This window comes from Halococcus sp. IIIV-5B, assembly GCF_003602035.1.
In the GTDB taxonomy this organism is placed as follows: domain Archaea; phylum Halobacteriota; class Halobacteria; order Halobacteriales; family Halococcaceae; genus Halococcus; species Halococcus salsus.
Map to the genome: position 1 here is coordinate 171,576 of NZ_QZWE01000003.1, position 42,806 is coordinate 214,381.

Consider the following 42,806-nt stretch of genomic DNA (forward strand, 5'->3'; position numbering starts at 1 on the left):
GCGAGTCTTCTGAATACTCCCGTAATTCCCGTTCACTCCGCTGATTCGATAGAAGGGTAATGGCGATCCTTTCGGCTCTCGCCAGTTGCTATCGTACCAGCCTACTTCGTCAGGAAGATCCGCAACTGAAAGGCCGTTGCGCATCGCGTCTGTAACGTAGCCAGCGAGGTAGTCAGCAGCAGCAACCTCGGGGTAGGTCAGGTCGGCTTTCGGCATCCCGGTGATATGAACGCTCCCGAACGATGACTGGAAGCTTCCATCGAAATACTTGGCTGCCTGAGAGCGAAGATGCTCCTGATGGTCACCGTACATGCTGATAGCTCCATCAGCAATGAGAATTGAGCTCCCTCTGTAGTTATTGTCAGCAGTGATGGTACTCTTTGCGAGTGCGCAAACGGCAGCGGCCTTATGGTGGATCGATTCTCCCGAGTAGCCAGCGGCGACTCGCCAAGGGATTTCTCTCGATGCAAGCGATTCTATCAAACCTTCAGTCCGCCGATTACGCTCCTCTCGAGAGGTGTTGGCTGCTACTGTCTTCGACTTGCCTTTCCAGGGCGAGAGGTCGTTCTCGATCAAGCTCTCTGCGAGTTCTTCTCCATTTTCTCGCGGGCATCGAACGACAGCAAGTGCAAATGGGCCATCTGCCCCAATAACATTGCCTGACTCGTCAACCCCAATGACGTGCTGGGCTCTGGTGGTGTTCCCAGAAGACTGTTCGATGAGGCGTATTTTCCGCATAGATATATCGATACTCCGTAGCTATCTGCAACAGTCTGGGAACGTGCTTGAAGCTTCACCTTCTGGTTGGTTCCTCAGAGCCAGCGAGGTAGCGTCCATGAATAGTGCACGACATTCTTTTCGGTCTTAACTGTCCAGCGTCGCTTATATCACGCTTTCATCGTCTATAACCCCAGGTTAGCATTGCTCTCCAGCCCTTAGTTTTATAGGGGTGGCTATCCATTTGATCAACGTTCCCCGATAGAATCAACCAGGGAACAGGAAACCGCAGAATGAGTTCGCTTCCAACCACTCTTGAAGAGTGGATTCACAGAGAGCATAGGCATCAACCAAGCTGTGAGGACCAGATCTTCGCAGGGTACTGGTTTTTCGAACAAGGTGTTACTGATGTCGCCGAGGAGTACGCCAGGACCAGCGCTGTAGAGGATAGTATTGGGCACCAACTAGATCACACGGTTCGCGATGTCCTAGACAACCTGGAAGAGATCGGCGTTCTGAGACAGCGATCACCACCTGGGAACGGAATCTATATCCGAAACCACCGTACGGAGGAAAACTTCTTCGACCCCACGAACCAGGACTTCATTGATCTGTTGACCGAAGAGATATCGCGATTCATCCGGGACATGCAGACTCAAGAGCAAGAAGAGCCATTACCTACGCCAGATGGGGACGAAAGTGATGATGAGGAGTCGTCTGGGACCCTTCGGACTATTGCCGCCGACGCACTTGATATAGAGCCCTCTATAGTCGAAGAGGCACTAACGAACCCAGACGACCCCGTTGATCGGATGAACAGATATGATACTGTGTTAGACGCCGTCAAAAGAAGCGATACCGTTTCTCGGAACGGGGATTACGATGGAATGGGATGGCGGAATATGGCTCTTCGATGGACACTGAGCAAGCGAGGCGTCAGGCTGGAAAAGAACGAATCACTAACCCGACTCTAGTCTCATCAAACGATCGCCGTACCGTTGATTGAAACTTTCCTGGATGTCGCTAACGACGGCGAGGTTCAGCTCTTGCCGCCGAAGAGGCGATGTGACCAATGTGAGCAACCGAAACGACTACGGACGCTACGCTTCTAAATGCATTAACACGGACGTGATCCCTATCATTGGTACGCGCAACTTTTCAGGGATCAACGAACTTACACCGTAAGAAAGCGCAAAAATGTACCCTTCCAGAAAGATCGGCCGTTACAAGTTCCAGTATGTCGATTACGAGATAACTGTCAGCGCAGAATGGCAGGGTCGCGACGAACGATTCAGGAAGAAACCCTGTTACGAGGTGAGTGCTCATGCCACCAGGATCGGTGGCAACGATGGGTACGGAAGGTTCTCTACCAAGGTGACAGCCCCCGTCCATCCGTCGCCATCGCTCACTGACCGTCTCCTCGGTCGACGTCCATCGAAAACGGAACTTGCTGACTTAGTAGCAAAAGCTTGTGAACAAATCAGAACGAAGATAGACGGGATGTACGACGACATCGGCATTCACCGGGATGAGGACGAATTCATCGCACGGGCAGAAGCCGAGGCCGCCATCGAATCGTGGGCCGAGGTCCCCCCGGAAGAAGATGTGGCCGAGGAATCGGCCCCACCCACAGAACTGTCTGATCTCGACTCCGACCGAGCCGAGTAATCGCTAGACAGCAACCTTTGTCCACGGCCACCGTTTTGTAACCCCCTTGTAAGAAAGATGGCTATGCCTATCCCATTCGGCGCGACATGGGAAGGCTTCTTGAGCGGTGCGGAGAAATTCCAAAGGAGGCCACGCTTATTACACCAATCTCGAACGTGCGATTCAGGGTCACCGATGTCCGAACGCAGTGGATCATCCTTGAGGACACCGATACGGGCCAGTCTCCACAACTCTAACGAGGCCAGTTTGAAGCACTCGCCAACACATTACTGACACGGCCGGAGGGTACGAGACCAAGCGACTGCCACCGAAGGCCGAACCATACGCGGCGGTGCTCGTGCTCCACCCGCGCTACGTACTGAATCAAGACGTGGGAACCATCACCGAGCTCGATTAAGCCGACGAGAGCGTTGTCGTGAGCTTTGCGGGGAAGCTTCTCGCCATTTTCAATACCCGACGACTCGCAGCGGCCCTGGTCGATGATAACGTAACGTAGCACACGCCATGGGATGCGGTCGTCATCGGAGAGCATTCCTTCACGCTTGGCGTGTTGCCACACAGCGAAGAGTTCTCGATCAGAGAGTCCATTGGGGGATCGAACGTCATCGTCGCACAGGAAGCACGTGAGGGCGTTGTAAGCGATCTTGTACTTGTGGTCGGACACAACATCGTGCTCGCCGATAACGACGAAAGGGGTCCCGCTCTCGCCGTGGTGAATAGTTACCCCACAAACGCCACAATCAGAAAGCGTGGGGTAACGCAAATGGGTTCGGGTACAGCGGATCGCCGCTGGGATCCCCCATTATGAGCTCTCTTTGAGGATAAGACCCCTTATTCGCTCAGTAGGGAGTAAGATGCACTTCCCGGAAGGGGGCTTACTCGCCGTAAATCCGTCTGGTGACTATTGCTAGTGAGGTCATAGAGTCAGTCAGCGATCTACTTTGGCGACACCGATCGACGTGCATAGGACAATGGTTGCAAAACGATTCAGCCTTCGATCTGTAGCTACACCATCAGTTCAAGTCGACGCCTGATAGTCGTGCAGACCGGCTTTCTATTCAATATACTTATCCGTCCATTTCTCGATCGATCAGATGCTATGATGGACGACCTGATCGCCTTCCAGCGCGACCTCCTGTACGTTATCGCTGGTCTTGAGAACGGAACGCCACCGCATGGCCTCGCGATCAAGGACTTCCTCGAGGAAGATTATTCAGGTGAGATCCATCACGGCCGACTCTATCCCAATCTCGACACGCTCGCCGACATTGGGTTGATCGAAGTTTCAGCGATTGACAAACGCACCAACGCCTACTCAGTCACCCAGCGCGGTCGTCGCGAACTTGAGGCTCGCCGCGAGTGGGAACGCCAGCATGTTGACCTGGGCGGCAAGTAAAAGTCATACCCTCAGTGACTCGCTGTTTTGTGGCTCTTCATCGCAGTTTCTTCTATGAAGGGTGTGCCACACTCAGGGCTTTGAACTAACAAATCGTTGATGTCCTGAGTGGGCTCGGTCTCTACGTCCTTCCCATATGACAATATCTTACACGACGCGGAGTACTAATACTCTTAACTATACTAATTCGCAGGCAGGTTGTTCATGTACAATTTGATCATAGCATTAACTTCGCCCTTTAACAGAGATGCCACATCGCGAGGTTAGGACACAAACGTTTGAGAAAGAACTCCAACAGCCTTTGCTCCTAGACTCAGTCGAGGGCTATCGAGTGGCAGGCCGACCTCTCTTTCTCTTATATCAAAAATCAAGCGCGCGATTCTGAGGGTTCAGATATCATCTGGTTCACCCACGGAGTTTAACCGATAGTGACCCACTGTTGTGTGTATGTCACCAATCGAGCTGACTGAGAGTCAGAAGACGACTCTGCAAGAACTGGTCGATCTCTACCGAGAGAGCGAGAACGCTGTTAAAGGTGAAGCCATCGCCGAGCAGATCGACCGGAATGCAGGCACGATCCGGAATCAGATGCAGAGCCTGAAAGCCCTCCAGCTAGTTGAGGGGGTTCCGGGGCCGAAGGGTGGCTACAAGCCGATGGTGAACGCGTACAACGCGCTTGATATCGAAGAGATGGATGAGCCTGCCTCCATTCCACTGAGCCACAATGGTGACCCTATCGACGAACAAGTTATCCAAGAGATCAACCTGATGAGCGTCCACCATCCCGAGAAGTGCCGCGCCGAACTCCGGATGCAAGGGTCAGTACGGGACTTCCATGAAGACGACTCTATTACGGTCGGTCCCACACCGAAGTCGAGTCTCGCGATCACTGGAACGATTGACGGGGTCGTGAACGCCGACAACAAGCTTATTATCAGAGCTGAAACTATGGAAGCACCCGTCGACAGATAACTACGCCTAAGCCCAAACAATTAAAAAATATTTACGCACTTCTAACAAACTCAATTGCTATTTTTACTTGAATGGCATTTCTTTGGATGCATCCAATCGAGATTCACACTTCAAAAACTTGGCGTGGGGGCAATCGACGAATTTCTCTCCAAAGATGGCACGATTTGGCAGTAATTTGCATAACATCTGGTATCTCAGGATGTTCTGAGTTTAAGCACATCAGTACTTCAAGTAGTGGATGATGCTGTATGTGATATAAAGGATCGGGGATATTCGTATGTTATTTCTTCGTATCCCAATTAGTGAGAAGAGTGTTAGTGGAAGTTCAAACAGACTTTGCGTATCGCACGGCAGATGTCTCTCCGAGTTCAAAATACAATCTATTCTATATTTCATGCAGCTCTCGGAGAAAACGTAATAACTTATCACCGAATCATGGGAAAAGATCCAGTTCACATCTAATTTGTTCCGCAGAAATAGCCGTATGTGTATTTCTGAGTAGCAACTGCTTAGTGATTTGCGATACAATCGGCTGATAGGTGAGAAAAACGCAAATTTTGAAGTGGCCGGTTGATGTCCAAGCAGCCAATATCGGCGGGATAAACGAGACAGAGGTCTCGTTTTCTCCAGGTGTTGCCATTCTCATGGGACGGAACGCAACCAATCGAACGTCTTTTTTGCGGGCGATCATGGCCGCTCTCGGGAGTGAATCAACGTCACTGAAAGGAGACTCGGATGAGGGATACGTCGAACTCGCGGTCGGTGATGATACCTCTCGGCGAGTGCTTGAACTTGAGGGAGGCGCCGTTGTAATGGGTGGGGAACCCTACCTCGGTGACTCCGAAGGTGCCGACCTCTTCGCGTTCCTCCTCAAGAACAACGAAGCATGCTAGGCGGTCGCACGTGGTGACGACCTCCGAGAAGTCATCATGCGACCGGTGGATACCGATACCATTCAGGCTGAAATAACCCAACTTGAGACTCGCAAACGTGTCCTTGACAACCAACTTGACAAGCTCAACTCACCCGACGATCGGCTTCCGGAACTCGAACAACAGCGCACACAAATTAAAGACCAGATCCAAGACAAACGCGCCGAGCTCAAAAACAAAAATACCGAGATGAAGGATGCTGACAGAATCATCGACGATACTCGCGAGCAAAATTTCGACTTTGAGGATGCCCATGACGAACTTCAATCCACCCGGTCGGGATTAGATAACGTCTGATATCGTCTCGATACCCAGCGCGAAAGCATTCAGACGCTTGAGGATGAACGCGAAGACATCGAAAGTACGGTAGCGGATCTTTCGGAGACACCGGCTGGCGATATCTCCGAACTCGATTCTGAGATCGAACGGTTGAGAGACCACAAGCAGTCGCTTGAGTCCACGATCTCCCAGCTTCAACGCGTGCTCCAGCTCAACGAGCAGATGCTTGAGGGGGAGAATCCCGAACTCCAGACTACACTTTAGGGAACCGCTCCACAAGCGACTGCGGAGGAAGGTGGAGATGGAGTCCTTACCGACCAGTTGCTCGGTGATGAGGGCGAGAGAACCGTTTGTTGGACCTGTGGGAGCGAAGTCGAGCGGGAGATCATTGACGAGACGCTTGAGAGTCTTCGCTCGCTTCGTGAGGAGAAAGCCCACGAACGCAACGAAATCGACAGTGAACTCATGGGACTCGTATTCGCACTTGCAGGATATCTAGTTCACGAACTCCACAAGGTACTTCCGTTCATCGTGTTAGAATCACTCGAACCATTCGATTCGGATCGAATCGCCACGTCTGTCGAATATTCCAGTGAGTATGCGGAATACTTATTATTGCGTTTCTCCCAAAGAATGCTGCCGGCCATAATGAAAGTCATCAACGCATTTTGGAGATCTAACCGGGAGAACTCACATGTCGAAGAAAATCCATTCAAAAAACAAACAAGTTCAAAATTAGTGCACCCCACGAAAGGTTGAACACTGTGACTAGGAAGTGAACGCGCTCAGCTGCGCCCTTAATCGTGTCACTGTGAATGAATCAGCTGAAACCATGTTTCTGCTCGATCCATCGGCGATCAGATAAGCCGTTACCGGAACTCGCGTGGGCATCGACCGTCAATGTGCTCACCGCGATGCAGATATGTGAGGCCTGCGGGTGGAAGGTGCTTGTGCCGTGGAACTCGCGGCGGCACGAGGATTTCAAGACGACGAATTAATCGTACGAGACCGACCACGGTGGATTCACATTCGTACCAGGCATCGGTTCGCATGGGGACGTTCACGAATTCGACTTTTCGAGTTTCTCTCCAAATATCATCTGCACGCAGAACGTGAACCCGGAGATGATCCGATGCGAGTGTCATAGCAACTACGTAGAGGTCTCTGAAGAGAATGTGAAGGTTGTATTCACCGAACATTATGATGAGGCAATGATGGTTGAATCGTATTGGATGAGAACGGGACCGCGAACGAACCCGATCTAATTTGGTTATTTGGAACTCAGAAATTGGCTGGAGAGTATCCTTTCTATTTTTCTTGCGCCTCAACGACGGCAACGCTGGCGAGGTTAACGATATCTTCAACATCGTCACCTCGCTGGATAACGTGGACGGGTTTGTTCATGCCGACGAGCACCGGCCCAATGGTGTCGGCACCACCAAGACGCTGGAGGAGTTTGTAGCCAATATTTCCTGCCTCTAGATTGGGGAAGACGAGACAGTTCGCAGGCCCGTCGAGTTCTGAAAATCCGTATGTATTGTTCAGGATTTCATCGACCACGGCCGTATCGGCTTGCATCTCACCATCGACTTGGCAGTCGAATCTCGGGTCGTCGTGAAGCATCGACACCGCCTCACGGGGCTTCGCGGATCCTGGCGTCTGTACACTCCCAAAGTCCGAATAGGACAGGAGGGCCGCTCGAGGTTCGACATCGAAACGCCGGGCAAGCGCCGCGACGTGCCGTGTGATCTCGGCAAGCTCATCGGCGCTCGGATTGAGGTTCACGGTCGCATCCGCACAGAAGACGACACGATTCTGGAACGCAAGCATGTAGACACCAGCGACGTAGTCTGTGTCGGGAGCCGTCCCAATCACTTCGAGCGGCGGGCGGAGCGCATTTGGGTAGTGATGGGTAAGCCCAGTGAGAAAGACATCGGCGTCACCTTCTTCAAGCATGACGCTACCAAAATACTCTGGTTTCCGGACGAGCTCGGCGGCTTCCTGTCGCGTTACTCCGTTGCGTTTTCGGATGTCGTGAAGTTTGTCGGCGTATTCGGTGTGTTCGCTGTCCTCGGGGTTTACGATATTAGGATCAGCATCGAGCGCGAGGTCAGCGATTGTCGCCTCGATCTGGTCTTCGTCGCCGACAAGGACGGGCTCTGCGATACCTTCCTCTTGCATTTGAGCAGCCGCACGGACCATCTTCTCGTCCGCTCCGTCGCCGAGGGCGACGCGCTTGGGCTCGCTCTGTGCTTTGTTTAGGACGATGCGCATCATCTCGCGGCTCTTGCCAAGACGAGCTTCAAGATGTTCTCGATGCTCGACAGGATCGATATCGTGACGGGCAATGCCGGAGTCGATAGCGGCCTGTGCAACGGCTGGTGCGACCTCGAAAAGGACACGGGGGTCGAGCGGCTTTGGAATGATGTACTCCGAACCGAATCGAAGAGGTTGGTCACCGTAGGCATCTCGAACCTGATCGGGGACATCCTGTTTTGCGAGCTCGGCGAGTGCTTCTGCAGCCGCAACCTTCATGTCCTCATTGATCTCGGTTGCTCGTACATCGAGTGCCCCACGAAAGAGGAAAGGAAAGCCGAGAACATTGTTCACCATGTTCGGGTAGTCAGAGCGGCCTGTCGCCATGATAACTGTGTCATCCCGAGCCTCTTTGGCACTCTCATAACTGATCTCGGGGTCGGGATTCGCCATCGCGAACACGATAGGGTCGTCCGCCATTGATTGTATCATCTCCTGATCGACGACTCCACCGACGCTCAGGCCGATGAACACGTCAGTGCCCGACATCGCATCCGCGAGGTCCCCATCTTCGACACCCTCTGCGAACGGCTCAGTGCGGGAGGTTAGATCATCCGCCTGTGCGCGGTTCTTTGAAAGAATGCCATTGATGTCGCTCATTGTGATATTTGTCTCAGGAACGCCAAGGGAGACATAGAATTCTGCACAGGCAACAGCGGCCGCGCCTGCACCAGAGAAGGCGATGGTGAGGTCTTCGAGTGTCTTTCCCGTTAATTCGACGGCATTCAGGAGCGCAGCACCGGAGATGATAGCGGTACCGTGTTGGTCGTCGTGAAAAACCGGGATATCCATCGTCTCAGCGAGGCGACGTTCGATTTCAAAACACTCTGGAGCCGCGATATCCTCTAGATTGATCCCACCGAATGTCGGTTCCATTGCTGCGACATTCTGGACGAACGCGTTGACATCAGATTCGTTGAGTTCTATATCGAAGACATCGATATCTGCAAACCGCTTGAATAGAACGCCTTTTCCCTCCATGACGGGTTTCGAGGCTTGGGCCCCGATGTCACCAAGACCAAGAACCGCGGAGCCGTTGGAGACAACGCCGACGAGATTCTCCTTCGCTGTGTACCGAAAGGCGTCATCCTCGTCATCAGCGATTTTCCGGCAAGGTGCCGCTACACCCGGCGAGTACGCCAGCGAGAGGTCGCGTTGTGTATTCGTTGGCTTCGTTGTCGCTATTTCGATCTTTCCGGACGGCTTCCGCTCGTGGTACGCGAGTGCGTCCTCATCGAGACCCATACACCAGTCTGGACGCCGTCCCCAAAAACATATTCGGTGAGCGTGTCATAGAACGATTAGGATTTAGTGATCCGCCATACGGCGCTATGATGAACAGTGATTGAAATGAATCTCAAGCGAGAAATCATGAGAGCGTGTATTGGAGGTTTCTTGATTACAATTGTGAGGTCACATCAGCTAAAAAACACTGGCGATAATTGAGACGAATCTACCGCTCCTGCTGGAGGCGGTGGATTCCCCGAGTATAGCTTCGTTCCACACCACTGCCTCTAAATTTCACTTTGAGAAGTCCTACCGGGAAGCGCTCGATACCCTGGCTGAAATGTCAAAAATACTGTGGGAAATCGATCTTGAAAGGGTCCCTCTCCTGAATTACTTGACGCTATTCAAAACATTCAGAAAATTTCCCGTAGCAATCTACCGAGTACAGTTGTGCTAGAGAGCACGACTGCATGAGCTGTCGGGCCACGCCATGATTGACTTGACGTTTTCCAGATAACGAGAACGCCGGTCGCTACTAACGCCGTCGCACGGCTTACCGCGTGTAGACGATCAAGGCCATCGCACTCGTTGCCACGGACACTCTGGCGATGCTGGACGTTCGCTGTGCCACGTTGAGGCGACATGACACAAAGACCGGCTTTCGTTAGCCGCCGACAAAGACTACGACTGTATGGCGCTAGGGGAGAAGCTCCGCAACCAAAGTATAAGTCAAACGACTAAAATCTGGATTTTCGACTCATTGACCGTACGAACAACGCGCGGGTCGACATCCTCCGATACTGCCAGCGCTTGATGTCGGAGAACGTGTTCCCGGATCAAGCGCACGCTCTGTGACGTCGTGCGTGCGGAGCCTGGTATGGTCAGTTCGGTAAGATCTTCCGATGTACGCGGTTCACAACACGAAGCGATTGCTACGACTACATATCAATCGCCACGTGGCGATTTTCTAAAGCTAGTCTGGACAAACAACACAGTTATTAAAAACTGCTTACGGCCTAAGTGAGCTATTTGCTGTTCGTTGATATAGAGTTAACGCAACCATCGAAAACAAGAACGTCATGCGCAGGGACAGTACTCTCGCCCACAAATACCTCACTATCATCGGAGATATCCACTTGAATTGGGTCCGAGCCATGGTTGAGGATCCACATGAGATCGCCACGGCGAACAAATCGAACACGGTCAGGAAGAGATGTGTCCAGAAACTCAATATTGGACCGGTTGAGGAAGTCCTCAACGATTTTGCCTGCAAAGTCGTCAGTAGGCCAGACGCCAACGTACATTGTGCTGCCTTCTCCATGACCTTTCCAGATGCACGCCGGTTCACCGGCTCCAGGACCGTTCAAGTGTTCAGCAATGACCTTTCCTCCTTTGGAGGTAAGCCACTCACCCCAAATACGGTAGTCGTTCTGACTTTCATCCTTACCAGCGTGGTAGCTCACTTTAGTTCTCACAGACGGAGCAAGACTCTCATGCTGTTTCACTTGGCCACCAACTAAGTTGGTTAGTGGACCTGGTGCGGGGATATCTCGAAATCTGTTAGAACGATCTTTGTATCCAGAGCGGGTACCGAGAATAAGCTCTCCTCCGTCTTCCACAAAGTTCGATAGATTTTTAGCGAGTTCATTATCAATAATATACAAACTAGGGGCGACAACTCCCTTGTAGCTTGAGAAGTCATCATACGGACTTATTACATCCACATCAATTCCCCGTTGACGAAGAGCGCGGAAATACACTCTTAGGTGTGTCCAGTAATCGAAGTCTGGAGAATGAGGTTGTGCATTGATAGCCCACCAGCTTTCGTAATCTTGAATTATGGCGACTGGTGCGTTTACATTCCCTATTTCTGGAAGTGAAGCTATTTCTTCTGCTGTTTGTGCAGCCTCCGGGAGACCACGATCCGCCGACCCATCGTAATCATTTAGCCCACCCCAGTACTGTTCCTGACCGTACTGACACCGACGCCACCTAAAGTACGACACCGTCCTAGCACCATGCGCAATTGCAGCGTGCGCCCACAGACGCATCATGCCATCAGCAGGTTCTGCCGAGTAGGGGAATGGCATAATGTCACCCGACTGATTTTCCATGATCCAAAACGATTCGTTACTCCCTCCTCGATAGAGCGCATGATTTAATGCGGTAACATCTGGATCACCTGCACGTTGATCTTCCTCACTGCCTATGCCGCCGATTTCTGGATCACTTTCCCCCGCGATTTGTGCATGCAACGTAGGGTATGAATCCACTGAAGGGAAATCGAGATCCGGAGAAACATCTCGGAAATTTAAATCCGGGAAATCAGACATGAAATTGTGCGTGAGGAACCATTCGCTATTTATTTCTCGGAGTAAATCCGTCTGAGCCCGATTAAACTTCGCAACGCTTTCGCTTGAAAATCTAGCATAGTCTACGAGATGGGAGGGATTATGATCTGCCGGCGTAAAGCGAGGCGGATCGACCTCCCCAAACGACTGATAATTTTGACTCCAAAACGTTGTACCCCATTCTTCATTCAACTCGTTTATACTTTCATACCTCTCCTTGAGCCAACCCCTGAATGCGGTGGCGCAGTCACCACAGTAACATCGAGTCGTCCCATGGCAGCCATATTCGTTATCTGTCTGCCAGCCTACAACAGCAGAATGGTCTGCAAAGTGACTCGCGAGCTTCTTAATTATCCGACTGGATTCTTCGCGGTATACTTTGGAGTTAAAGCAGTAATGTCGTCGACCGCCAAAGTTGCGCGTTATTCCCTTAGAGTCTTTCTGTCTAATGTCTGGATGTTCATCAATGAGCCATTTTGGAGGCGTAGCAGTTGGTGTACACAAGACAGCCTTTAGGTCGTGCTTGCCTAAGAGATCAACCGCCTCTTCTAACCAGGCCAAGTTATATTTGCCACGTTTGGGTTCAAGCTGAGACCATGAGAACTCACCCATTCGAACGAATTCGATCCCAACTTCAGCCATCGTGGCGACGTCCTTCTCCCACTGGTCCTGCGGCCAGTGTTCCGGGAAATAGCAGACACTAATTGACATCAATCCATTACTCAGAAGGAGACGTAAATAAATGTTCCTACATTAGAACCCTATTATTGAATACTTGAGACATCACGTGTTCTCAAGCCACTGTTCTCTAGCATAATACGTCCTCAACCGGTTTGACAGTGAACCGAACAGGAATAGAGAACTTCTATGCTTCCTTCTATCTGCCAGATATTTATTAGCGCTATAAGAAACAATATAGGTCAGCTTTTGTGAGGCGTGTCTGCAGGCCAACATCATGTTGACACCATGCCGAAGATAGCACCCGTAGCGGTCGTACTGAGTTCTGCCTTTCAGATGCCCACAAAGCAATCTCGCTGCATCACCTAGAAATCGGTTGAGAGGTTTCCGGTGATGACGGATGATTGGTCGCTACTTGCTTATTTTCTAAGTTGCATGCGATATATATGGCTACAAAATGTTGCTCTTTGAGTATAACACGAATACGGCTGTTACTGATCTATCTTGTGAAAAGAGTAAAGAGCGGAAAACCAACTATACAAACTAAATCTATTTATCGTACAGTATCATTTCTCCGTCTCCGGCCGTTGGAACACGACTTTTATCCGGCTCTGCCGGATGTCTATTGATACTTGTGTAATAATTCAAAGACATTTGCTGCCCGGAGGACAAGAGCGAGAATGTTTAGTTTGAACCTCTCGCTCCGCATCTCACTTTTCGCACCAATAACACTCACTAAATCCAGCTAAATTAGTGTTCCCAAAAGTTATATTGTCATTTTTGTCATCTTCACCAAAGTGCCATTATGATACTATGATTTTATTTTCGAGGTGTGACTATTCCGCCACAGCCGGAAGCTTTGCGAATAATTATGAGAAGCCGTCGCCTTCTTGATTGTTGAAATTCTGTAGCGTTCAGCTAATGTAGGTTAATCTCAGATCCTCGTTTAGCGTACAATCTCGCGACCAAGCGGTTTCACTCATATTCGATAGCAAGACAATCAAACTAGGCACCAGCAGTGAGGGATAGCTGGATCACTGCTCCATCTCGTATTTAGTTACTTATTTACTGGGTGAGTGGTTGAAAGCATTATTTGTTGCGGCTCAATCGTCGTATATCAACCAATCAATCCATCCCAGCTCAAAGCACTGCTCCAGCAGACGGAGGCCACACCTTTTCCAAAATACATCATTTATATATGTATGGCCAATGCTACTGTTGGCTCATTCTTGTATTGATACTCGTCTCGTCGACAGCAAATTGACCTGGCATACCTTGTGGATCCGCCTACTTCGTTTTTGACAATGCGATCTAACCAATGTACTCACCTGCAGGAAAAGACTCATCCATACGCAATCGCCGGTATAGTCTGGCCGAACCCAAACCATAGTTCAATATGAAAAGATTAATTATCATAGAGTGACTCATGTTTATTCCGGAGTCAACAACCCATGAATCGTCGGAACTATCTCAAGTACGCAGGTGGAACAGCAGTCTTACTCGCAGGATGTACGAGCGAGGAACCACAGAACGGACAATCTCAAAACGGATCATCACAGAACGGACAATCTCAAAACGGATCATCACAGAACGGATCCGGGAACCCAGGGCAGTCATCGCAGGGGTCTACATTTGTATCCGATTGGCCAGGGAGTTCGTTCCAAAATATGCAATTTAATCCATATAACCCGAACAACCAATTTGTTGCAGACTTCTACCATCCGTTGGCTGATTTCAACCTCGCAACGCAGCAGTTTGAACCATTGGTCGCCAGCGACTGGACAATCGATGGTGGTAGCATGACACTGAATCTTGCCCCAGATCTCACATGGGACAACGGTGATGAGTTCATCGGGACTGATATGGATATCTGGCTGACTTTCCAACAGTATGTGACGCAAGGCACAGTCATGGATTTCATTGATGATTGGACCATTCAGGATGACAAGACAATACAACTCGCGCTCTCGAATCCAAATATAAATAATTCAATAATCGAATACAACATTCTCGGGGAATTACCAGACACGCCTCGAGCTCTTTGGAGAGATCACGCAAAGCGACTCAAGGACACCGAAGGTGGTGAAGACGTTGTCAGTGAAATTGTCCAGCGTCAGATCACCGACGTCAATAACGCCGTCACAAATTCTGTCTGGTCATTCACAGGGTTTGATGGACTGAATCGAGCTCAATACAATCGCCGTGATGGGGGCAACCCGGACCTTTCGAATGTTGAGATCCCCAGCTTTGGGTACCAAGTAACGACAAGTCGTCAACAGCGACTTCAAGCACTACGCGGGAACGAAATCGATTGGCAGGGGCAGCTTGCCCTCTCCGAGCCGCAGCGGGAATCTCTTCCCGACCATCTCCAATACGTTTACCTTCCCACTGACAATTTCATCCATGGATCGATAGTTTTCAATCAAGAACATGATCTGTGGGGCCAGCGTGCGGTTCGGAAAGCAGCAGCGTTTTACATCAATATTGCTCAAACTGCTGCGAACCAGTCGTGGGCTGCACCAGGCACCCGATTGAATGGAATGGAAGGGAACAAAGTCATCCAAGATGAATGGATAAATGACATTCTTGGCAATTTTACCGATTACGATGCGGATAATAGAGTTGAGCGTGGCGATGCAGTACTTAGAGACGCTGGATTTTCCAAGCAAAACGGTGTCTGGATATCGTCGGATGGCCAGAGCCTCAGCGGCGACATCATCTCGGTCAGCGACTGGAGGGATGCGACTGTTGCTACTCAAAGCGTCGTAGATATGCTCAACTCGCACGGTTTCGACATGCAGCAGACGAATATAAACAGTACTCAATACTTTGACCAAGTTTTTAGCGAACAAGGTGGTGATTTCGAAGCCGCATGGGCAGTCATGGGTGCCGAATGGCCACAGTATCCTCACCCGTTATCAGTGTACTCATGGGTCTTCGGCGATAGTGGTCCATCCCAATGGTTCCTCCGGTCTCAGAACGAGTATGATGTGCCAATGCCGATCGGGAACCCCAATGGAAGCACAGAATCGATCAACGTCCAGCAGTTGGTGTCTGACTTGAGAACGGCTTCAAACGACCAAGCCGCCACGGAGATAGTTGACCGCCTTGCATGGACGTTCAATCAGACGGTACCAGCTGTCATAACAAACCCCGCAGGCTTGAATCGTTGGTTCAACACTACGGACTTCAACATCCCCTCTGTGGACGACCCATTCAATCCGTCTGACAAATATCTAAGTACCATGGGAATAGTCACTCGGATGATTCGTGAGGGATTTATTACGCCAAAATAGGGCAGAATTGCTTGTGTTCTCAATACTTCCGGAAGATTTTGTTCGTTAACCCAGAAACTGAACAACCATCTTTCCATTAACAACCACGCTTAGTAGCCAAACTCATCCAGATTGTATGCGCTCCCCCACGCGCTTAGCCTCACCGACGGAAGTTTGTTCTTGCTTAACATAGTCTGACGTTGACTGAACACGGCAAGCTGCACATTACTAGTTCTTTAGCTACGCTGATGAATCAGTTGGGACCTGGTGACTACCGGCTAGATCGCCGAAAATAAAGAGTACCTTATGCGCGGTGCGATAGCTAGTCTTTGTATTACGAGCTATGTTGTTTCATTATGGTGACTATTGGAGCTAGAATCTATCGTAGCGGTGCCACACCCGCATTGAACCCGGATCCCGATTGTCCCATGCATAGTAAGGCACAAGCCCGAGCTCCTGCTCCTCACCGTTTGTTCCTTCTACTGGCCGATATAGCTCACTTTCCCACTCGCTAAGCGTTGGTACCACCGCATCCACTTCTAGAGTTGTTATACCGTTAAGAAGTTCATCCTTGTGATCGGATCTTCCGGTTATCTTCGACCGAATTGAATACTGATCAAGTGGACGGTCATTATCAGTCGCTTCAGCGCAGTAGACGAGCGGTCCACGCTCAACTACAGCACGTCCTATGTTGCTTTCAACCTCTGGATGAGCCGTCGACAGCTTGACTCGCTGCTCAAGGTTGATCTCAATTTGGTTGCCATCCCAATCGCGATCAATGCGGACAAAGCCTTGGTCATTATGTTCAACTTCTTTGCCGTCAATCAGAATTGTGGCATTCGCACACCAGTTTGGTATCCGGAAATTGATTGGTATGGGTTCATCTGTATTGATATCAATTGTTACTTTTTCATCCCATGGGAGGGAGCTGGATTGTGCGAGTTTGATGGTAGTCCCGTCAATTTCTGTGGCAATCGAGCTTCCAATATATTGGTTAACGTATAGTTCGCTATCGGTCTTTGAGTAGATGTACTGACCGAGCGAGGCAAACAGCCGGGCGGCGTTCGGCGGGCAACATGCACACGTAAACCACCCCTTGCGGTGATGGTCCCCGTCACTCTCCAATGGATTGACGTAGAAAAACCGTTGGCCATCCATTGCAACGCCTGCCAAGAAACCGTTGTACAGCGTCCGTTCGATTAGGTCGGCATACTTTGACTCCTCTGTGAGTTCGAGCATCCGTTGATTCCAGAAGATACTCCCAATGGCGGCGCACGTCTCATTGTAGGCAGTATCGTTAGGAAGGTCATAGTCTTCGGTGAATCCCTCATTGGCGTGTGCCGGCCCAATACCACCAGTGATATACATCCGTTTTGTAGTCATATTTTCCCATAGCCTGTCAAGTGCCTTGCGAAGATCTTTGTTGCCTCTCTCAGCCACGAGATCGGTAACAGCACTGTAGAGGTACATTGCCCGAACCGAATGGCCTTCAATGGCAGTCTGATCGGCAATGGGAGCATGTGCTTGAGCGTAGCTGCCCTCATACTCACCGTCTTCAAGCCAAAGACGGCGTGCCAAATCAATCATTGAATCTTCCCAATGATCGACTTCTATATCGAACTCAGAGCTAGCGATCTCCTCAAGATTATCAAACTCCCACTTTAGTCTGTCGTTGTGACCACGTAACTCAACAAAGTATTCAGCACGGTTGAGATAACGTTCCTCATCGGTAACATGGTAGAGTTTGATGAGGGCAAGTTCAATTTCCTCATGACCTGGAACCGCGTCTACCTCATCGCCGAATACATCATCAGTATGATCTGCGAAAGCAGTGGCTACATTAAGCAGGTCGTTCTCACCAGTTGCTTGGTAGTGAGCAGCTGCTGCCTCAATTAGGTGTCCACCACAGTAGAGCTCATGCATCATATGGAAGTTCGTCCACTTCTGGTCCGGTTCGACCAGCTGGAAGTACGTATTGAGGTAACCGTCTGGTTCCTGCGCAGCCGCAACAAGATCGACTACCTCGTCAACACGTCTCTTCAGGTCCTGGTTTTCGCCCTTGGCAAGCTCAAAGCTAGCCGCTTCGAGCCACTTGTATGCATCACTGTCTTGGAACCACATCCCTCGGAAGCCTCTTTCCTTGCTGGCGGCAGCACGCCGGAAATTCTCTAGCGTCCCAGACTCTTCGAGCTGGTCATATTGGTGTCTGAGAGTTACCTCACGATTCTGGACAATCCACGGTGACCAGAATTCATCATCAACCTCAACGTCCTCTATGTCTACCGAGTACTGCGGGGGCGTCACGTGTACTAAGTTGCTACAGTAAGCTATTGTTTATAGTTAACTATCTGTTGGTGTTTGCTTGGTGCTTGTAGTGGCTTTTATTTTAGTTAGCACATATGTATGATGCCTCAATTCGCCCGACTCAGACTTCGGAAAGCGACGAATCGCTCTATCGGTTGAGAATTGTTGTAATGACGAGGGGCCGCTCTGCGAGAGTACCAAGAACAAATGAGTAGCCAACACGTCAACACCACCTATCGATAGCCTGCCAGCATTATCAGTAGCTAGCTGTCAGCCGGGTTCTCTTCTATCTCAGGGAGAGATTCAGCATCCCAGTAGGGGTGGTCATCTCCGTAGCTCCGGAAGCAGGCGACCTCATGGCTTTCCCCCACCGGTGCTGGATCTTCGTGCTTGCAGGGCTCCCGGGCTTCTGGACAGCGAGTGTGGAATCGACAGCCATCCGGTGGGTTCGTTGCGTCCGGAATGTCGATATTGCGGATCGGGGGCTCCTCAACGTTCATCTCTGTGTTAACGTCTGTAGTTGACCACTTCAGAACTTGTGTATAAGGGTGCTGAGGGTTTTCAATCACCTCTTCGACGGGGCCAATTTCAACTATTCGTCCGAGATACATGACCGCAATCCGACCTCCAGCTTTTCCCGCGAGATACCGAGCGTTGGATAGGTTGTGGGAAACAAATAGGTACGAGGTATCAAAAAGAGCCTGCAACTCGAGCATCAGGTCCATCACTTCAACTCGTAGCGAAACGTCAAGCGCCGAGACAGCTTCGTCTGCAAGGATGAGATCCGGATTCATCAAGAGTGCTCGAACGAGTGCGACCCGTTGTTTTTCCCCACCACTTAATTGATGGGGGTACCTCTGAGAGTAGTCTCCAGGAGGAGCCATTCCAACATGGTTGAGCATCTGATGAATGTACTCCACACGCTCTTCGCGACTGAGGTCAACGTTCTTGTTCTTCAGCGGCTGTAGCAGCGAAGATATGACCTTTTTATTCGGATTCAAAGAGGTGCCTGGATCCTGATGGATGATCTGGAGAGATTGTCTAATTTGCTTGGGCGATATTCTCATATCTCCTCGATACTCAAACGCATCCCACACATTCTGTCCTCGATACTCTACAGTACCTGATGTCGGTTCTTGGAGCGCGATGGCTGTTTTACCCAATGTTGTTTTCCCACACCCGCTCTCACCAACAAGCGCGACAACGTCATTTTCGTGAATTTTGAGATCTACATTGTTGACGGCCTGAACCGTCTCTGATCCGCCGAATAGATCAGCAATTCCACTTTCATTCTCAAAATGAACTGACAGCTCTTCGAGTTCAAGGACTGGCTTCGAGGACTGTTCGCCCTCAATTCGGCTCTCAACCTTGTTTGACTGATCGAATCCGATGTCAATTTCTTCAATCGACTCTTCCCAGTAATAGCAAGCGGTCTCATGCTCAGCAGAAACTACCTGATATGGCGGTTCGTTCTCTTCACACTTTCTATCAGAAAGTGGGCATCGTGGAGAATACGAACAGCCAGAGGGTACGTTGACCGGATCTGGACTTGATCCATCTATCGGTCGCATCTCATCGAACGGGGTATCGAGGCTCGGGGCTGCTTTTAGCAGTGCCCTTGTATATGGATGAGTCGGTTCGTTGATCATCTTGCTGGCCGGTCCGACTTCGATGAAATCGAACGCATACATGACTGCGAGTCGATCCACGAGGCCAGCAACCAATGGAAGATCGTGGGTAATGAATACGATAGCAACACCGTATGTTTCTTGCATTTCCTGTAAGAGATTGAGAATGGACCGCTGCATCAGTAGATCCAGTGCCGCTGTCGGCTCGTCCATCACAAGCAGGTTCGGTTCAAGCACGAGACTAAGCGCGATCAGTGCGCGTTGTGACATCCCTCCACTCAGTTCGTGAGGGTATGACTCCAAGATTCGCTCAGGATCCAAGTGAAGGTCCGAGAGCAATTGAGTCGCCCGCGACATTCCCTCCTCAAGATTAGCGTCGTGGGCGTCTAGAGTTTCCTCGAAATGCGTCCGAATTTTCTGGGTTGGATTGAACGAACTCTGAGCACCTTGGAACACCATTGCGATCTCCTCCCAACGGATCTCGCGCAGTTTGTCATCAGACAGATCAAGAAGACTGACCGGGTCACTGTCCTCTGGGTAATAAACGATCTCGCCCGACAGTTGCCCCGGTGAAACTACTGCATCGAGGAGAGCCGACGCGAACATCGATTTCCCGCTCCCACTCTCGCCAACGACTCCAAGAATCTCTTCACGTTCGATACCGATGCTTACCTGATCAAGAACGCGGGATTCGCCTCGATCCATCTCGAAGCCGACAGTCGCCTCTTTGACCTCGATAATAGGGTCCTCTATCACAGCAGCATGACCGCTAACATCTGCGCTGTTTCTCTCAACTGTCATCTACTCTGAGAATGTTGATGGTAGTATATAATACTAATGCTCTTCAATGGTGACTATCCAACGGCTACGTTCGTTGTACCGAAACGGTGCTATCACGACGAAACCTTATTTATGGCCTCCGATAAGACGGAGTCAATGGCTACCGAGATTATCAAACTGTTGTCTAAGTTCGAGAATGAGCTTCTATTGGTATTTGCACTCAGTCTAAGTTTTGGACTGCTCGCTGCCCTAATTACGCTTGCCGTTCCTTCAGGTACTGGTTCGTACGTCGTTGCAGTGATAACGGTGATAGTCAACGGCGCCATCCTTTCGATGGTATCTCCGATCATGTATCTGTGCCGTCGTCACAACGATGTCCACAATATTGGGGACTAATCGACTACGCTCATCTGTAGGAGATTGTTGATGGAGTTCAGCAATCGCTCTGGAGTCAAAGAGGGCAAGGGCACCGCGCCAGCGGTGCCCGACACAGATGATTCCGCTCGATGTGTTTGATTCGGAATCGCTCGCAGCGGACCTGCTGGAACAGGTTCGCTGGCGTGGTGGTGTCGAGTGCCCTCGCTGCCGTTCTGACCTGACGGTCAAGAACGGCAGCTATGGCCAGTTTCAACGCTGCCTCTGTAAGAATTGCGGCCGCACATTCAATGACAAGACCGGCATGATCTTCGCTCATTCCAAGATCGCCCTCCGAAAATGGCTGTTCTCGATCTACGCGTTTTTGCGGTTCAACACGAGTCTCCAGCAACTTCAGCGGGAGATCGACGTCACCTACAAAACTGTCCACCAGCGCGTCCAGCGCTCGCATGAAGCGCTGGACGCGCCCGTTCTCGATCTCGTTGGACCGATCGAAATCGATGAACTGTACGTCTCTGCTGGACTGAAGGGCCGCGAGCGCGACGGACCGTCGCGCTCCCGAGGCCTCTCCACGCGCGGGCGTGGAACCTACGAGGGTGACAAGCCGCCCGTGTTCACCCTCGTTGATCGAGGCAGCGGGAATCGGTACGCGATCCCGGCGAAATCGGCGGACGAATCGACGGTTCGGCTCCTTCTCGCGGGCCGCGAGAAGGAGCCACTCACGGTCTACACGGACGGATTCCGAGCATATGACCCGTTGGATGACGACGAGCGGTTCCACCGCGAGTCGGTCATCCATGCGGACAACGAGTACGTCGACGATGATGTTCACGTGAACACCTGCGAGAGGCACGGGTCGCTGGTGCGACCGTGGCTCTCGCCTCATCGAGGCGTTTCGAAGGACAAACTCACTCAGTACCTGAGAGCGGTCCAGCTTCGGCGAGAGTTACTCGACGAACCTGGCCGAAAAGCGCTCAAACACGCTGTTCGAGCCGCTCTCTGAAATCAACAATGTGCTACACATGAGCGAATCGACTATTAGCTCTTGGCGAGGGATTGGTCTTAAGATTGATAGATACCTATACTTTGGTTGGTTCAGCTTCTGTATTTTCATCAGTGGTCTTTGCGTGGCGGGCACGGACCTGAGGACTCGTGAGCGCATCAGCTGCCTGCGCGATGAGGGTAAGCGCCATCGACAGAAGCATAATAGTGACCACAGGCACTAGGATCCAGTGGATCGTTGCCAGCGTTAGCAACCCACCTTGAGAATACGCTTGATTGAGGACGACGCCCCAATTGGAGGTGGTTGTGAACGGCAGGACTCCTAGGAAGTACAGCGCTACCGATCCGAAGATGACCGCTCGACTCTGCTCAACGAATTGAATGAGTATATATGGAGCAACATTGGGGACGATATCGCTGCTGATTATCGTCGATGTTGGAGTCGACATAGTTCGGGACGCCTCAACGTAGCTTTCTTCCCGGATCGTTAATACCTGGGAGCGAATCGCGCGTGCGGTCCCGCCCCACGCATTAACAGTAAGAATTATTCCCACAAGAATTGGGTTCTGTGGCTGGAAGATGGCTGCAAGAACAATTATGAGCGGAAGTCCCGGAATCGCGATTGAGATATCCGAAAGTGTCATGAGAACACTGTCAACGAATCCTCCTTTAAACCCGGAAAGCGTCCCTATGAGCATCGCCATTCCGGTCGCGAAGATAGCTCCTGCAAGGATCATTTGGAACATGGTTGGGGTTGCATGTACCATCTGTGCGAAAAGGTCTATACCGGAGTTATCAGTCCCAAATGGGTATCCAGAGTTCTGGAACGGTAGGACATACGCAGGGCCTTCATTCACCGAAGGAGGGGTGACCAGCCAAACACCAACGCTTCCAGCAATAATATAAATGGCGAGAATGAGAATACCGATCTTCCCGCGGATGTCGTCCCACAAGACCATAAACGGGGCGTAGATGTACACGTCAAACATGCGAAATAGCCTCTCCCTGAGAGAAGTGCTAGCATCTTGTTCCCCCTCAAACTGAAAAACGGACTTCTCGAGCGATGTGTCCCCCTCCTGAGACGATTGATCGTTGATAGAGGATGTTCCACCGTCGATGAATTGATCCGACTCTGATGACGATTTCAGCACACGTCGGACTTGGCGACGGACAAGACGCAAGAGGGCCACACTGCTTGAATTATTATTGCCGTTTCCTTCGGACGAGGTTCGGGGATCAATTAGTCCGTAGGTGAGGTCTGCGATGAACATACTAGCCGTGACGCCAACTGAGATGAGCAAGAAACCTCCCATCATTAGTGGGTAATCGCGGCTCCTGATCGCCTCAATCAGGAAGTAGCCGATACCGGGATATCGAAAGACTTGTTCCATGACAACTGACCCGCCCAGCATCAGCGCAAGCGTCAGCAGCAGTCCTGTATACAGCGGGAGAATTGCATTCCGTCCGACATACCGTAGCGATATCAATCGAGGTGAAAGACCGCGAAGTTGCGCTACATGTATATAGTCTTCTCCGAGTACTCGTATGCTGTTCGCACGCATACTCAGGGTGGCTCCCAATCCAGTGAGGACAAACGATAGGATAGGAAGCGCAGCGTGATGGAGGATACTCACTACGAAATCAACGTTAAAACCAGCAGGAATAGAGGCATCAACCCGGCCGGATGTAGGGAATAATTCTAATTGATATCCGAAGAAATAGAGCATGAGGATCCCTGCTATGTAGTATGGTATTGAAGAACTGATTGTTGTATAAGTCGACAGACCAATATCTAGTGCAGTTTTTTCTTTGTAGGCCATGATCGCTCCGAGGCTGATGCTCAGTGTGAAACTGACCAAAACCGAAACTGAAAGCACAAACAGTGTCCACGGAAGGGCTTGAAGCAGAATCGAAACCACAGGTTCCTGAAATGAAATAGACTGACCGAAGTCACCCTGCAACACCGCTGTTACATAGTCTACATACTGGACATAAATCGGCTGATTCGGCGTAATGTTGGTGTATGCTTCGACAAGTTCTCGCACCCGGTTCATATTCACACTACCTCCGGATCGTTGCTGCGAGCGGAGCCGAACGACTATCGATTCTACTGGCCCCCCAGGAAGCAATCGAATAAGCACGAATGAGAGCGTGACTACTGCATAGACTGTTATCATAGCCTGCAGTAGCCGTCTAATCAAATATCCTTGGAAGAACGTGAGCAGAGACTGTAGCCACCGCTGAATTGGGGATTGCTGGTCACGACGTTCGGTCGAATCGGCACCATCAGTCATAAACAACTACTACCATTAGCTATCGATGACGAATTGTGCTGTTAATAAGCTTGGGGTTTGGTCGGTTATATGCAGAATTAGACATCCCAGCCATGTCTACGAATTCATGTTAGAATCCGATAAGCCCGAGATTGTATTAGCACTGGATTTAGCGGCTGAGTTGATGAGGGCTAATCAAACCATCTCTCAACTAAGCTTCTGAAATGAGAGAATTCATTATTATAGTCTAGCAAAGACTTATCTGTCCTGGATTGGGACCTGTTGTACATGACCTCATCAACGATCAGTGACTCTGAATCGTCTCAAATGCTCCAACGAGACAGGCTGTTTGAGATCTTTAGGTCCCATCCCACGCTTTCGTTGCTAGTCATCTTGGAAACGCTGACTGTTGTAGGCGCGTACACCGTTAGTGCATTAGGTTTCTATGCTATTGCAGGCATCCTCGGGGCGTATGCTGCTGTCATACCAGTGTTCCTTCTGCTAGTTCTTCTATATCTCCGGGTTCTCCCGATCATCGCCTCCTGATGGTTGCTTAGCGGTCCGAAGAGCGGCTCAAACGCATGAATTGTTCGTTCGATGGCACTGTATAGTTGAGGATCTCCTCGGTAGGCGTCCGGCCGTCAAACGCCTAGTTCGGTCGACTGTGGTTGCAATAGTGCTTGGACCATCGCAGCCGGTGCCGTGGGCCGGCTGGACTCCACTATCAAAATGTGTGAAATCGGGCGATTTGCATCGCCGTGGTCCGGAACAGCTTCTCGATCGGATTTCGGTCGCTATGGTTGAGTCCAGCTTGATTTTCGTGGTGGACCAACGCCGTAAGATACTCACCTGCGTCGGTCAGAAGCTCGGCGTCTAGGACGTCGTGCTGCTCGGTCAGTCGGTGAAGAAACGCTGCCGCGGGACGGACCCATATGGAGACCGAACATCACAGCCCTCAAGAGCAACTTCGAACTCGTGTCGACCGTGATGTAAAGCCAATTTCTCTTCACTATCGATGGTAACCGGCGACGGCGAAGCTGTTGGTTAGCCTGGCTAAGCCTGCAAAAGTGTGTGCGCCCAATTCGTGACCGGCTTAAGATTCAGTGAAGCCACTTCTTCAACAATGTGCCACACATGATTGAAGATCGAAGGAGTGTTGATGCGTTGGATTGAATGAGCACTTGTGAGCACTACCCGCTACGAGTCGCGAATTAAGGATGGAGTCTTCTACGTTCAGAGCGACAATAGTTGGCTGGAAGTTGGTTCAGTCGACAACATCGTTGAGCTCCTTGGTGGAGAGACTTACACCTTGGAGTATACAAATATGGAGGCTTCAGCGGCGTGGCTGAAAACTACGAAAGACAATACCATTGAGGTTAACATTCGAGATGTTCTCAAGTCAATGTCATACCAAGGCGACTTTGTCACCAATCTCAAGAATTGTCCACTTAATGAGGACAGTACCACTGAACATCCAAAGCGTACAGAACTTTACGCTAGCCTCATGATCGAGATTCTTGACTCCAAAGGCAATCTCGAGAACTGATCGCTGAACGTGTCCCACCTTCTCCTCTGGTCCTATCCTCACCAGTTACGCGTTTACCCAATAATAAATAACACACCTGAATCAAGCACGGGATGTATTCACGGATACTCTGAAAGCGGACTTGCTAAGCGACTCGGCACCATCCTTGTTGGGAGTACTACTTCCTCAGCGAGGTGTGCTGTATCTTCTTTCAACTGGTCCACGAAGGATACATCTACAAACTAATTCGACGAGATGGCGCGACTTGGAAGTTGTCAGCCCTTCAGTGACTCGCTACATTCCAGACTATTGAATTGATACATAGGTTTATCATCTATTCATCCCCATGGCACATTATGCAGCGGATATTGGCCAACGTTGACAGCGAAGAATCCAGCATTGAGCTGCTCTCCGAAGTCAGAAATATCGCAAGTGGGACAGACGTTGGAGTCGTCCTTGTTTCGCTACTGTCTCCGGATAATTACGAAAACGATCAAGAGGTACTTGCCCAGATTGGAGAGATCGAGGGGGCAAGTTACGAGAGTTCGCCAGATGGCTTCGCTAAAGAGTTCGCCAGTCATCTCGCGAACGAATATCTTAGCGCCGTGAACTATGAAATCGTCGGTGAGGTCCTTGACCCTAGCGATCATGCGGACCGTATCATCGAGATCGCAGCGGAGTATAGCTGTGATTACATCTACATAACTGGAAAACGTCGGTCTCCAACCGGCAAAGCGCTATTTGGGGACCGAACACAGCGTGTACTCTTGAACTTCGATGGCTATGTCACCGTACGAATGGAGTAGCCTCAGGATTCGCTCCTCCACATCCTCATCCGATTTGCCAACTACATTTTCGACGTATTCACCGACGAGGACTTCGGCGGCGTCCCCGCTGCAAGGAAGTCGAACTCGCGCTGATCCAACTCCATCACGTGACCGGCGAACAAGGCTATCTCGACAGGACAAAGTATTTCATCGCTCTCCAGGGTGGCAAAAATGGTCGCATGGCTTGGAAGCAGACCCATTCCGATAGAATCGGCGACCACAAATTCGACAGTGGTGCGCTGATTCCCGACGAGCTGGAAGGGTGTTGGAAGACGTCTTTACCGACGTGACGGCGAGTATAACAGGCGGTACGCCCAAGCGAACGGACCCCTGTGCGATCAGGTGACAGTTGAGGTCACTCGGCCCGCGCAGTGTATCTGTCCGCGCTCGTAGTCGACCTCGCGGATGAGACAACAGAAGACACACCCGTCGTCGGGTCGCTCAAGCTCCGACCTGCCTTCCACGGCGGGTGCTGCCCCTGGGATCGCTTGCGACGGCCGCTTGGTCAAGTTCGACCGCGAAGAGTTCGATTACTTCACCGATCGCCTCCTCGCTGACGCCACCATCGAACTCGACTGCTAGCATGGTCTCGTCGACCTCCGGATCGTCGAGATTATTCACGAAGCTGCCGGGACTGTCGACTTCTCGCAGAACACGCGAAGCACTTAGAGCCGAGAAAAACGCTCGCTTCGTATGAGAGTGTGATACCATGGGCGTCGGTAAAGATCTTCGAGCGTCTCGACGCTTCCTGAACGGTCTAACTTGTATCTGGGCAGCGTAAGATCGAGCGCTGCAATATTCCTGCCAAGTTGGCAAATTGCACTATGTCAGGTAACGGAAGTTGTTTGTGGGTCACTGGTCTCCGCGCATACTGTGGCAGCATCGCCCTCAGCTCAGCGATCACTCGATGGTTTCCTCGGCGATGGTTCCGTAAGGTTGTTCGCGCCTTGATCGGCAAGAGCGAGTGTGACCGTCGTCGTTTCTGGGTCCTGCACCGTGACAAGCGCCGTTCGTCCGGAAAGGTCTGTACTCATAACCCACGATTTGGTACCGTGTGTTCGGGGTCGGTGTCACAGTACTTCTCGTGAACGTGGGGGTTTTTGTCTTCGGTGACCGACCGTGTAGTATGCCGAAGATAGCATTTATTGGCGCGGGGAGTTCCACGTTCGCACGGAACCTATTGAGCGACATCCTCTCGTATGACGCACTTGCAGGGAGTGAGATCGCGCTGATGGATATCGACCCGGAACGACTCAACAAGACCCGGAAGCTCGCTGTTGCAATGGTTGACCAGCATGACCTGGCTGCTACGGTCACCACGACCACCGACCGAGAGGCGGCACTCGATAACGCCGACTACGTTCTCAATGCAATCAACGTTGGTGGCCGGAAGCCGTTCGAAAACGAAATTGAGATACCACGCGGGTACGGCGTTAAGCAGGCGGTGGGCGATACGCTGGGACCTGGTGGCGTGTTCCGGGCGATGCGGACGCTCCCAGTATTACTCGACATCGCTCACGATATGGAGGTGTACTGTCCCGATGCGCTCCTGTTGAACTACACGAACCCGATGGCGATACTCTGCTGGGCGGTCGACGAAGCGACCGATGTTGAAGTGGTAGGGCTATGTCATAGTGTCCAGCATACCGCCGACGCGCTCGCTCACTACGCCAATGTTGAGCGCGACGATCTCGAATACTGGGTTGCCGGTATCAATCATATGGCATGGTTTCTTGACGCCACTGCTGACGGCGAAAGCATCTATCCCGCTCTTTCGAGCGCCGCAGAGAGCGACGAAGTCTATGACTCCGACAGCGTTCGATTCGAACTCCTCGATCACTTCGGCTACTTCGTCACAGAATCGAGCCATCACCTCAGCGAATATCTGCCGTACTTCCGAACCGACGAGGAAATCATCGCGGACCTCACCGTTGAGGAAGAGGTTGAACGGGGTGGACACACCGCAGTTTGGATGGAAACCGGGAGCTATCTTGATTTCTGGCTGGATTCCAGCGAAGGATCAACCGATACGGATCTCAAGGACATCGAACTCAAACATTCAAACGAGTACGCCGCGACCATTATCAACGCCATCGAAATGGACACCGCATGTCGGGTGAACGTCAATGTCCGTAATCAGGACCACTCGATATCGAACCTACCGGCCGAAGCTTGTGTCGAAGTCCCCTGTCTCGTTGATGGGCGGGGGATACATCCGTGTTCGGTCGGTGACCTGCCGGAACAACTCGCGGCGCTCATCCGGACGAACATCAGCGTTCAGGAACGTGCCGTTGAGGCGGGTCTCCATTGTAGCGAGAACGCACTACGACAGGCGGTGAAGCTCGATCCACTGACTGGTGCGGCGCTCTCGCTGAACGAAGTGGACACCATGGTCGATGACCTCCTCAACGCCAACGAGACGTATCTTCCCTCTTTCAAGTGAGATACTCAGGGAGAGGACTGGAGTTGCAAGACTGCATGTTGAGCACCGAAATAAAACGATCATCGTGACACATCTCATACGGCTTCGTCAGGCTCAGATGACTGACGTCGTCATTTAGAATGAACGAATCCAATTTTCCGGTGATACCGGATTTCTTTTCAGAATCAGACCGTTTCTAATGTATGAATGGACACCAAGCAGTGCACACTCAAAATCATGTTCTGGCTATATGTAACATAAATACACGTGTTCTAAAAATAGTCATTGTGAAGATGGAAATGCACCAGTCTAAGCTTGCTTGTTCCATACCATCTAATCTCGTTTCGCTTATCACATGGACCACTTCAATACTATCCGCTCCCACCGGACAGCTATCGGTATTCCATATTGACTTCAATGACATTTGCTGTCCGAAGAACAAGGTTTGGGATATCCTCTTTGAACCGATCGCTTCGCATACCACTTTTTGGGCCGGAGATACTTACTGCCCCGATGGCGACGTCTTCTGGGTTGCGGAGTGGGGCTGCGACACATCGGACACCCTGAAGGCGCTCTTCATCATCTGTTGCGAATCCTTGCTCTCGGATCCGCTCTATATCCTCAAATAGTCGCCCACGATCAGTTATCGTTGTAGGAGTAATGGCTGGAAGACCGTGTCGATCGATTATCTCATCAATACGATCATCTGGAAGGCATGACAGAATCGCCTTCCCCGCAGATGTAGTTTGGAGGTTCACTCGTTTGCCAATATAGGTATCGATCTGGAAAGCATCCTCGCCCTTAGCCTTTGCAAGAAACACACCTTGTCCAAACTCTTCGATCATGAGGTTAGCATGTTCACCGGTCTTGTACGCCATCTTCTCTATTTCTGGCCTCGCGACGCGATAGAGCACATCCCTGCTTCGGTGGCGCCCACCGATGCTGAGAAATCGTGTCCCAAGCTGATACTCTCTATTCTCGCGGGTCACAAACTCGTGATATTCTAGAGTCTTGAGATGATCGAAGGCAGTGCTGGTTGGTATACCGACGTGATTGGCTACTGTTGAGACACCCGCTGGCTCAAGTTGAGTCAACGCTTCGATGACTTCTATTGTTGTCTGGGTTGTCTGTACTAAACCAGAGTGTTCATCCATACTTGCAATGTCTGTCTCTAAGACGGATATCTCTTCCGCCATAGCCGGAAACGAAATCCGCTTCTTCTGGAAAACATCCCTTCTTCGCTAGCGGCGTGAGTCAGCCAAATTCTAACTGCTCACTCTCTGCAGAATAGCGCTGTTCAATAGTCTGGCTGGTTAGTACAGGCGACTTCCATCTCTTTGAGTTTTATACAGCTATAACAAAAGCTATTAGCGTTGCTTGCAGATTCCTCATCGATGTCGGATCTAGAAATCACGGGCGTCGAGACGTACCTCGTCGCGAATCCCTGGAAACCCTGGGTGTTCGTCGAAGTCGAGACCAACGAGGGTGTCACCGGGCTGGCCGAGGCGACGACCCACGACAAGCCGCGAACCGTCGCCGCGGCGATCGACGAGATGTCGAACTTCTTCATCGGGCGTGACCCCTTCGACACCGAAGCGCTCTGGCTCGAGATGTACCGCGACGAGTGGTTCTCGAAGGGCGTCATCAATACGACCGTATGCTCGGCCATCGACATGGCCTGCTGGGACATCAAGGGGAAAGTTCTCGACAAGCCCGTCTACGAACTCCTCGGCGGGGCCGTCCACGGAACGGAACTCCGCACCTACGCGAACGGCTGGTACCAAGACACGGGCCACACGCCCGAAGGGTTCGCCAAACAGGCCCAGAAGGTCGTCGACGACGGCTACGATGCCATGAAGTTCGATCCATTTGGTACTGCGTGGCAGTCGATGTCCAGAAAAGAACAGAACAATTCGGTCAACATCGTCGGCGCGATCCGCGAGCAGGTCGGTCCCGACGTCGACCTCATGATCGAGTGCCACGGGCGCTTCTCGGCCGGCCAAGCCGTCGAGATCGCCCGCGAGATGGCCGAGTTCGAGCCGACCTGGTTCGAGGAGCCGTGCCCGCCGGACTCGATCAACAGCCTCGCGGAGGTCGCGCGGAAGTCGCCGATCCCCGTCTCGACCGGCGAGCGCCACATGACCAAACACGACTTCTTCGAGCTGGTCACCCGAACCGACGTCGACCTCTTCCAGCCCGACCTGATGAATACCGGAGGGATCACCGAGGGCAAGAAGATCGCCGGCCTCGCCGAGGCCGACCACGTCGACCTCGCGCCGCACAACCCGCAAGGGCCCGTGGCGGGCGCTATCTACGGCCACTTCTGCACCTCGATCCCGAATTTCAGAATTCAGGAGATGTTCCAGACCTACGACGTCGACTGGGTCGACGACCTCATGAACAAGCCGCTCGTCGTCGAGGACGGCTACATGCAGATCCCGGAGGGGCCGGGCTTCGGCATCGAACTCGACCACGACGTCGTCGAAGAGCACGAGTACACCGAGGACAAGGTCCACACCATCGACCTCTGGGAGTCCGGCTGGGAAGAGCGCGCCGACGAGAAGCGCTGAATCGGAGCCGAACCACTCACCCCGTCTCGTCCGGCGCGTTCGTCCCGGACGATGTCGCGAACCCTTTTTATCGACCCCGGCGGTAGGTGCTGGGTATGTCACTCACAGACTGGCTCGATGGTTACGAGGACCGCGACTGGCAGACGGCGACAGAGGGCACGGTTCGCTACGCCCTGATCGGCCTCGGCTGGTGGGCCACCGACGTCGCGATGCCGGCGATCGCCGACTCCGAACTCGGCGAGACCACGGTGCTCGTGAGCAGTTCGACCGAGAAAGCAACGCGTCTCGCGAACGAACACGACGTTTCCCGAGGGATCACCTACGACGAGCTCAAGGACGGCGAGGCGAGCAAGGCCTACGACGCGGTCTACGTCTGCACGCCGAACGCCTACCACCTGGAGTACGTCGAGGCAGCCGCCGAACTCGGCAAGGGGATCGTCTGTGAGAAGCCCATGGAGGCCAGCGTCGAGCGGGCGGAGGAGATGGTCGAGGTCTGCGAGCGCGAGGACGCCCCGCTGATGATCGCCTACCGAATGCAGACCGAACCCGCCGTCCGGCGCGCGCGCGAACTCATCGAGGCGGGCTTCGTCGGCGAGCCCATGACCGTCTACGGCCACAACTCCCAGCCGCTGCTCGAAATGATCCCCGACCCCGACCAGTGGCGGCTCACCCCCGATCTGACCGGGTACGGGACGAGCGTGATGGATCTGGGGATCTACTCGATCAACACCGCCCGCTACCTCCTCGACCGCGACCCGGTCGCCGTGCAATCGATGATGGCGACCGAACACGAGGCCTTCGAGGGCCTCGAAGACGAGCGCGCCTCGTTCATGCTCGACTTCGACGGCGTCGAGATGGTCTCGACGGCGACCCAGAACGGCCAGGAGGACTCCCAACTCACGATCACCGGGACGGAGGGCCAGGTCGAGATCCGGCCCGCCTTCCCCGGCACCTGTCGGCTCCACGTCAGGCGCGGCGACCAGTCGCTCGACTTCGACCGCGAGGAGTTCGGGGCCGTCGAGGAGATGCGCGAGGAGTTCGATTACTTCGCCGACCGCCTCCTCACCGACGCCCCGATCGAACCCGACGGCGAACACGGTCTCCACGACCTCCGAACCATCGAAGCCATCCACGAGGCCGCCGAGACCGGCGACATCGTCGGAATTCAGTAGTTCAGTAATTCTTGCTCCGTCCGCCGGATTTCGTCTATTCCGTCGAGCGGTTCACTTGCTCGGTGACCGACGCGAGGTGGTTCGTGAACAACCCGACCTCGACGCCGAGGGTGATGTACTGGACGCCCGCCTCGATCCACTCGTTCGCGACTTCCGGGGTGTCGGCGAACGCGCCCACGACGACGTCGGCCTCGGCGGCGCGCTCGCAGACGTGGTTCATGAGTTCGACGACGCGGTCGTCGGTGACCTGACCGGGGATCCCGAGCGACTGTGAGAGGTCGTACGGCCCGAGGAAGACCACGTCGATCCCCTCGACCGCGAGGATCTCGTCGATGTTCTCGACGCCGCGCTCGCCCTCGACCTGCACGACGAGCAGGGTTCGTTCGTTCTGGTCCTCGGTGTAGGTGTCGCTCCCGACGTACTCGCCGGCGCGAACGTACTGGGAGAGCCCGCGGCTCCCGATCGGGTCGAACCGGGCGACCTCGACGGCCGCCTCGGCTTCCGCGCGGGTCTCGACCTGGGGCACTTGGACCCCTGCCGCGCCGAGGTCGAGCGCGCGCTGGATCTCGGCTTCGGTGTTGTCGCGAACCCGGACGAGCGGCGCGACGCCCGCGTTCTGGGCCGCCGCCGAGAGGTCGAGGGTGGTTTCGGCGGTCAGCGGCCCGTGCTCTTGGTCGTAGACAACGAAGTCCATGCCGGCGACGCCCACCATCTCCGAGACCATCGCGGAATCGAGTATCTGAAAGGTTCCGACGGCGACCTCGCCGTCCCGAAGCCGGTCGCGGATCGAGTTCGTCAACATGCGGAGAGTGATTTCACACGTGATACTATGAATCTAATGTTGTGTATGCGTCGCCTTAGACAACCAAATTATTAATACTGTTCATTGTGACGAGTTCGTATGGAGTACAAACGGCTCGGCACCACTGGATTAGACGTCTCACCGATCTGTCTGGGTACTTGGCGCTTCGGCCTCAAGCATGAGGAAAGTGGTGTAATGGAGACCGATCGGGAGGAGGCCCACGAATTGCTCGGCGCGTTCGAAGCACGCGGCGGGAACTTCATGCCGGACGGCTCTCGCGCCGACGTGGACGAGCACTTCGAACACGACTATATGGCCGACACGATATGGGACGTTCTCGATGAGATCCGCACCGTCGGCAACGAGGTTGGTGCCTCGCCTGCGCAGGTTGCACTACGCTGGCTGATGGACCACGATCGGTTCAATTGCGTACCCATCGTTGGCGCACGAACCGTCGACCAACTGAACGGGAACTTCGACTCGATCGATGTCTCAATATCTGACGAGCAGTTCGACCGAATAGACGGCGTAATCGAGAGGTGACAACAATCCAGGCAATTGATAGAAATCGTTCCTCACATCTCTCCGGGCTAAAAATCAGAACAGCAATAATCAAGCAGTAGAATTGCGGCATCCGATACACATTTATTATTTTGGGGATAGTCGTACTTAGGGTGACAAGGAGGTCATTCTGCCATGAGTGAGCAACGTCACCCTGTCCTCGAGAGACTGGTTGATAAGGTTGGATCTGCCAAGTTTGTCATTAGGATTTGCATGTTGGTTGATGAATGACATATCAGTTGTTCTATTTAGTAGAGACAACCCCTAGTCTATCGGTTGTCCGGTGAGTCCTGCTGTGAAATTGATATTTCTTTAAGTAGTTATTACTACTGAGAACAACAAAACAATGAAAAACAAGCACTACTCATCACTCGAGATCCAGAATGTTGCTGTCTCCTCAGCTATAGGTCATGAACTCGATCTTAGCTTGGTTGCTCAGCACCTCACCGATGCCGACTTTAATCCTGAACAGTTCCCCGGGATTGTTTTTCAACCAGAAGAGACTAATGCAACATCCGTTATTTTCCGGTCAGGGAAAATGACGTGCACTGGTGCGTCAAGTGTTGGAGCAGCCTACGAAGCTATCAACGCGACTCTAGATGCACTTGGCGAACTCCAGGTCGATATTGGGGCCCCTGACACAAGGATTCTCAATATTGTTTCGACCGCTGACCTCGGTGAACAACTGAATCTCGAGGCAGTTACGATCGGTATCGGTCTTGGGAATACTGAGTACGACCCAGAGTTGTTTCCCGGACTCATCTATCGTCTCCCAGAGGCTAATCCTGCTATACTGCTGTTCAGCTCTGGTAAGCTCGTGATTACAGGTGCCAAAACCATCGATGGATCTGAGAAGGCACTCAAACAAATTGGCGAACGACTTAGTGAGATTGGAATCTTAGAGTGATCTCTCGTTGAGTAAGTTGAGTTCAAGTCCAAAAGCACTAAGATGTCTCTGGATGGCATTTCGAAACTGGATGAGTAGCACTGACAGATATGAGGGCTCTTTGATAACGATCTCGTAGAACGTATTGATACACTGTGATGAGTACAACCGGCCCTGGATATCCATCCAACAGTTTTGGCGAAAGAAAGCTATAGCCTCAATTTGTGAGCGTCTCGTTTTGCCATTCATCTGATCTTGTGCATCATAGCCTCCGTCCTGACTGTAGTCTCCCTACATCCGCTCAACGGAAGTTGAGACTGGCGCCCTCAATGCATAGAACTAATAATGTTGCTGGAGGGAGATGCAAGATTCGTCAGTCTAAAACCCCTGGTGAATCAGGGCGTGATCGGATTTTATGACTACAACACCACTCATCCATTAGTTGGGGCTGTCCTACTTGGCCTCGAAAGGCCTATTTGAACGTTAAGCAAGCCCAAGACTGCGGAGGAACTGCCAAGCCATGTACAGCGCAACAACCCAAATTACCAATGCCGAGACGTAATTCAAATATTTCATCCACTTATCGACGTTCGAGGTCTCTCGGAGGAGTCGACCCGCACCAGCAAGTCCGGTGAACCAGACCCAAGAAACAAGGATACACGCCCCAGCAAACATCCAACGAGCGGGCCCCGAGTACGTCAACGAATTCGTTCCGATAACTCCGATCGTATCGAGAATAGCGTGTGGATTCAATAAGGAGAGCGAAGCGGTGAAGATAGCTTGTTCGCGCACCCCGAGATGTTCCTCTACATCGAGGTCAATAGCGAGCGCTGGAGAATACAACAGTGCCCACCCGATGTACACTAAAAACAAAAATCCTACACCGAACAGGATCACTCGAATCCACTGAAACCGAAGTACGACAGCTGAAACACCGAGGACGGCGAGGAGAATGAGGATCGTGTCGGTGATCCCCGCAGTAACGATCGTTGGAAAGGCCCGCCGGAATCGGGGATGAACGGCCCCTTGTTGGAAGACGAAGACGTTCTGAGGTCCGAGCGCAGCGATCAATCCGAACCCGAGAACGAGTCCATGGATGAATGGTGCGAATAACACAGAGAATAGTCAGTCGCGAAGCCGACTGAACCCCGTCCCAGACATGTATGGCTGACTCAGAAAACTCACCCGAACGAATCGAACAGACGCGATTCGGCCTTGCGAAGGTGTTCTGTGACCGTCGCTTTCGTGATGTCGAGTTCCTCTGCCAAATCGGTCGCTGAAACGTTCCGTGGCCAATCGTAGTAGTCCCGTCGACAAGCAAGCTCGAAGACCTCACGCTGACGCGGCGAGAGGACATCCAATTGGTGAGCACCGGACGGTCGACGATTCCGTGAGGAGATACGTTGAACCCGAATATCAGCGTCCATCTCAGCCCGTACGTCCGCTAACTCTTCTTGTACCATCTCACGCTCCATCGTTGTGACTACGCTCCACTGTTCGCGCCCGCGGTGCATCCGATACGTCTGATGTGGGACGAATCCGTGGGTGACGAGAGAGCCGACGATGTTCTCGCCGGTCTCAGCTCCCCATTCGGCGAGGAATCCTCGGGTTGCTGTCCCATCGGCTGCTGTTCTTGTGCCCTGCCCTGTTTGGTCCATTTCCAGAATGTCCTCAGTCAACGGAGAGGTTTGAATCTCATTGAGCGCCGCATCAACCTCGTAGAGGGACTCAGCGGATACTGTAAACAGTCCATACACCGATTCCGTAGTCTCGTAAAGACCGTGCCCCAGAAGAGTCGCAGCAGTATCCTCGGTAACATGAAGTGTCCAGCACTCTGGGTGCCAAACATCCAGCGTGAGTTCGGTCCCCGTCTCAGTTCTCGAACCGTTCGCGGCTCCATCTCTCGTCACCATTCTCATCTACTTCTGCTGTTGCTCAGATAAGAACTTCACCACAGCCGACTGTCTGAAACCTCAATGACGTTCTGCGCAGACGCTGCGACAGTTCCCAACGGTATATCCAAATTATAGACCAACCACTATGCTGGTTCCCAGACGATTAAACCGGTACCAGTCTTCGTCCGATTCAATGACGAAGAGGGATCAGGACCGTGAACTACTGCGTCTCTCCGTCGACCTTTGGCATCCTGGGTGCTGGGGGATCGAGTCGACGGACGAAACCGGGGCAGGCATCATTGGTCACGGAGCCGCGATCGATGGGAACTCGGGATTCGAGCGCCACACCATCTACGGCGAATCAACTGAGCATCTCTCGCAGGCTATCGAAGTCGCTCACGAATCGTCGTTCATCGAGACTATCCACACACTCGAAGATGACTCGCGTGTAGTGCAATCCCCAGTAGTGGGGAAATCCACGCAGGATGTCTTCATCGAGTATCACGCCGACGAAGCCATCGGCCCCGCTTTCCTGTCCCATGGATTCCTCTTGGACAGCGAGTATCGAATTGAGGACGGTCTCGAAACGTGGATGTTGCTGGTGTTCGCTACCCGAGAGGAGATACGTAGAACACTTGATTCGATCCGTGAGGGGCGTGACGCGGATATCACGCTTCGGAAGATTCGCCCCCTCTCAGGGGCCACTCCCACACAGCAGATTCGGGCAAACGAACCAGCGCTGACACCACGCCAACGTGAGGTGCTCGAACTTGCTCGTAATCGTGGCTACTACGAGTGGCCGCGACACGTCTCCGCGCGTGAGTTAGCCGGAGAGCTAGGAATCTCAAAAACGACCTTCCTGGAACATCTCCGAATCGCAGAGTCGAAACTCCTCAGTACGGCAGACCACGGGTATTCTCGCCGAGACGAATCTACTTGAGGGATAACAAGCCACCGCCCCTCCCATGGGAGGATAGCGTTCAAGCGTTCATGGGACACTATTATTCCTATGTTCCCGATGAGGTGGCCGTATCGATGTCCGTGCACTACGTCTCAGACCATGCGTGATTTTAGATTGGAGGAGTTTCAGTGAGTCAAAAGTATGAGCCAGTCGAGTCTCCGGATTCATCGACTATTTTCGGATACCACGACTTGACGCCGCCAACACTCTCGAATATCCACGCTGCACGACGAACCCTCAGAGAGTATCTTCCTCGAACTCCGCTGGTTCGGAGCGAAGCACTGTCTGCAGAGTTCGATGCGGATGTCTATCTCAAACGAGAGGATACGCTCCCGACGGGTGCATTCAAAGTTCGTGGTGGACTCACACTCACCGCAGGTCTTGACGAGGAATTCTATGAGCCGGGATTGATAGCTGCGAGCACCGGTAATCACGGTGCGTCAGTAGCATACGCGGGGCGTGAGTTCGATATCCCGGTCACGATCGGTGTCCCGGAGGATGCCAATCCAGACAAAGTGGCTTCGATGGAAGCCCTTGATGCTGAGGTTGCCTTCCATGGGTCGGACTTCGACGAAGCGCGCGAATGGGTCGAACGAGAGGCTGCTGAAGAAGGCTATCGATACGTCCATTCCGCAAACGAGCCCGCGCTCGTCGCAGGTGTTGCAACCGCTGGTCTCGAGATCGTCGAGGACCTCCCTGAGATCGACGTCTTCTTTTCACCAGTCGGTGGTGGAAGCAGTGCATCGGGATATTGCCTCACAGTCGGTGAACTGACCGACGCAACAGTGATCGGCGTGCAATCAGAAGCCGCGGATGGAGTTTACCGCGCGTGGAAGGAAGGCCACCTCGAACCGAGCGAGAAGATGGATACGTTTGCCGAAGGGATCGCAACGCGTGTCCCCTTCGCAGGGACAATGAATATCCTACGTGAGCATCTCGACGACATGGTGTTGGTTTCTGACCATGAACTGCGCAGCGGTATTCATACAATGCTCGCTGAAGAGCACGTTCTCATGGAAGGTGCATGTGCGACGGGGGTTGCCGCGATGAGGGAGCTACGTGAAGAAATCGTTGGGAAGACAGTCGTATTTCCGGTCTCCGGGCGAAATCTCGCTCTCGATCGACTTGAAGAAATTCTCGACGGTTGCAACAGCCACGACTAAGCAAAATCTGAGGGTGCTCTCTCAATATATTGGGTGTTGCGTGCCGAGCGCGATTTTAGTCGCCCATGCTTGGGCTCGCCGAAGCCGATATCGGAGTGTTGTCGTCGCAAGCCCCTGTTTGGTTGCTATCTCTTCCATCGTTGCAGTCCGAGGGTGGTCGAAATAGCCCATCTCCCACGCGATCTCCAAGGCCTCACGTTGTTCGTAGGGAAGCTTAGCGTCACGCTCTGACGCCTGTCTATCGAACCATCGTTTGAGATCCCCCGCTCTGCGCACTGAAAGCGAGATTCCATCTGGAAGTTCCTCATGAAGCGTCTCGTAGAATCCTTCAATATCGCGGTCAGTCGGAATCAGGAGTCGCCACTCGTAGGACGATCCCTGCATCGTCGTACCGAATACGAGGCCCTTCCCGAGATGCTGGAGAGCGAGATATCCGAGGGAACTACAGTAACTCATCTCTGTCACGTGCCGATAGATCGTTCGGGCAGTTGCTTCCTGCTCCAGAACCTGGCATTGGTGTTCTGTATCGCACTTCGGCGTCGGATACGTGCAATCGGTGCACCGCTCGCCGAAGAACACTGTTTGCACTGAATCGAGTGCATCTTCAGGTCCGGATAACCGCTCAATCCGCCACCCGCCTTCATGGGTGATCGAGACGTCCAACCCAGTTACAGTAACATCTGAGTGATCAATAAAAATATCCCGAATTGGGTGTACACCATACTCGTAATTGAGGTCGAAGATGTACTCACGCATATATCCTGGTCTGCTGCCCAACCGATTAGGTTCTTCGTAATAACGCGAACGCACAACTATCTCTTCGCCAGTTCGAGATCTCCTTGTGGAGAAAGTCAACATCGAATCCGGCTTTGATTCCATTGACGAGTTTTGGGATCCTCGGGTCGCAGGGAAGTTGAACGGTCAGACTGTGAAGTTCTCGAAAGGGCGCGGTGAGTTCGTTTGGCACGAACACGACGATGCTGACGAGTTGTTTCTCGTCTCCTCAGGCGTTCTTCGAATCCAATTTCGAGACCAGAAAGACATCGTCTTGAAGGAAGGAGAGTTCCTCGTCGTGCCCGCTGGTACCGAGCACTGTCCAGTGGCGGAGCCAGAGGTAGACATCGTGCTATTTGAACCAGAAAACACCCTGAACACTGGGAACGTAGAGAATGACCGGACCCGATCAGATCTAAGCAAATTAGACTGAGCATCTTTTATTGACGGTATTCTTGTAGAAGATGGGGCAGAATACACTATTATGTCGTCAACGCTTGTCTCACGGCACGAAGTTTTCCGAACGATCGCGGCGAAATCCTACTGCGAGTGGCCGGTCTACGATTCTGCACCGCTGTACGACCGGAGTTCGCTGGATGGGCTCGAAGAAGACATCCGAACCGTCGCAAGAGTTTGGTTCGAGCACGATACCCACGAGTCGGTCGAAGATTTCGTGTGCTGCCTCCCGCTGGCGTACGTCGAGTTCGATGCTCACGACCGCTACACAGGAACGACTCGCTACGGAATGGAACAGTTGGTCCGAGTCTTTCTGCTGAAAGCACTCCACGGCTGGGAGCACGAAAGCAAACTTGCCGAGTATCTCGACCGAAGGTCGTCGGTCCAAAAGCATCTCGGATTCGAGAGCGTCCCTGACCAGTCGACACTCTGGAGAACGTGGCATCGTCGTTTCGCACCCGATCTCAGGGAGGCGATCGAAACAGCAGCAAGATCGATTCTCATTCAGGCAGATAGGGTCGACGCTCCTGTTCCCCGCCAGCCACCGGAGCGCTTGTCTCAACGAGAGGAATTCAATGACGAAGCGCCCACTCAGCAGGAGATTCTCGATCGTGCCGAAGACATTACAGAGCAGGTGAGCGGGATCGTCCACCCAGCGTTCTCGTTGAATCGTGGCGAGGGCTCTGAGATACATCAGAATGCGTTCTGGGAACTCCAGACCTACCTCGGGCTGCATGAGCATCTCGCGGCTAATGAAGGCGCACGCAGTTTTCTCTACGAATCCAATCGAGAGCGAACACCGCTTGGGCACAACCATCGGTCGCATCTACGTGAACTGTCCATCGGTGAGATTCGTGAGATGTACCGGGAGGCAGTAGGGCGAATCATCAACCGACTGAGCAAGACAGATGTATTTCATCGCGCTGGGCTGGTCGCTATCGACATCACTGAGGAAGACCCATTCACTGGCAATCGTGAGGGGTACGAAAACGAGATCATCGGGACGAAGGAGAAGAACACCGAGTACGCCTATCAGTGGGCGACCGTGCAGTTAGTCGGGAACGCGGTTCCATTAGTGCTGGACGCACGGCCGGTGAAGAAGGGCGAGACCCGCCAAGAGATCGTTGAGGACCTACTTGATAGCGCTCAGAGTCTGCTCCACATCGACGGCGTGCTGATGGATGGAGAGTTCGATAGCCAACACCTCTTGGAATCCATCTCCCAGCGGGGATTGACCTACGTGGTTCCCAAGCGAATGTATACCAGCGAGAAGGCACAGGCGAAGCGGCTACTCAGTCGCGGTCAGGACTGCTATACAACTGAGCGAGGTCTCCACCTTGGGAAGAACGAGTGGCACGAGACCACGTTCGTCTATAAGCGCAACCCGAATTCTGAGCGAACGGATTACGGTCAGTACGCGGTGTTCATGACGAACGCCCCGGCCGGGGCGGTTCGCGAGTACTCGTACCGCTGGGAGATCGAGAGCGGCTACAAGAGCATCAAGCGCTTCATGGCCGCAACGACGTCGAAAAACTTCGTGCTGCGGTTTTTCTACTTCGCGTTTGCTTGCCTGTTATATTCGATCTGGCGAGCGGTCGATCTCCTCGTTCAGGTGGCTCTGACCGACGGATATGGACGCTCTCCGATTGTGACAGCGCAGAATACGCTCGCGCTGTTGCAGAAGCGGACAGGCGTCGGATAGACCCCTTAATCGAGCCGGAAGCCACGGCTTGAGCCACAGCTCCCTCCAGCGTACCGCCTAGACACGGTTCCAACCAGACCATCGACACGAATCATCGATAGAGTCTGATTTGGCGGCGGCTGGAATCCACAATTCTGCTAAGATCGCGCATTCTGGACCCTCTATAGCCGCTGTAGTCTCATCTTCCCAGCTGGCAGCTTTTTGTATCTCACTATGTGATTTATAGATTTGATTTCAGACGTTACAGAGCCTCAGAAGACAGAGATCGGCGGAATCAGATTCAGCCTACGTTACTCGTGCTTAATCGAATAAGGACCAGTAAACTTACCCACCACCCCGCCCTCCCCCACAGCTAACGCGATGACAATAGCCAGAACCCCGGTTACGCAGGCTGAGAACTGCATTGGGGCCAGTGAATGGAGGGGTATGTAACGTGGTTCGTATCGATGCGGTCACTGAGGACTTCCTGACTGACAAGGGGAAGGGCCATCGTGGGAAGAGCGGGAACTATCGAAGCGACGCTAATAGGGAACTCAATCGCTTCGTGAAGTTCCTCGCTCAGCACGAAGACGCCGTGACGATGTTCGAGGAGTTGGAGTCAGGCCATCTCCGTGAATACGCCCGGCATCTTACCCGCCAGGGCTGGGCGACTGGCACAGTCCGAACCTATTACGCGTATGTTTCCGCGTTCTGTGGGTGGGCTGTTCGTGAAGGCCATCTCGCCGAGAATGTCGCCCAGCGACGCAACGCTACCGAACCCATCCCCGACGATGGCGGTCACAAGAGCGGTGACCAGCAGGCCTGGTCCGCCGATGACCGCCAACAGCTCACCTCTTACGTCGACGAGCAAGCACACGAAGCTATCGACAACGTCAGTGAGGACCGAGAGGCTGCAATCAAGGCCTGTCGCGACCGCG

Annotated in this window: 36 protein-coding genes and 1 pseudogene (1 of these 37 only partly in view); 24 read left to right on the forward strand and 13 right to left on the reverse strand. The window is 52.5% G+C overall.

Annotation, left to right across the window (positions count from 1 at the left end; genetic code table 11):
• Positions 1–738, reverse strand: partial view of a hypothetical protein gene (locus D3261_RS19660; RefSeq protein WP_147464919.1) — the 5' portion only. It extends 132 nt beyond the left edge of the window; 738 of the gene's 870 nt are visible here — the first part of the coding sequence; it begins with the start codon at positions 736–738; its stop codon lies off the left edge, out of view.
• 272 nt (positions 739–1,010) lie between these two features.
• Here D3261_RS19660 and D3261_RS03935 point away from each other — a divergent pair, with 272 nt between their 5' ends.
• The 6 genes from D3261_RS03935 to D3261_RS20625 all read left to right on the forward strand — a co-directional run bounded on the left by D3261_RS03935 (position 1,011) and on the right by D3261_RS20625 (position 5,982).
• Positions 1,011–1,691: a hypothetical protein gene (locus D3261_RS03935; RefSeq protein ID WP_120069165.1), complete on the forward strand. Its 681-nt coding sequence runs from the start codon at positions 1,011–1,013 to the stop codon at positions 1,689–1,691.
• Positions 1,692–2,217: 526 nt separating this feature from the next.
• Positions 2,218–2,385: a hypothetical protein gene (locus D3261_RS20610; protein ID WP_233553874.1), complete on the forward strand. Its 168-nt coding sequence runs from the start codon at positions 2,218–2,220 to the stop codon at positions 2,383–2,385.
• A 1,102-nt stretch (positions 2,386–3,487) separates the two neighbouring features.
• Positions 3,488–3,781, forward strand: coding sequence for a helix-turn-helix transcriptional regulator (locus D3261_RS03945; protein ID WP_120069275.1), 294 nt, complete (start codon positions 3,488–3,490; stop codon positions 3,779–3,781).
• 447 nt (positions 3,782–4,228) lie between these two features.
• A complete protein-coding gene (locus D3261_RS03950; protein ID WP_120069170.1) occupies positions 4,229–4,753 on the forward strand; it encodes an HTH domain-containing protein in 525 nt (174 codons plus the stop codon).
• Between the two features lie 539 nt (positions 4,754–5,292).
• Positions 5,293–5,646 (forward strand): ATP-binding protein, encoded by a 354-nt coding sequence (locus D3261_RS20620; protein ID WP_233553875.1) that lies wholly within the window; start codon positions 5,293–5,295, stop codon positions 5,644–5,646.
• A gap of 36 nt (positions 5,647–5,682) precedes the next feature.
• Positions 5,683–5,982, forward strand: a complete 300-nt coding sequence (locus tag D3261_RS20625) for a hypothetical protein (protein WP_233553876.1) — start codon at positions 5,683–5,685, stop codon at positions 5,980–5,982.
• Here the strand turns inward: D3261_RS20625 and D3261_RS20630 are convergent.
• Complete coding sequence (locus D3261_RS20630) at positions 5,968–6,402, reverse strand: hypothetical protein (RefSeq protein WP_233553877.1); 435 nt, start codon at positions 6,400–6,402, stop codon at positions 5,968–5,970. The two genes, D3261_RS20625 and D3261_RS20630, sit on opposite strands and share 15 nt — an antisense overlap.
• 416 nt (positions 6,403–6,818) lie before the next feature.
• Here D3261_RS20630 and D3261_RS21025 point away from each other — a divergent pair.
• Positions 6,819–7,127: pseudogene (locus tag D3261_RS21025) on the forward strand (DNA polymerase I); the annotation flags it as partial.
• 145 nt (positions 7,128–7,272) lie between these two features.
• Here the strand turns inward: D3261_RS21025 and D3261_RS03960 are convergent.
• The gene (locus tag D3261_RS03960) at positions 7,273–9,525 is read right to left on the reverse strand and encodes an NADP-dependent malic enzyme (protein ID WP_120069173.1); all 2,253 of its coding nucleotides are present in this window, start codon (positions 9,523–9,525) and stop codon (positions 7,273–7,275) included.
• A gap of 1,007 nt (positions 9,526–10,532) precedes the next feature.
• Positions 10,533–12,569: a beta-galactosidase gene (locus D3261_RS03965; protein ID WP_120069176.1), complete on the reverse strand. Its 2,037-nt coding sequence runs from the start codon at positions 12,567–12,569 to the stop codon at positions 10,533–10,535.
• 1,634 nt (positions 12,570–14,203) lie between these two features.
• Here D3261_RS03965 and D3261_RS03970 point away from each other — a divergent pair.
• A complete protein-coding gene (locus tag D3261_RS03970; RefSeq protein WP_120069179.1) occupies positions 14,204–15,832 on the forward strand; it encodes an ABC transporter substrate-binding protein in 1,629 nt (542 codons plus the stop codon).
• A 351-nt stretch (positions 15,833–16,183) separates the two neighbouring features.
• On the opposite strand, the gene D3261_RS03975 is transcribed toward D3261_RS03970, so the two are convergent.
• Positions 16,184–18,115, reverse strand: a complete 1,932-nt coding sequence (locus D3261_RS03975; RefSeq protein WP_199693908.1) for a glycoside hydrolase family 127 protein — start codon at positions 18,113–18,115, stop codon at positions 16,184–16,186.
• A gap of 263 nt (positions 18,116–18,378) precedes the next feature.
• Positions 18,379–20,544, reverse strand: a complete 2,166-nt coding sequence (locus D3261_RS03980; protein WP_120069182.1) for an ABC transporter ATP-binding protein — start codon at positions 20,542–20,544, stop codon at positions 18,379–18,381.
• Positions 20,545–20,679: 135 nt separating this feature from the next.
• On the opposite strand from D3261_RS03980, the gene D3261_RS03985 reads away from it, so the two are divergent.
• On the forward strand, positions 20,680–20,919 hold the full coding sequence (locus D3261_RS03985; protein ID WP_147464921.1) for a hypothetical protein: 240 nt from the start codon (positions 20,680–20,682) through the stop codon (positions 20,917–20,919).
• A gap of 97 nt (positions 20,920–21,016) precedes the next feature.
• Positions 21,017–21,901: an IS1595 family transposase gene (locus tag D3261_RS03990; RefSeq protein WP_120069187.1), complete on the forward strand. Its 885-nt coding sequence runs from the start codon at positions 21,017–21,019 to the stop codon at positions 21,899–21,901.
• Between the two features lie 76 nt (positions 21,902–21,977).
• On the opposite strand, the gene D3261_RS03995 is transcribed toward D3261_RS03990, so the two are convergent.
• On the reverse strand, positions 21,978–23,954 hold the full coding sequence (locus D3261_RS03995) for an ABC transporter permease subunit (protein ID WP_233553878.1): 1,977 nt from the start codon (positions 23,952–23,954) through the stop codon (positions 21,978–21,980).
• Positions 23,955–24,461: 507 nt separating this feature from the next.
• Between D3261_RS03995 and D3261_RS04000 the strand changes: the two genes are divergently transcribed.
• The 4 genes from D3261_RS04000 (at position 24,462) to D3261_RS19670 (ending at position 26,815) form a co-directional block, all read left to right on the forward strand.
• Positions 24,462–24,719 carry a hypothetical protein gene (locus D3261_RS04000; protein WP_147464923.1) on the forward strand — a complete coding sequence of 86 codons (258 nt, stop codon included), beginning with the start codon at positions 24,462–24,464 and terminating at the stop codon, positions 24,717–24,719.
• A 637-nt stretch (positions 24,720–25,356) separates the two neighbouring features.
• Entirely contained in the window at positions 25,357–25,719 is a 363-nt protein-coding gene (locus D3261_RS04005; protein ID WP_120069195.1) for a hypothetical protein, read from the forward strand.
• A gap of 335 nt (positions 25,720–26,054) precedes the next feature.
• Positions 26,055–26,504 carry a universal stress protein gene (locus D3261_RS04010; protein WP_120069197.1) on the forward strand — a complete coding sequence of 150 codons (450 nt, stop codon included), beginning with the start codon at positions 26,055–26,057 and terminating at the stop codon, positions 26,502–26,504.
• Between the two features lie 128 nt (positions 26,505–26,632).
• Positions 26,633–26,815 (forward strand): hypothetical protein, encoded by a 183-nt coding sequence (locus D3261_RS19670; RefSeq protein ID WP_147464924.1) that lies wholly within the window; start codon positions 26,633–26,635, stop codon positions 26,813–26,815.
• A gap of 151 nt (positions 26,816–26,966) precedes the next feature.
• On the opposite strand, the gene D3261_RS04020 is transcribed toward D3261_RS19670, so the two are convergent.
• A complete protein-coding gene (locus D3261_RS04020) occupies positions 26,967–27,146 on the reverse strand; it encodes a hypothetical protein (protein WP_120069202.1) in 180 nt (59 codons plus the stop codon).
• A 505-nt stretch (positions 27,147–27,651) separates the two neighbouring features.
• Here D3261_RS04020 and melA point away from each other — a divergent pair.
• Positions 27,652–28,968, forward strand: a complete 1,317-nt coding sequence (gene melA / locus D3261_RS04025) for an alpha-galactosidase (protein ID WP_120069204.1) — start codon at positions 27,652–27,654, stop codon at positions 28,966–28,968.
• Between the two features lie 371 nt (positions 28,969–29,339).
• On the opposite strand, the gene D3261_RS04030 is transcribed toward melA, so the two are convergent.
• Positions 29,340–30,101 carry an IclR family transcriptional regulator gene (locus D3261_RS04030; protein WP_120069280.1) on the reverse strand — a complete coding sequence of 254 codons (762 nt, stop codon included), beginning with the start codon at positions 30,099–30,101 and terminating at the stop codon, positions 29,340–29,342.
• Positions 30,102–30,341: 240 nt separating this feature from the next.
• On the opposite strand from D3261_RS04030, the gene D3261_RS04035 reads away from it, so the two are divergent.
• Both D3261_RS04035 and gfo6 read left to right on the forward strand, forming a co-directional pair.
• Positions 30,342–31,517 (forward strand): mandelate racemase/muconate lactonizing enzyme family protein, encoded by a 1,176-nt coding sequence (locus D3261_RS04035; protein WP_120069206.1) that lies wholly within the window; start codon positions 30,342–30,344, stop codon positions 31,515–31,517.
• Positions 31,518–31,612: 95 nt separating this feature from the next.
• Positions 31,613–32,689, forward strand: coding sequence for a D-xylose 1-dehydrogenase Gfo6 (gfo6, locus tag D3261_RS04040; RefSeq protein WP_120069209.1), 1,077 nt, complete (start codon positions 31,613–31,615; stop codon positions 32,687–32,689).
• Between the two features lie 34 nt (positions 32,690–32,723).
• Here the strand turns inward: gfo6 and D3261_RS04045 are convergent, their stop codons facing one another.
• Positions 32,724–33,491, reverse strand: a complete 768-nt coding sequence (locus tag D3261_RS04045; protein ID WP_120069212.1) for an HpcH/HpaI aldolase/citrate lyase family protein — start codon at positions 33,489–33,491, stop codon at positions 32,724–32,726.
• A 99-nt stretch (positions 33,492–33,590) separates the two neighbouring features.
• Between D3261_RS04045 and D3261_RS04050 the strand changes: the two genes are divergently transcribed.
• The gene (locus D3261_RS04050; protein ID WP_120069215.1) at positions 33,591–34,034 is read left to right on the forward strand and encodes an aldo/keto reductase; all 444 of its coding nucleotides are present in this window, start codon (positions 33,591–33,593) and stop codon (positions 34,032–34,034) included.
• A 364-nt stretch (positions 34,035–34,398) separates the two neighbouring features.
• The gene (locus tag D3261_RS04055; RefSeq protein ID WP_120069217.1) at positions 34,399–34,959 is read left to right on the forward strand and encodes a TATA-box-binding protein; all 561 of its coding nucleotides are present in this window, start codon (positions 34,399–34,401) and stop codon (positions 34,957–34,959) included.
• 462 nt (positions 34,960–35,421) lie between these two features.
• Here the strand turns inward: D3261_RS04055 and D3261_RS04060 are convergent, their stop codons facing one another.
• Both D3261_RS04060 and D3261_RS04065 read right to left on the reverse strand, forming a co-directional pair.
• On the reverse strand, positions 35,422–36,009 hold the full coding sequence (locus tag D3261_RS04060; protein ID WP_199693909.1) for a LysE/ArgO family amino acid transporter: 588 nt from the start codon (positions 36,007–36,009) through the stop codon (positions 35,422–35,424).
• 110 nt (positions 36,010–36,119) lie between these two features.
• A complete protein-coding gene (locus tag D3261_RS04065; protein WP_120069282.1) occupies positions 36,120–36,851 on the reverse strand; it encodes a helix-turn-helix domain-containing protein in 732 nt (243 codons plus the stop codon).
• Between the two features lie 175 nt (positions 36,852–37,026).
• Here D3261_RS04065 and D3261_RS04070 point away from each other — a divergent pair, with 175 nt between their 5' ends.
• Complete coding sequence (locus D3261_RS04070; RefSeq protein WP_120069223.1) at positions 37,027–37,773, forward strand: helix-turn-helix domain-containing protein; 747 nt, start codon at positions 37,027–37,029, stop codon at positions 37,771–37,773.
• Between the two features lie 149 nt (positions 37,774–37,922).
• Positions 37,923–38,957 carry a threonine/serine dehydratase gene (locus D3261_RS04075; RefSeq protein WP_120069226.1) on the forward strand — a complete coding sequence of 345 codons (1,035 nt, stop codon included), beginning with the start codon at positions 37,923–37,925 and terminating at the stop codon, positions 38,955–38,957.
• A gap of 21 nt (positions 38,958–38,978) precedes the next feature.
• Here the strand turns inward: D3261_RS04075 and D3261_RS04080 are convergent, their stop codons facing one another.
• A complete protein-coding gene (locus tag D3261_RS04080; RefSeq protein WP_120069228.1) occupies positions 38,979–39,713 on the reverse strand; it encodes a helix-turn-helix domain-containing protein in 735 nt (244 codons plus the stop codon).
• Between the two features lie 85 nt (positions 39,714–39,798).
• Between D3261_RS04080 and D3261_RS04085 the strand changes: the two genes are divergently transcribed.
• The 3 genes from D3261_RS04085 to D3261_RS04095 all read left to right on the forward strand — a co-directional run.
• The gene (locus tag D3261_RS04085) at positions 39,799–40,164 is read left to right on the forward strand and encodes a cupin domain-containing protein (protein ID WP_120069231.1); all 366 of its coding nucleotides are present in this window, start codon (positions 39,799–39,801) and stop codon (positions 40,162–40,164) included.
• A gap of 51 nt (positions 40,165–40,215) precedes the next feature.
• Positions 40,216–41,889, forward strand: coding sequence for a transposase (locus D3261_RS04090; RefSeq protein ID WP_199693910.1), 1,674 nt, complete (start codon positions 40,216–40,218; stop codon positions 41,887–41,889).
• A gap of 433 nt (positions 41,890–42,322) precedes the next feature.
• The coding region (locus tag D3261_RS04095; protein ID WP_199693912.1) for a phage integrase SAM-like domain-containing protein at positions 42,323–42,806 on the forward strand (484 nt) is incomplete at its 3' end.

Coding starts and splice junctions, on each gene's coding strand:
- D3261_RS04045 (WP_120069212.1), bottom strand. CDS start 33,491: ATGTTGACGAACTCGATCCGCGACCGGCTTCGGGACGGCGAGGTCGCC.
- D3261_RS04050 (WP_120069215.1), top strand. CDS start 33,591: ATGGAGTACAAACGGCTCGGCACCACTGGATTAGACGTCTCACCGATC.
- gfo6 (WP_120069209.1), top strand. CDS start 31,613: ATGTCACTCACAGACTGGCTCGATGGTTACGAGGACCGCGACTGGCAG.
- D3261_RS20610 (WP_233553874.1), top strand. CDS start 2,218: ATGTACGACGACATCGGCATTCACCGGGATGAGGACGAATTCATCGCA.
- D3261_RS04010 (WP_120069197.1), top strand. CDS start 26,055: ATGCAGCGGATATTGGCCAACGTTGACAGCGAAGAATCCAGCATTGAG.
- D3261_RS03950 (WP_120069170.1), top strand. CDS start 4,229: ATGTCACCAATCGAGCTGACTGAGAGTCAGAAGACGACTCTGCAAGAA.
- D3261_RS04055 (WP_120069217.1), top strand. CDS start 34,399: ATGAAAAACAAGCACTACTCATCACTCGAGATCCAGAATGTTGCTGTC.
- D3261_RS03980 (WP_120069182.1), bottom strand. CDS start 20,544: ATGACAGTTGAGAGAAACAGCGCAGATGTTAGCGGTCATGCTGCTGTG.
- D3261_RS04030 (WP_120069280.1), bottom strand. CDS start 30,101: ATGGATGAACACTCTGGTTTAGTACAGACAACCCAGACAACAATAGAA.
- D3261_RS20625 (WP_233553876.1), top strand. CDS start 5,683: ATGCGACCGGTGGATACCGATACCATTCAGGCTGAAATAACCCAACTT.
- D3261_RS04065 (WP_120069282.1), bottom strand. CDS start 36,851: ATGGTGACGAGAGATGGAGCCGCGAACGGTTCGAGAACTGAGACGGGG.
- D3261_RS04035 (WP_120069206.1), top strand. CDS start 30,342: ATGTCGGATCTAGAAATCACGGGCGTCGAGACGTACCTCGTCGCGAAT.
- D3261_RS03935 (WP_120069165.1), top strand. CDS start 1,011: ATGAGTTCGCTTCCAACCACTCTTGAAGAGTGGATTCACAGAGAGCAT.
- D3261_RS03960 (WP_120069173.1), bottom strand. CDS start 9,525: ATGGGTCTCGATGAGGACGCACTCGCGTACCACGAGCGGAAGCCGTCC.
- D3261_RS04080 (WP_120069228.1), bottom strand. CDS start 39,713: ATGCGTGAGTACATCTTCGACCTCAATTACGAGTATGGTGTACACCCA.
- D3261_RS03965 (WP_120069176.1), bottom strand. CDS start 12,569: ATGTCAATTAGTGTCTGCTATTTCCCGGAACACTGGCCGCAGGACCAG.
- D3261_RS04090 (WP_199693910.1), top strand. CDS start 40,216: ATGTCGTCAACGCTTGTCTCACGGCACGAAGTTTTCCGAACGATCGCG.
- D3261_RS03970 (WP_120069179.1), top strand. CDS start 14,204: ATGCAATTTAATCCATATAACCCGAACAACCAATTTGTTGCAGACTTC.
- D3261_RS03990 (WP_120069187.1), top strand. CDS start 21,017: ATGATTCCGCTCGATGTGTTTGATTCGGAATCGCTCGCAGCGGACCTG.
- D3261_RS03985 (WP_147464921.1), top strand. CDS start 20,680: ATGGCTACCGAGATTATCAAACTGTTGTCTAAGTTCGAGAATGAGCTT.
- D3261_RS03995 (WP_233553878.1), bottom strand. CDS start 23,954: ATGAACCGGGTGCGAGAACTTGTCGAAGCATACACCAACATTACGCCG.
- D3261_RS04000 (WP_147464923.1), top strand. CDS start 24,462: ATGACCTCATCAACGATCAGTGACTCTGAATCGTCTCAAATGCTCCAA.
- melA (WP_120069204.1), top strand. CDS start 27,652: ATGCCGAAGATAGCATTTATTGGCGCGGGGAGTTCCACGTTCGCACGG.
- D3261_RS03945 (WP_120069275.1), top strand. CDS start 3,488: ATGGACGACCTGATCGCCTTCCAGCGCGACCTCCTGTACGTTATCGCT.
- D3261_RS04070 (WP_120069223.1), top strand. CDS start 37,027: ATGACGAAGAGGGATCAGGACCGTGAACTACTGCGTCTCTCCGTCGAC.